40 protein-coding genes and 1 tRNA gene (2 of these 41 running past the window's edge) are annotated in these 57,671 nt (G+C 41.8%); 7 read left to right on the plus strand and 34 right to left on the minus strand.

Features of this window, described 5'->3' with window-relative positions; translation table 11 throughout:
* Positions 1-288: the 5' portion of a DNA helicase RecQ gene (gene recQ / locus WG906_RS06375; RefSeq protein WP_339991713.1), read on the minus strand. Its footprint begins 1,842 nt before the window's first position; 288 of the gene's 2,130 nt are visible here — the first part of the coding sequence; it begins with the start codon at positions 286-288; its stop codon lies off the left edge, out of view.
* Between the two features lie 750 nt (positions 289-1,038).
* Between recQ and WG906_RS06380 the strand changes: the two genes are divergently transcribed.
* A complete protein-coding gene (locus WG906_RS06380; RefSeq protein ID WP_339991714.1) occupies positions 1,039-3,030 on the plus strand; it encodes an HRDC domain-containing protein in 1,992 nt (663 codons plus the stop codon).
* Between the two features lie 279 nt (positions 3,031-3,309).
* Here the strand turns inward: WG906_RS06380 and WG906_RS06385 are convergent, their stop codons facing one another.
* The 7 genes from WG906_RS06385 to WG906_RS06415 all read right to left on the minus strand — a co-directional run bounded on the left by WG906_RS06385 (position 3,310) and on the right by WG906_RS06415 (position 11,216).
* The gene (locus WG906_RS06385; protein WP_339991715.1) at positions 3,310-4,008 is read right to left on the minus strand and encodes a hypothetical protein; all 699 of its coding nucleotides are present in this window, start codon (positions 4,006-4,008) and stop codon (positions 3,310-3,312) included.
* 222 nt (positions 4,009-4,230) lie between these two features.
* Entirely contained in the window at positions 4,231-5,181 is a 951-nt protein-coding gene (locus WG906_RS06390; protein ID WP_339991716.1) for an alpha/beta hydrolase, read from the minus strand.
* Between the two features lie 136 nt (positions 5,182-5,317).
* Positions 5,318-7,852 (minus strand): glycoside hydrolase family 9 protein, encoded by a 2,535-nt coding sequence (locus WG906_RS06395; protein ID WP_339991717.1) that lies wholly within the window; start codon positions 7,850-7,852, stop codon positions 5,318-5,320.
* A 422-nt stretch (positions 7,853-8,274) separates the two neighbouring features.
* A complete protein-coding gene (locus WG906_RS06400) occupies positions 8,275-8,667 on the minus strand; it encodes a VOC family protein (RefSeq protein WP_339991718.1) in 393 nt (130 codons plus the stop codon).
* Between the two features lie 274 nt (positions 8,668-8,941).
* On the minus strand, positions 8,942-9,388 hold the full coding sequence (locus tag WG906_RS06405; protein WP_339991719.1) for a hypothetical protein: 447 nt from the start codon (positions 9,386-9,388) through the stop codon (positions 8,942-8,944).
* 172 nt (positions 9,389-9,560) lie between these two features.
* Positions 9,561-10,541, minus strand: coding sequence for a T9SS type A sorting domain-containing protein (locus WG906_RS06410; protein WP_339991720.1), 981 nt, complete (start codon positions 10,539-10,541; stop codon positions 9,561-9,563).
* Between the two features lie 246 nt (positions 10,542-10,787).
* Positions 10,788-11,216, minus strand: coding sequence for a VOC family protein (locus WG906_RS06415; RefSeq protein ID WP_339991722.1), 429 nt, complete (start codon positions 11,214-11,216; stop codon positions 10,788-10,790).
* 326 nt (positions 11,217-11,542) lie between these two features.
* Between WG906_RS06415 and WG906_RS06420 the strand changes: the two genes are divergently transcribed.
* A complete protein-coding gene (locus WG906_RS06420; protein ID WP_339991723.1) occupies positions 11,543-12,745 on the plus strand; it encodes a low temperature requirement protein A in 1,203 nt (400 codons plus the stop codon).
* Between the two features lie 226 nt (positions 12,746-12,971).
* Here WG906_RS06420 and WG906_RS06425 read toward each other — a convergent pair whose 3' ends face one another.
* From WG906_RS06425 to WG906_RS06440, 4 genes are all read right to left on the minus strand, one after another.
* Positions 12,972-13,121: a hypothetical protein gene (locus WG906_RS06425; protein ID WP_339991724.1), complete on the minus strand. Its 150-nt coding sequence runs from the start codon at positions 13,119-13,121 to the stop codon at positions 12,972-12,974.
* A 616-nt stretch (positions 13,122-13,737) separates the two neighbouring features.
* Positions 13,738-16,626 (minus strand): exo-beta-1,4-galactosidase, encoded by a 2,889-nt coding sequence (locus tag WG906_RS06430; RefSeq protein ID WP_339991725.1) that lies wholly within the window; start codon positions 16,624-16,626, stop codon positions 13,738-13,740.
* Positions 16,627-16,684: 58 nt separating this feature from the next.
* Positions 16,685-20,008: a DUF5107 domain-containing protein gene (locus tag WG906_RS06435; RefSeq protein WP_339991726.1), complete on the minus strand. Its 3,324-nt coding sequence runs from the start codon at positions 20,006-20,008 to the stop codon at positions 16,685-16,687.
* A gap of 93 nt (positions 20,009-20,101) precedes the next feature.
* Positions 20,102-21,448, minus strand: a complete 1,347-nt coding sequence (locus tag WG906_RS06440; protein ID WP_339991727.1) for a sugar porter family MFS transporter — start codon at positions 21,446-21,448, stop codon at positions 20,102-20,104.
* A 98-nt stretch (positions 21,449-21,546) separates the two neighbouring features.
* Between WG906_RS06440 and WG906_RS19440 the strand changes: the two genes are divergently transcribed.
* Positions 21,547-21,801: an aldose epimerase family protein gene (locus tag WG906_RS19440; RefSeq protein WP_431844470.1), complete on the plus strand. Its 255-nt coding sequence runs from the start codon at positions 21,547-21,549 to the stop codon at positions 21,799-21,801.
* 170 nt (positions 21,802-21,971) lie between these two features.
* A complete protein-coding gene (locus WG906_RS06445; protein ID WP_339991728.1) occupies positions 21,972-22,868 on the plus strand; it encodes an AraC family transcriptional regulator in 897 nt (298 codons plus the stop codon).
* 97 nt (positions 22,869-22,965) lie between these two features.
* On the opposite strand, the gene WG906_RS06450 is transcribed toward WG906_RS06445, so the two are convergent.
* Positions 22,966-25,398 carry a beta-galactosidase gene (locus WG906_RS06450; RefSeq protein ID WP_339991729.1) on the minus strand — a complete coding sequence of 811 codons (2,433 nt, stop codon included), beginning with the start codon at positions 25,396-25,398 and terminating at the stop codon, positions 22,966-22,968.
* Between the two features lie 397 nt (positions 25,399-25,795).
* Between WG906_RS06450 and WG906_RS06455 the strand changes: the two genes are divergently transcribed.
* On the plus strand, positions 25,796-27,085 hold the full coding sequence (locus tag WG906_RS06455; protein ID WP_339991730.1) for a chloride channel protein: 1,290 nt from the start codon (positions 25,796-25,798) through the stop codon (positions 27,083-27,085).
* 47 nt (positions 27,086-27,132) lie between these two features.
* Here the strand turns inward: WG906_RS06455 and WG906_RS06460 are convergent.
* From WG906_RS06460 to WG906_RS06505, 10 genes are all read right to left on the minus strand, one after another.
* Positions 27,133-27,207 (minus strand) — tRNA-Cys (locus tag WG906_RS06460).
* Positions 27,208-27,260: 53 nt separating this feature from the next.
* Positions 27,261-28,562: a YeiH family protein gene (locus tag WG906_RS06465; RefSeq protein ID WP_339991731.1), complete on the minus strand. Its 1,302-nt coding sequence runs from the start codon at positions 28,560-28,562 to the stop codon at positions 27,261-27,263.
* On the minus strand, positions 28,546-29,469 hold the full coding sequence (locus tag WG906_RS06470) for a TIGR01777 family oxidoreductase (RefSeq protein WP_339991732.1): 924 nt from the start codon (positions 29,467-29,469) through the stop codon (positions 28,546-28,548). The genes WG906_RS06465 and WG906_RS06470 overlap by 17 nt, the downstream gene beginning before the upstream one ends.
* The gene (locus tag WG906_RS06475) at positions 29,466-30,926 is read right to left on the minus strand and encodes a phytoene desaturase family protein (RefSeq protein ID WP_339991733.1); all 1,461 of its coding nucleotides are present in this window, start codon (positions 30,924-30,926) and stop codon (positions 29,466-29,468) included. The genes WG906_RS06470 and WG906_RS06475 overlap by 4 nt, the downstream gene beginning before the upstream one ends.
* Before the next feature lie 51 nt (positions 30,927-30,977).
* A complete protein-coding gene (locus WG906_RS06480; protein WP_339991734.1) occupies positions 30,978-32,489 on the minus strand; it encodes a hypothetical protein in 1,512 nt (503 codons plus the stop codon).
* A 32-nt stretch (positions 32,490-32,521) separates the two neighbouring features.
* Positions 32,522-33,937: a DoxX family protein gene (locus tag WG906_RS06485; protein ID WP_339991735.1), complete on the minus strand. Its 1,416-nt coding sequence runs from the start codon at positions 33,935-33,937 to the stop codon at positions 32,522-32,524.
* A gap of 30 nt (positions 33,938-33,967) precedes the next feature.
* Positions 33,968-35,281 (minus strand): RagB/SusD family nutrient uptake outer membrane protein, encoded by a 1,314-nt coding sequence (locus tag WG906_RS06490; protein WP_339991736.1) that lies wholly within the window; start codon positions 35,279-35,281, stop codon positions 33,968-33,970.
* Between the two features lie 11 nt (positions 35,282-35,292).
* Positions 35,293-38,553, minus strand: coding sequence for a SusC/RagA family TonB-linked outer membrane protein (locus WG906_RS06495; protein WP_339991737.1), 3,261 nt, complete (start codon positions 38,551-38,553; stop codon positions 35,293-35,295).
* A 621-nt stretch (positions 38,554-39,174) separates the two neighbouring features.
* Positions 39,175-40,698 carry a phosphoenolpyruvate carboxykinase (ATP) gene (gene pckA, locus WG906_RS06500; RefSeq protein ID WP_339991739.1) on the minus strand — a complete coding sequence of 508 codons (1,524 nt, stop codon included), beginning with the start codon at positions 40,696-40,698 and terminating at the stop codon, positions 39,175-39,177.
* Between the two features lie 55 nt (positions 40,699-40,753).
* On the minus strand, positions 40,754-41,080 hold the full coding sequence (locus WG906_RS06505; RefSeq protein WP_339991740.1) for a GYD domain-containing protein: 327 nt from the start codon (positions 41,078-41,080) through the stop codon (positions 40,754-40,756).
* Positions 41,081-41,389: 309 nt separating this feature from the next.
* Between WG906_RS06505 and efp the strand changes: the two genes are divergently transcribed.
* Complete coding sequence (gene efp / locus WG906_RS06510) at positions 41,390-41,950, plus strand: elongation factor P (protein ID WP_339991741.1); 561 nt, start codon at positions 41,390-41,392, stop codon at positions 41,948-41,950.
* Between the two features lie 237 nt (positions 41,951-42,187).
* On the opposite strand, the gene WG906_RS06515 is transcribed toward efp, so the two are convergent.
* The 6 genes from WG906_RS06515 to WG906_RS06540 all read right to left on the minus strand — a co-directional run bounded on the left by WG906_RS06515 (position 42,188) and on the right by WG906_RS06540 (position 50,768).
* Positions 42,188-43,579 carry an efflux transporter outer membrane subunit gene (locus WG906_RS06515; RefSeq protein ID WP_339991742.1) on the minus strand — a complete coding sequence of 464 codons (1,392 nt, stop codon included), beginning with the start codon at positions 43,577-43,579 and terminating at the stop codon, positions 42,188-42,190.
* Positions 43,580-43,596: 17 nt separating this feature from the next.
* Complete coding sequence (locus WG906_RS06520; protein ID WP_339991743.1) at positions 43,597-46,764, minus strand: efflux RND transporter permease subunit; 3,168 nt, start codon at positions 46,762-46,764, stop codon at positions 43,597-43,599.
* Positions 46,765-46,804: 40 nt separating this feature from the next.
* Positions 46,805-47,977 carry an efflux RND transporter periplasmic adaptor subunit gene (locus tag WG906_RS06525; protein WP_339991744.1) on the minus strand — a complete coding sequence of 391 codons (1,173 nt, stop codon included), beginning with the start codon at positions 47,975-47,977 and terminating at the stop codon, positions 46,805-46,807.
* A gap of 1 nt (position 47,978) precedes the next feature.
* Positions 47,979-48,425: a MarR family winged helix-turn-helix transcriptional regulator gene (locus WG906_RS06530; protein WP_339991745.1), complete on the minus strand. Its 447-nt coding sequence runs from the start codon at positions 48,423-48,425 to the stop codon at positions 47,979-47,981.
* A 256-nt stretch (positions 48,426-48,681) separates the two neighbouring features.
* Positions 48,682-49,464, minus strand: coding sequence for a rhamnogalacturonan acetylesterase (locus WG906_RS06535; RefSeq protein ID WP_339991746.1), 783 nt, complete (start codon positions 49,462-49,464; stop codon positions 48,682-48,684).
* Between the two features lie 8 nt (positions 49,465-49,472).
* Entirely contained in the window at positions 49,473-50,768 is a 1,296-nt protein-coding gene (locus WG906_RS06540; RefSeq protein ID WP_339991747.1) for an alpha/beta hydrolase family protein, read from the minus strand.
* Positions 50,769-50,946: 178 nt separating this feature from the next.
* Between WG906_RS06540 and WG906_RS06545 the strand changes: the two genes are divergently transcribed.
* Positions 50,947-52,389, plus strand: a complete 1,443-nt coding sequence (locus WG906_RS06545) for an ATP-binding protein (protein ID WP_339991748.1) — start codon at positions 50,947-50,949, stop codon at positions 52,387-52,389.
* 49 nt (positions 52,390-52,438) lie between these two features.
* On the opposite strand, the gene WG906_RS06550 is transcribed toward WG906_RS06545, so the two are convergent.
* The 5 genes in view from WG906_RS06550 to gcvH are tightly spaced (at most 38 nt apart) and all read right to left on the minus strand, a layout consistent with a single transcriptional unit that may run on beyond the window.
* A complete protein-coding gene (locus WG906_RS06550) occupies positions 52,439-53,296 on the minus strand; it encodes a sigma-70 family RNA polymerase sigma factor (protein WP_339991749.1) in 858 nt (285 codons plus the stop codon).
* 17 nt (positions 53,297-53,313) lie between these two features.
* Positions 53,314-54,843, minus strand: coding sequence for an amino acid permease (locus tag WG906_RS06555; protein ID WP_339992255.1), 1,530 nt, complete (start codon positions 54,841-54,843; stop codon positions 53,314-53,316).
* 38 nt (positions 54,844-54,881) lie between these two features.
* Positions 54,882-56,318: an L-serine ammonia-lyase gene (locus WG906_RS06560; RefSeq protein ID WP_339992256.1), complete on the minus strand. Its 1,437-nt coding sequence runs from the start codon at positions 56,316-56,318 to the stop codon at positions 54,882-54,884.
* 32 nt (positions 56,319-56,350) lie between these two features.
* Positions 56,351-57,433 carry a glycine cleavage system aminomethyltransferase GcvT gene (gcvT, locus tag WG906_RS06565; protein ID WP_339991750.1) on the minus strand — a complete coding sequence of 361 codons (1,083 nt, stop codon included), beginning with the start codon at positions 57,431-57,433 and terminating at the stop codon, positions 56,351-56,353.
* Positions 57,434-57,437: 4 nt separating this feature from the next.
* Positions 57,438-57,671, minus strand: the 3' portion of a protein-coding gene (gene gcvH / locus WG906_RS06570) for a glycine cleavage system protein GcvH (RefSeq protein ID WP_339991752.1). 147 nt of this gene lie beyond the right edge of the window; 234 of the gene's 381 nt are visible here — the last part of the coding sequence; the start codon falls outside the window, past its right edge; its stop codon occupies positions 57,438-57,440.

Consider the following 57,671-nt stretch of genomic DNA (forward strand, 5'->3'; position numbering starts at 1 on the left):
CTGCTCTTCCTGCGATTGCGAACTATTTAGAAATGCAGCGGCTATGCCGTTTGCCCTTAATGAATCAACCTGGTCTTTCATCAAAGATATCAGCGGAGAAACTACGATACAAATGCCGTCCAGCATCAATGCCGGGATTTGGTAACACACAGACTTACCTCCGCCAGTTGGCATCAACACCAGTACATCGCGACCAGAAACTACCTGCTGTATGATTTCTTCCTGCTGCGCCCGGAAGGTATCATACCCAAAATATTTTTTTAAAATCTGATTGGCGGCTGATGGCATTTTATGAAGATGACCCCAAAAATAGAAAATCCTTTTGGATGTGGCGAACTGCTCATAGCCGCAAGGCCTATCTCTTTGTCTTGACACAAAAGAGAGAAAAAGTCAAGGCTGTCGAGTTTTGAGCTAAAAGGCAGAAATACGGCTATCTGCAATCCGAGGGCGCTGGTTGTTTACTTACGTATGTTACTTTCTGCAACGCTTCTTCGGATTGCTTCCTTGCAGCTTATTATGTTCTTTTCTGCAAGCCTTCTTTCAACCTTTCTTAAGGCTCAGTCCACTGAGGCCGTCTTGCATGATGCACTTGGCGCTTGGGCTGACCAATATGCAAGGAAACCTCAATATCGATGAAAGTTGAAAGGAGCCAGATTGCACTAATTCACCGAAGCGCGAGCGGTGGCCCGAAAAGAAAGGCGGCCGAGCATCTTTCTTTTCTTGATTTTTTTGGTACTTTCAAGGAAAAAAGGACCAGGCCATCGCCCGGCTATAAGGGCGACCTCAGCACAAATCCGCACAGACCTAAACTATTAGGGTTGCACTGATTAATTCTACTTCATCACTTCTCCGTTCCTTTCTATAAGCCTTTAGTCAACCTTATTAACACTTTCTTAAAAGTTATCGAAACTAAGGCTGGCCTACAGCTAGCTGATTTATTGGTTATGCACCGAACTAATTTTACTATTAATTTTAGTATTAAACCAAAAAAGCTCCCATCTTTGCAACCACACGCGAAAATTTGCCTGGTGTCATATAATGAATAAAACAAATTTGGAAATGCAGCTGGCCTACGACTATCTGGAAACTACAAATACAGTGGTTTTTTTGACGGGAAAAGCGGGCACAGGCAAAACCACATTTCTCCAAAATCTGCGTCAAACCTCAAAAAAGAAGCTGGCTATTGTTGCACCTACAGGCGTGGCCGCGCTTAATGCAGGCGGTATGACCATCCATTCTTTTTTTCAGTTGTCTTTCGGTCCTATTATCCCTTCAGGCAAGGTTAAACAAGAAGTGTATTATAGCGATGAGAAGAGAGAATTGCTTGCCAGCCTGGAATTATTAATTATCGACGAGGTAAGTATGGTACGGCCAGATGTATTAGACCAGATTGATCTGATATTGCGTACTGTAAAAGGTTCTTCCTACCCCTTTGGCGGTGTGCAGCTTTTGCTAATCGGAGACTTGTCGCAATTGAGCCCTATTATTCGTGATGATGAATGGGCCATGCTGGGCCGGCATTATGCAAGTCCGTATTTTTTTAGCAGCCTGGTGATGCAAAAAACGCCTTATGTTAGGATAGAGCTGAGTCATGTGTTTCGTCAAAAAGAGCAGGATTTTGTTGATATCCTGAACGAGGTTCGTAACCAGGAGATCAGTACATCCAGCCTTGACTTGCTCAATGCCAGATACAAGCCAGATTTCAGGCCAGATTCTGAAGACCCATATATTACTTTAACTACCCACAATGGTATTGCTCAGCAAATCAACAATGAATATATTGAAGCCTTAGCCGGACAAGATTATGAATTCACAGCTACTGTTAGCGGCGATTTTCCAAAAGATGCTTATCCCACCGAAACAACACTGAAACTGAAGGTTGGAGCGCAGGTAATGTTTGTTAAAAATGACAGTTCGGCCGAAAAGCTTTACTATAACGGCAAAATTGGTACAGTAATTAAAGTTGAAGATAGAATAGTATTTGTTAAATGTGGCTCTGCGGACAGGGAAATAGCAGTTGAAGCATTACAGTGGACAAATGTAAAATATCAGATGGATGGCGATTCCATTAATGAAACAAATGCCGGAAGCTTCACTCAAATACCATTAAAGCTAGCCTGGGCCATTACTATACACAAGAGTCAGGGATTATCTTTTGACAAAGCAATTATAGATGTTTCTGAAGCTTTTACACATGGTCAGGCTTATGTGGCCCTAAGCCGTTGCCGAAGTTTATCGGGCATGGTATTGCGTAATCCGATATCAGTTAACAACATTATTAGTGATCCGGCAGTGACCCGTTTCAATAAAATGGCAACAACACTTGAACCAGATCAAAGCAGGCTCGAAAACGATCAGGAAAAATACCGTTTATTTTTACTGAGCGAATTATTCAATTTTCAGCCGCTTCAGTCAAGATTGCAGGGCTTCGAAAGCTTGGTTACCGATTTTAAAAAGGACATTTTAGAGGTTTCAGAGAAATTCAGCAAACAGCTTAATGCCGAACGAAGTCAGGCCGCGGCCTCTTATTTTCTTGATAAATTGACAGCCACAACCGAAAGCTTACACCGGCAGCTGACTTTGTATATCGACTTGTCCAAAGACCGAGCAGTAAAGGCAGATCAATTAATAAGCTGGCTAATAAAGCACATTCGGGTTCTGGAGTATTTCTCTGTTAATCCATTTACAACCGCAGCTTATTTATCGCTTAGCAAAGACAAAATCAGCAGTCATGATCGCTCCTATCTTAAAGCACTGAATGCAAAGCCAAATGAAAAACTATTCGAGCAATTATTAAGCTGGCGAGATAAGATAGCTGAAAATGAAAACCTTATGCCGGGTATGATTTTTTCGGAAAAAACTCTTGCCGCCATTGCAGAGAAACTCCCGGCCACCATTAAAGCTTTGAGCAGTGTTAAAGGGGTTGGCCCACCGAAAGCAACACAGTACGGACAAGAGTTAATCATGCTGATACGGGCTTATGAACAGGAGCTAAAGGGGCCTGTGCCCGAACAGAGTAGCTTGTTTTAGGAATGGCTGTGGGTATTCCGGGACCGATTTCCCTGCTTTCCGCGCCCCCATGAACTAATAAGCAAGTTCGTTTATGATCTCGACCTTGTGAGACAACGCATGAATTTTTTTGGTAATCGGAGATTTTGCATTTTGAGGACAAGGTGATAATCGTTTGTAGACGAAAGTTACAAACTTTCATTTATTGGCAAAGCCTAAGTTACCCGTGCTGGCAGCACCTGAAACCTGAGCCAGATCAATAAACTTAAGTCAGTTTGCGGTAATATCGCCAACAAAACATTAGTTAAATGATTTCAGAAAAAGGAGCAGTCTGGTCAGATCATTCTCATTGTTAAAATTGACATTAGTACTGCTGATGTACGTTTTAAGTTCTTTTTTATGGCTGGGATAAGCAAGTAAAAAAGCCTTTTCACCTGCTTCGATAAGTTTTTTCGAAGAGGTAAGAAGGTAATAAGTATCTGTTAAGGTAAATGATAGATTCTCATCTACAGCCACATTGTTGCCAGTTCGGGCAACGCCAGGCATCGTTGTTATAGCCTTAGACCCCGAAGTTTTTGAATAGTTGCCAAAAGCGCCTTTGGTTTCCCGATCTAACAGTTTTATTCTTGATGTTTTCACTAAAGTAACAGCGGGATACGCAATAATTCGCTTAACAAAACCGCCATCGGGCGAAACAATGAATGTATCTTTTGCTATGGTAACCATCTCGACTGTTTCAAGCTTGTTTAAGGCCAGCACGTTGTTGCCATCTCTGAAAAGGATTTCACCATTTACCCTGCTGTAATTGAGTTTTGCCGCCGTAATACCCTTATTAGCAAAAAAGACGCGGCCGTCTCTGAAATGTGGATAAGCATATTGAATTGATGCTATTGAATCTGCATCATTAATAGAGTTCAGTTTAATAAATGTGCTCTGGGCCGTTGTTATTTTAACACATATCAGAACTAAAAACAAAAAACAGACAATACCTTTTTTCATACGATTAATATACACCAAATAATCAGAATATTTAATCTCCGTCCTTGTTCCCATATGAGCGTCTCGCTAAGATTTAATTCTATTTCTAATATACCTTATACCTGAATTCTCGCCCTGGCTTAAGCTTAAGACGAGACTGTGAAAGGCCTGGCCTAATGCCAGGCCCGGAGGGAGGGACGAACCACCTACCTCCTTCCGGTGGCCCGAAAATGTGGCTACCGGTTACTTAGTAGTTTTGGCCGTCAGGAAGCGATTAACCTCCAGCCAATGCATAAAGGCATCAAACCAACGATTACTTGTTCTATCCGGGTTGCCCAAACCAAAGCCGTGACCGCCGTTCTGGTAAAGATGAAACTCTACCGGGATACCGGCTTTATGCCAGGAGTCAATCACGCCAAACTGCCCGCGGAAAAGAAAATCATCGGTTGCGATGACGTTAAACATAGGAGGAGCATTCTTTGGCACTTGCACCGAACCCATACCTCCGTAGATTGGACCGATGAAAGCGAGTTTCATGGTTTTGGAATTAAGTGTTGAGTGCATGGTTAGGCCTGCCCCTGCCGAGAACCCGATCATCCCTATTCTGGCAGTGTCAACGCCCCACTCTTTGGCCCGCTTCACAATCATCGCGTATGCGGCCTCTGCGTCAGCGAGTTGGTTAGACAGATCAGGTTGTGCCGGTCTGGCTGGTGCCGTACCCGGTGTATTATTAGAAGAGGCGGCAGCTGCGGGTCGCGGAGCAGTCATCGATAGCTTAAAATCGTCAAGGGATACTGGAGTGGGTTGCAGTCTGTATTTAAGCACAAAAGCGGCGATTCCTTTGTCCGCAAGCGCCTTTGCAACGTCCCAGCCCTCGTTTTCTAATGATAGCCACCTGTACCCTCCGCCAGGTGCTACAATCACCGCGGTGCCATTTGCTTTACCAGCTTTCGGCAGAAAAGGAGTTAATGTGGCTTTGGTAATGTTCCTTGCCATTGGATCACCCCACTGGCGGAACCAGGTTTCCCGGGCCGGCTGATTATCGACCCCTCCGGTGCCCAGAGGAATGGCATTAGTCTCTGCAGGTGCATCCAAGGGATAAATAGTGCCATCCTGTGCCATCGCAGGTATAGAAAGTGTCATCAAGATGGCTAGAGCTGAGCTTTTAGCAAAATTTAGTGATTTTACAGTCATAGTACTTGTATTAAATTTTTAGTTTTTAAGGTAATTAGTATTTCCTTGTCCACCGCAGTTCCCTAAAAAAGAGAACTGGGAATACAAAAAGAATAAGCTGGTTATCAATCTATACATTCGGCTCAACACAATCTGTTTACTTTACCAGATTTTTAAAAGCTGATCCAAATATCAGGTAACCTGTATTTCCGGCAATCGTGCCCTCATTCTGTCCCCAGAAAAATGGCCAGTCATCGTAATTTTCAAAGTGATCGGGCTTTCTAAACAATACTCCCGGAGCAACATTCCCCGGAATAGCTGAGAAGTCGGCCCTGTTATTTCCGTAAAACACGGCTTTCGGGCGGGTAGCACCCACCGTTGCCACAAAGGAATAATTGTGATACGGGTGACAACCAAATAGCCAATTGGTAACCTTGTACGCATGGCTGGCATCTACCACGTCGGGAAAGTATTGGTTGGCAAAGCAAACGGTGGTACCAAAACTTGTTACTCCTCCGTTACCTGCCCAGTTTCCAAGACCGATTGGCACTCCGTAAGGATTATCCTTTTCAAGTCCTTTGATATAATCGTTGTATTTTACAACATACGGGCGAAGCTTTTCTTTGTAAGAAGCGTCCATATGAGGGATAGCATTTAAGGCGGTAAGAAGGACAAAGTTCACGTTCCGATCAAGAGCCGGCCATAAAAGCTGCTGAAACTTATCAATATATTGGTTCTCGCCTGTGGCGATATACAGTTGAAGATTCGTAGCAATATCTCCCGATCTGCCTCCTCCCCTGCTTGTAGTGTCCTGCGGACGGCTGGCCAGTAATTCTGTTGCCTCCTTAAGAAGTCTTTTTGATTGCTGCAAGGCTCTGGCTGAAAGATCGTCGTTATACCCTTTTAAGGCCCGGCTTGCTGCTGCAAACATAGTTGCGGCACTAAGATCCCGGTGTGGACTACGACTTGTGAAAGCCCACAAATCGTCCTTAACACCACTGGACCGGCCATCCTTTGCTACTTCGTAGGGACCTAGCTTCGGATTGTAAGGCAGGCCGTCTGTAAGAGAAGCTGCGTCGCCCAAGTGATGGTAATTGTCGAGAACAGAGTTGGAAAGCGTTTGCGACATGTGACCAAGAATCTCTGCCTGAGCTACAAGGTTTAATGTTCCATGCTCAATAAACTGCAATACGTCCGGCGTTCCGTCAGGTCGGTGAAGATCTACGTAGCGCTGCTTCTGGCTCACAAAAGTCTGATCGCGTAAGGGTTTGAAATATTCCCAGGTATGGACAAAATCCTGAACAACGCTGATATTTGATCCGGTCTCGATATCAAAATCTCCTGCGTCGAAAAAGCCACCCACATTTAATCCGGGAATTAATTCCAGTGGTTTGTACCTGGTATCGGTTGTTGGTCCCTGACTATGAAGGTCGAAGTGGTCTGTATTTGGCGGAGCCTGCAGGTATCCTTCCTTAAATGGCTCACCATGCCAAACCCGGTAGCCCTCGTTAACAAACATATGGTTCATGTGTATGGGGATCCAGATATCGCTCGTGGCATCAGTTATCTTGTCGTAAGCGTTGCTTTCTATCAGAAAATTGTTCGTCTTAAGATCGCCGTATTTGATATAGTAAATACCTGGTGTCTTAACCGAAGAGAAATCGAATTTTACATAGTTATATTTGAAATAGTTGCCCCAGGGTCGGATTTTGCCATTGAATACCTCGGAAGCAACGCCATCATTTCCTACTTTAAATAGCGAAGCTGTTGCAAGTGCTTTGTCTTTCTTATCGAGTTCGATTACAGAGATCTTTTGCTGAGATGGAACATACCCTACCTGAGAAAAGCCAATGTTCGGCTCTCTAACCCAGCCCTTAATAGCGTTGGGCTCGACTGTCCAGGTTAGTACCTTGCCTGTTTTACCGGCAGGAAGTAAACTGCGTACCACAAACCAACCGTTTTGGGCCAGCACACGGCCGTCGAACAGCATAAGGTCAGCGTCCTGCGAAGTAATTTTTACAAGCCGGGATGGTTCATCGGGTGCAATAAGAAAGCTACGCCCTTTTTCAAGTGGCAGCGGATCGATAAACTTGCCCGTACCCCGGTGGTCTGCAGTTTTATAGCCTTTGTACTGCTTTGCTTTTTCAGCATCTGGCCTGGTAACGGTATTACCAACCACATATCGGGGGAAGCGGTTATACCGTCCGTCCATTACGTATGCCTTGCTCCAATACTGTGAGGGCAGAAACTCAAGATTAAACCCGGCACTGCCTTCAAGCGCCTTTGGAACAGGCTTATCAAGGTAAACAGATATCTCTACACCCTGACCTTTGGCCGTGACAACCACCCGAGAATCGAAATTGTATTCATCATATCTTAAGGTCGCCTCAATCGAATTCGAGGTACGATTCACTTTACGGCCGGAAATAGCAGGCACCAGGTCCCATTGCTCAGGAGTGCTCGAAAGCCTTACAGCTCCGCCCTGCCCTGTCCTTACTCCATGATGAATCATTTCTATCCCGGCGTTCTTCTCGTCGTTGAAACCTCCGGTAAATAGGTTATTGTACACCAGGACGTTTACACCCTGCCTTTCAAAGTACTCAAGCTCATTGAGTTTTAGATCCTGGCCAGAAGCATAATTAACAAAAGCGAGTGGTAGTACCGCCACCAGTAAAAATCTTAGTCTTTTCATGTTTGATTAAAAGAAAAAGCACAGTCTAAACCAGCTGGTAATTCGACGTTTAAGAGAATCCGTTCGGGAGGCATTGAAAATTTTACAAGAAAAAAGGATACGACAAAAAGATTCTTTCTCTCATCAAATTCAACTAGGTTTACCGTTGCTATATTACTTAAGCTTCAAATGTAGAGCGGCATACCTGGAACGAATGTTACATTTGATTAAGGTGATAGCACATATGTGTAAATGGCGATGTCAGGCTCAATTCTTTAGAGTGGCAACCGGTTGTTGAGTCCTGAGGTCTAACATGGATCAGTAAAATCGTCTGTTTCTAAAGGATACGAACCAGGGCAGGAGAAATAAAGTAGAAAACTAACACCTTCCCCGCTTTCTTCCCCGCAGCACTCCGCCATTGAAGTAAACTGCGGGGAAGAGAATTATTCCATAGAGAATAGGCCAAAAGGATTACCCTCGCTGTCAACACAGATTGAACAAAATCCGAATTCCCCAATTGAAAACTTTGACCGGTTGACTATCCCTCCCGCGGGTTCTATCCGGCTTTCTTGAATACTGCAATCCTGGCAGGGGAAATAAACCATGGTGTTTACACAATGCCCGTCACCTTCCTTGGTGCCCGCCATTTCGATTAAAGCTCCGGATACACCCTGGTTTTCCATAGGTGAAAAAAAGGCCATCTTCATGCCCTCTGGTGAGTCGCCAGGAGCATCACTGTCGGTAAACTTCGTACCTAATACGGCAGTGTAGAATTTTTTCGCACGTTCGATATCCTTAACATAGATCTCAAACCAGCAGATGATGTTTTCGTTCATAATTTTAGTTTTTAATTGTTTAACAAAATTAAGTTATCGAATGTGAATGCAGCAGGGCGATTGCGTCATTTAAGATGGCAGACTGCGACAAATGATTTTTAATCCCGGCAGAGCCTCTTTCTTCCCTCGACTTGGTTCCTATTCCCATCGTGGCAGAAGCGTGTCCAGGAAATTTTGTAAGGATCTGTTTGTGACTGGTACCGAACAGGGTGTAAGCAAGAGCAAAAAAAAAACCGTCGTAAAAGACGGTTTTCTTACACTCGTTATTAAGATCTTAGTTCGTAAACAAATATAAATTCACCCCGTAGTTGCTGTCAGTGTAAACATCGCTTACTACCAGGCTGTCCGTCAGCTCATACTCATTCCCCCCATACATACCCTTGTAGCCCGACTGGTCATTAGCATACCAGTCCCAACCTGTGTACCAGAACATCATACTATAGTAAGAAACTTTCACCGTGTATGTCCCGGCGGTTACATTACCCATATGATAACCATCTTCGCGCAAGCTCGAAGAGCCGGTTTCGAAATAGAAATCCTCATTAGTAGTGTTGTTGTGAAGGGCAACATACCACGAGACCCCAGAGGCTCCGTTTTCGTAATTTACCACCCTGGTATTCAAAATAACCGGGGCAGAAGTCTGGGCCATTGCCGAATTAGATGCTAAAGAAATGGAAGCACATAAAAATGCCAGGATGAGGAGAAATTTGTTTTTTTTCATAGCGGTTTTAAATTGGTGAAATCAAATATAAACTTGGTCTTAACCCTGGCACTGTATGAAGTTTACATTTTATTGTAGGATTTTATCGTAAGATGCGGCCGCCAATAATAGTCGTCTGTTTCGTGGGACACGAACCTTTAGGGCGGCGAAGAGTGGAGGCTCATCCACTCATTTATTGTTTAATAACCGTGCGACTCATAACTCTTCCGTCTGCCAGTTGAGTTTTTACCACGTAGCTTCCCGGAGGGACATCTGCATATATTGGAATATTGTGGGTTCCGCTAAGTAACGTTTTTGTGTGTTGCTGGACTAAAGAACCTTTCATATCTATCAACGAAATTATTACCGTTTGTTCTTTGTCGAGTTGAAAACCGACACTTAAACTATTGTCGAATGGATTAGGAAAAACTACAAATCCAGCGTTCGTTGTCAAGGACGGACTTTTCAAATTACCGGGATCAGAAGCAAACATTCTGGCGCTGTCCAGAGCAAAAGGTTTAACTGGTGACGTTTCCTGACGAACAATAATTTTATCAATTTCCCATGCCGATTTTAAACATTGTTGAAAACCTATGGTATTCCCCGGGATCGGTTTGGTAAATTGCTTTAAGACCTCCTGATCATTAACCTTGAGAATAACAAAGCCGTTGTTCTGAATAATCTCATATTTATTAAGGTTTGTGAAGTCAAAGTCCTTCAACAAGGCAGGGTTAATATCTTTCCTGACGAAGTACGACCACTTAGTATGGAAGTAATCCAGATGAACTCTACCCCGGCGATGAAAAGAAAGCTGGTAAAGACCTCCGGTTATATTGCCAGAAACAGACTTATTTCGCGCACCCCACTGCAGATCAATTAGTTCAATGATATCTCCCCCACTCACGAATCTGGCAAAAAGAGTAATTGAAAAGTTTTTTAATGTATTAAGCTGTGGAATAGTTTTACCATACCAGAGACAGCCATTTCTTTGCCTGTTCTTCTCAAATTTTTCAAGATGAAGTGCGCCTGCTTTTATTTCCACTAAAAAATCGGAATTCTTTTTTAGCGCCCATTTATTCTTATTGTCTTTAAAATCGTCTTTTAACAAAATTCTTCCCTGCCCGAAAGCCTGGCACTGAGAAAAAATAAAAACCAGGAAGAAAAATCTTTTCATTCGATGAAGTTATGAAAAATATAATTTGGTTTTACAATTCAAAAACTGAAGAAACTAAAGCAGAAAAAGCAAAGCAGTTGGTTTCTTCCTGTTTAACGCAAGTACGCAGTCGAGGGCTGAAAACCGTGAACTTGTGCCTTTCCAGCCACGGCTTTCATCTCTACCCTTTGAAAACCAACCCTTTCATTAATTTAGCTCAAGCCTACCTCTTATGGGCGGGTTCGGTTTAAAAATTAAAGTTATCCGTTAAAAGCTCGGGGCAAATTCCACAATCCATTCAATACCATATTTGTCTCTAAGCATTCCGGCGTATGTACCCCAGGGACTGTCGCCCATGGGACCCTCAACCTCTCCTCCTGCTGATAATTCCTTAAATATTTTGTCGGCTTCTTCACGGCTTTCAGCGCTCATAAATATTTTAGACCTGTTTTCATTTTCGTTTACTCGCCCCATAAACTCCGGAACATCATTGGCTATCAATACATTATGTTTGCCAATAGGTAAACCTATGTGCATTATTTTATTTGCTTCGTTTTCTGCAACCTGAAATTCAGGCCCCGACAAATCCTTGAAGCGAAGGATTTTTGTGAATTCTCCGCCAAAAACTGATTTGTAAAAGGTGAAGGCTTCTTCGGCGTTGCCATTAAAGTTGATCCACGGATTGATTGTTCTCATAATTTTATTTTTATTTCTTAATTTTTTCTACTCTCGCTGTCTTGTCCTGGAATATATTTACACAACAGTAAACAAAAATGGAGAGATATTCAAAGGCCTACATCATAAGCCTAAGTAGTGTGGGTATCACTGTCCTTTATTGCTTCCAACACATTTGAGGCATCGTACAGAAATAGCCATTTGCTTATCACCCTGGTGGCGATTAAGCATTGTAGCGCCCATACCGAAATTATAAAACCATGCTGTACCGGGGTCGATTTCGGTCGAGCTCCAATAAAAGTAGGTGCTGCTGTTTAACTTCGAGATTAATGATTTAAATTAGATTTATGCATCTGAAAAGTTTTTCAAACGTCTGGTGGGGGCCACCAAAAAAATTCGAGACAGAACAACGACAAAGACGGGTAAGTTGGCTGGAATTACTTTACGACCTCGTTTATGTAATTGCAATTTCAAAGATCACCCACCATTTTGCAGAGAATATTAGTCTCGGTGGTTTTCTCGAATTCGCCTGCCTGTTTATAATGATCTACTGGGGCTGGTTAAACGGAAGCCTGCACCACGATTTGCATGGTAACCAGGGTTTAAGAACAAGACTGATAACACTCTGGCAAATAATGATCATCGCTGCATTAGCCATAGTGCTCGATAGATCCGAACATCACTATTACACCGGCATCATAATCGTACTTATGGTAATGCAAGCTTTGATAACATACTTATGGTGGAGTGTGGGATTTTATGATAAAAATCATCGAAAATACAGCTGGCCATACACCACATTTTATATCATTTCAATTGTAATGATGGCTTTAAGCCTGGTTTTTCAACAAGCCTGGTTCTGGTTTTTATTGCCGATGATATTTTTGTTTAATTATTCCCCGCCTTTCGTTTCTCATATTTTGCTGAAACAGTCATCACAAAGGCTTGACCTATCGAGCAGCATGTTTGAGAGACTTGGGCTGTTTACTATCATTATTTTTGGCGAATTGATGCTCGGAGTTATTGATGGAATTAGTGAAGTGTCAGTTTTGAATTTTTCTGTATGGCTCAATTTTGCGCTTGCGGTTGGCCTGGTGTTTGGATTGTGGTGGATTTTTTTTACCATGATAGCAAGGCGCGAGGCTAAAAAGAATTTCGCAAGGGCCTCACTGCTGGAATTGCTTTACATACCTGCACTAGTTGCCCTGAGTTTTATAGCGGCCGGATTTCCCTCATTTTTTCATGCTGCCGAAAGCCACACCGTGCAACACTTGTTCGCCTATGGTATTACAGTATTCCTCATATGTATCAGCCTTATGATTGGCCTGCTGGAATTTCCTCAGGAGTTTAATGAAATCATCAAACGTATGCAGCTCTCCATCTTTATTACGGGCATAGTCTTTCTCCCACTCAGTTTTATAAACTTACAGCTTTCATCGACGGGCTTTCTTATCACAACTATTGTTTTGCTGAACCTGGAAATCATATACCTGAACTTCGTATATTACCGGCAATTGGATAGAAAAGGCCTTCAGCCCTCAGACGAGTAGGCATGAGGTGGCGACTTCCCTTATTTAGCGAGTATCCAGTTCAATCGTCCTCGTTTGCAACGAGGATGAAGGGAGAACCGCGATTGTATCGCGCTTAGACAATCTCACCTGTTCCTAAACCTGACGCTCGTGAATAATCCCTTGCGCTGCTCATCAGGTAATCTTCTACCTTCAATCGTCCTCGTTTGCTACGAGGATGAAGTGAGAATAGCGATTGCATCGCTCGTTAAACAATCTCAACTGTTATTAAACCTGGCTCTCCCGAATAATCCTTTGCACTGCTCATCAAATAATCTTCTGCTCTTTCCACAATGCCTGCCCGAACAGGATTATCGTGCATATATAAAAGCTTTTCTCCTACGTCAATGTCAGACATATCAATAGCATGATTATCATCGCGCCAGATTTTATAATGATCTGCCCAGCGAGTCTATAATAATTTGTTTGTATACCGGACGGGTAAATAAGTCAATCCACTCGACGATGGTGCAGGTGATAAAACCTGCCAAGACAAATTATTTTTATAGATAGGACGATGTATAGCAGGTTCTTTGTGACCTAAAAAAACAAAAACACTCGCACAAAAACCAGGTTTGATGTTGATTGGTAATGTAATAGCGATTTCCGGACATAGGTAAGATTTAGGTCTTCCGAATTTAGGAATTCGTTTCAAACGGATGTGAACCGGGCGAAAAATTCGCAGTCCTCGCTGCATCCTCGTTACAAACGAGGACGATTGGGGGGGATGGCAAAATGAGATTTTCTATTCCGCTCATTGGCGCGGAAGGCTAGTCCTTTTGGCTTGAGCCCAAAAGGACCAAAAACCCAAGGCAACAACGAAGCTTCAGCCGCGCAGGCAAAACACCCGGCTCTCCGTTCTTGCCGGCCCAACGCTCATGTGTTCTACGTTTGATGATTTTCGCTTGCGAATATGTTGACTTACATCGTGCCTAATGATTGCTACGCAATTTTGGCTTAAGCCCAACCTGGGCCTACTGCTTATTCTGGTTGGAAGTTGGTTTTAACTCATCAGGGCTATCCTTAGTATATGTCTTAAATGCCTCTTTAGATGGATTTACAAAAACATCTTTCACCACTTCAAAGCTCAGCTCGTCTTTAGGATTAAATTTATCAGAACTCATGTACTTCTGCAAGCTATAAAACAGCTGCTTTGAAGCCTGACGATCCGTGTCGCCACGTAAATCGGCACTGCTTACAATCAGTTTTCCTTTTCCAACCTTTGCTTCATAAACCAGGGCAAGTCTGCGGTTTAAGAACCACGTATCAATTGGCTGCACCAATGGCTTAAAACCTGCCGGGAAGTCTTCCAGGATCATTACCTGCGCGCGGTTTGCTATGTCCCACCATTGAAGATCTGAATGCATATTTGTTGGAAAATCGGCAAAAGCTGCACTTGTATTCTGGATAAGCATTCCTGTAACATGAGGAGGGCGCATTTTAAACCAGGAGGTATTCCAGAAGACCGGTACAAAATGCATAACGACTTCTTTTCCTTTTACCACTTTTCCGGCAGCATTAAGAAACACTTTTCCGCCCTTATTCAGAATAGATTTTGTCTTATCATCTAAAGCTGTGGTATAGTATATATCCGATTTCGTTTCCGGATTTTTAGCCGGATATACCCAGAAATCCCAATCATTTGCAAATTCTGTATTCTCGACAGAAACCTCAAGTTTTAATTGAGTCGGCTTTGCAAAGCCGTTCAGTGGTAAGCTGACATCTCCTGCAGGTATGCCATTCCCGTTTTCAAAAGTTTTGGGTGAGAATGAACCGGTTGAAAGCGCTTTTCCATCAGTGTCCTTAATAAGCCATTTCACAACCGCGTGATTTAAAGGTGTGGCCCCTGAATGAAAAATATCGATTCCTGCCTTAAACGTCTCATCATTAGAGAATACAAATTTTGGAATGCGGGCAAGAGGAACGGTGGAATTACAAAAACGGGAGAATTCCTTCGCTGTTATATATCCCTTTTCCTTCCAAAAAGCATCAAGAACGCCAACCAAAGCCGTTCCCTGACCAGGGAAATCCTGAACTCCAAGCAATTGAAAGCCCGCATAGCCGGGAGTTCTGAGAGTTTTCTCAATTTCATTCTTATAGCATAATACCTGAAGCTTACCCGACGCCATAAAAAAATCACGGGCCTGATCGGCCATTCCCTGATCTTTTAAATGCTGCTGAAAGAGCTCAAGGTTTTTAGCTTTATAAACTCCGGTATACTTTTTTATCTCATCAAAATTGGGATACACACACCATTGCCCCATCTCATGAGCGATGAATGGAACTGTAAATTTTGAAATACCAGCACTGTAATTCGATTGTGTTTCCGGTAATTTATCCCATGCTAAACCACGAACTCCACCGCGTACCTGAAACTGTGCGTTAGGAACTACAGGCCAGCTACCACCTACCGACATTCCCGTATAAACGCGACGGCTGTCTTTCGCTTTCCAGTAATCCACAAAATCGTTAAGGTATTTTACCTGATTACCGGCTGGTTCATTACCTGCAGAAAGCATCGTAAATGAAGCGTAGTTACCAAAATTTTTTACCATCCGGTTTGTTTCGTCGTACAAGTACTGGTCAACAGCTTGGCCCAAACCTATTTTCGGACCATGATTGGGCCAGCTTGGCCCCTCTGGCTGCAAGTAGATACCAATTTTATCAGCAGCGATAAAAGCCGCTTCAGGGGGACTCCATGAATGAAAACGAATATGATTCAATCCGTGTGCCTTCGCTACCCTAAAAATTCGTTCCCAGCCTGCTACGCTCATATCAGGATACCCCGTCAGAGGGAATTCGCAATTATGCAAGGTGCCTCGTAAGAACACAGGGGTACCATTAATCAAAAACTTATTGCCTTCAATTTTAAATTCCCGCATACCAAACTGCACTTCTTTTGAGCTCTCTGTGTCTTTTGAGCTTAATTTTGCGGTAAGCATATACAATGCAGGATTGAATTCGTCCCAGGTTTGCATTTTTTCGCTGAATGGTAATTCTAACTCAACTTCCGCAATACCTGTCCGGGCCGAAAACTTTGCCGTAACAAGCTGCGTCTGATCGCTGATGGTTGAGTTAAAACTTTTAGCAGATAAAGAAATTTTTCCGGAAAACTTAGATGAGCTAAGATTTTTTACGCGCATCTTTACTCTTGCCTTCCTGTTCTTTAAGTCGGGATAAACCTGTATATCTTCAAAATATACCGGATCACTTGCTTCTAAAGCGATCTTCCCGACTATTCCGTTCCAGTTTCCCTGAGTATGATCTGATATACTGTGCGAATCAGGCCCAACATTGATCTCTTTGACGCGGTTATCTACACGAATGGAAATCTGGTGCGGGCCCGGGCTAAGGTGCTGCGTTAAATCATATTCGTGAGCAGCAACAAGAGAGTTTTGCAAACCGATTTCTTTATCGTCTATCCAGACCCTGGTCTCTGTATGAGCTCTTTCAAGATATAAAACAATACGCTTTTTCTTCCAGTCGGCAGGTATTGTTACCTGTTTCTGATACCATGCGGCCCCTACGTAATGCTTAGCAGGCGTAAGCCAGAAAGGTATATGAATATTACCCGGCTGACGGTATTTGGCCATCGCCGGATTAAAATAAAAGGAGCTATCATAAATAGTTCCTGTCCATTTCGTTTTTAAAGTAATATCATCGCCCTTTAAGTTTTCGGCCATCGAGCCCGGCAACTTTATTTCATCATTTAAATTCCGGGAAAACCACTTTTCAGCCAGTCCCTTATCCTCAAGATCGATTTCAAATTTCCAGGTTCCCTGAAGTGGAATCTCTTTTTCTTTAAACCCTGAAAATATAACCAGAAGGATAAGAAGTATCAGATTTGTTATTTTAGATTGCATGGTTTATGTTGTTGACAAATATAAATACATAAAAAGCTCAAACCGTCCGCGGTCCGATTTATAACACACTATTTACAAGCATTTTTTGATGTAATCTGACACCAAAGTGCATGGCGTCAAGCTCAAGAGCTTTGTTAAAGGCGCTCGCTGCTTCATCTGGTTTATTCAGGCCCAGATAGCCCAAACCAGAAATGTATAAGCAATGAACTCTATTTCTTATGTTAAGATCATCATCAAAAATCAGAAGGTTTGGCAGGGATACCGCAAAATAATCCAGGCTTATTTCATCCTCAGAATGATCTTGACCATATTTAACAAGATTATTGAAGATAAGCTCAGCTTTAGAATCTTCGCCTAGTTTTATCCATGCTAATCCCTGGTAAAATATTTTATCAGGCTGCTGATCATTATAGAAGATTGCTGCACCAGGCTCGGATAGTCCTACAGTTGCTTTCGTCCAGTATTCATTGGCAAGCTCCTGGTTTTTAAGCCCTTCATAAGCACATCCTAACCAGTAATGGATATCGTTTTCCTGGGCGCCATATAATTTACCTTCTCCTAAGTTATGCGGATAGAATTGTGCCCGTTTCAGTTGCTCAATTGCATCATTATACTTTTCCTGCTGAATATTCTTCTTGGCTTGTTCTACAAGGCTTATAATATACTGCGAAGACACTTTTCCTTCTCCGCCCTCCCATGGATGAAACTGACGGTCCTTGATGAGTTTGTGTGCCTTTTCGTATTCACCTGAAAGATTGTACAAAGAAGCTCTTTCAACATAAATGTCATCGCGTTCAAGGGCAGTATCAAGGTTACTTTCAATAAATGACAAACGTTTGGCCGGCTCAACATTTAAACGCTTATATAGTTGATCAAGCTCCATTAAAACCCTTGCATCGGAAGGATCTAATTCAAATGCCTTTTCAAAAAACTGAAGTGCGATTTCAGACCGTTTTTGTTTATTAAAGTAAGCGATAGCCAGGTTTCGATAAACGGTCGGGAAGTTTAAATCCCGTTCCAGTGAAAGTTCCCAATAACTGATCGCTTCTTCATACTGTCTTTTATCATAAAACAAGTTCCCCAGATAGTAGGGGGCTTTTGCATCAGCTGGATTTGTCTGTGCGGCATACTTCAGTACAAGAATATCTTCCAACCGATTAGGGAAGCATAAATAGGAGCTTGCTTTTCTGGCATTTTCTAAATTTCCCGGCGCAGAATGTCCCAGCCTATTATACCAGTAAGCTAAATAATAAAAAACTAATGGAGAAGAATCAGGCTTAACGATATGATTAAGCAGCTCAATTGCATCCTCGTATAAACCCGCGGCGGCATAATCAAGGGAATATTCGATGAAATTATGCTCTGTTCCACGCCCTAACTTTAATAGCTCGGCTTTAGCCTGATTTGCTGACTCCCTGTCTCCTAAGGAACTATACACTTTTAGCTTTTCGAACAGTGCGCTAAGATTAAACGCGTCCAGCGAAAGCGCTACTTCAGATACCTTTTTGGCTTCTTCTATATTTCCTGCCTTTCTTAATACAGAGGCTTTAAGTGAATGGGCTTTCATATTGCGCACATTTCTGTCCATTGCCAGGGTTAAATGATCCAGGGCTTTATCATAATCGCCACGTAAAACATCTATCTGCGCTATAGAAAAATATGCGCTGTCCTGCCAGGCGCTGCTCCAGGTGGATTTATAGAAAGCGGTATAAGCACCGTCCAGATCGCCCATAAATTTCAAACAGAGCCCTAAATTGTAGTATGCTTCGCTTTCATAAGGGTTTGGATTTCTTGAAATTAAGGTTTCAATCGCTTTTCTGAAATAGGGTTCAGCTTTCTCAAACCGGCCTCTTTTTAAATACCAGGCACCTAAAGCATTATTGTTGCGGATATCTTTCGGGTCGCACTTTAATGCTTCTTCATAATACGGAACAGGACTATAAGTAGCATGACGATACTGCTCTAAATGTTGTGCAGTTAAAAACAACTGTTCCGTATTTTCAACAACCTCCGGAGCTAAGGCAGGTTTTGCCGGCTCGGGGAAATCATTTTGTTTATTTTTTGCAGGCTCATACCGGATAAGCTCCCGATTTTCTATACTGGTAATGCTCAGCAGAAAATTTTTCTCATCTGCGTCACTGTTTAGCGATATAACTCTCTCATAAACCTGTTCAGGGATAATGTCTATGGTTTCTTCTAATATGACATTCTCTTTTAGCTTCAAGGTAACTTTACAGGATTTTTGCTCAGATGTAACAAAAACTTTCACTACCGCACTGGAGTTCACTTTTTCCAAATTAACGAGGATATCTTTCGTAGCGTTTTTCACTACACCCAGTTCCCTGTAAGGCAGAAAATACTGCGTAAAAGATTTTTCTTCGTAAGGCATGAGCCATGTAAAATCAGGCTGATTATCTGTAAAAACACCTGTCATCAATTCAATATAAGGCCCGTCTTCGTCGGTAAGGTTTCTATCCCAGGCCTTTCCGAAATCGCTATGCCCCCAGGTCCACTGTTTTTTACCGGGAGATACGTGATGGTTGGCAACATGCAATACCCCTGCCTGAGTATCGTGTTCGTAACCGCCCATAAAATCGTATTCAGAATTAATGGCCATATACGAGGTAGGAACCGGGATATTCTTGTAGCGCGAGATATCTGTTCCGGGTGAATAATCTACTTTGTAGTATGTTCCGGTAGCAATCGGAAAAGTCGACACATCGCGTTTTCCATGATCAAAAACAGCGTTCACATCAGGCGGGAAAACCGACTGGTAATCGTCGTTAACCTTTACAGCAGGATTGGCCCACCATAAAAATGTTTGAGGTAAGCTGGTGCGGTTAAATAGTTTCGCTTTAATTTCCAGGTAAGCTTTCTCAGGGTGTAGGGTAAAGCCAGCCATCCCCTTGGTGCGGAACATACGTTCTACTTCATTAACCCATACTGTTTTACTGCCGTCTTTATTCTCTTCAATCTTATAATCTACAGGTTCGAATGTACTTGGACGATGATGCTGCGGCCAGTTAAATTCAATTCCTCCGGAAATCCATGGACCGGTTAAACCAACAAGAGCGGGTTTTATTACCTGGTTATAATAGATAAAGTGACGTTCCTTTATTTTGTCGTAAGCCATCTGAACCCTGCCTCCCAGTTCAGGAAGAATCATAATTTTGAGGTATTTATTTTCCAAAAACAGCCCCCGGTATTCCTGATCCACTTTCTCGTCAAAAATCTTTTCAATTACCGGATTGGGATACACTGCCCCGCTACTTCCCTGATAAACCCGTTTTTCGAAAAACATAGGATTTTTATCTGGCTTTCCAATTCCATATGTTGGGATAGTTACACTTTCTTCCCAGACTCTCACTTCAAAATCGTTCATAAAACTCAATATTGTAATACATATTAAACAGTGACATTCTAAACAGTGATATACTATCCTAAGCCAGCCAGGATTGCTAATAAATCCGCCGTTTTAGTGGGCCGCAAAATTGGTTTCCAGTTGTTCGAGGGTCTGTCCTTTTGTTTCGCGTACTTTTCTAAGAATGAACACAAATCCTAAGGCACAAATAGCAGAATATAAATAAAACGGACCGAAGGTGCCAATTTTTTCCGCCAGTATCGGGAACGTAAAAACAAGGATAAAATAAGCGCTCCAAAGCGAAACGATAGCTACCGAAGAGGCGGCTCCGCGAATCTTGTTCGGAAAGATTTCAGAAATAAGCACCCAGGTAACCGGGGCCAATGAGGTTGAATACAAGCCGATTGCCAACAGCACAAACATTGAAACAAGGACTGCCGCAGCATGGCTTTGTAAAAGATAGGCCAATATTAAATATACCATCGAAAGACCTATTGAACCAATCAGTATCAAAGGCCTGCGACCCAGCTTGTCTACCTGCCACATGGCCAAAAGTGTAAATATCAGATTGACAGCACCTATAGAAACGGTTTCAAAAAGCTGACGATCCAGACTGGCGCCAACTGACTCGAAAATGGTTGATGTATAATTAAACACCACATTAATGCCACAGAATTGCTGAAACACGGCGAGAGTTATCCCAACCAGCACGGCCGGGCGTACAGCTTTATCAAAAACGGCGCTATAAGATTGTTTTTTTACGCCTTTTAAAGACTTTTCAATATCAACAATAGTATTGTTAACGAAACCTTCTGAACCTATCTTCTGTAATACTGCTTTAGCTTGTTCCTGCTTTCCCGCCTGCATTAACCACCTCGGACTTTCCGGCAACCACATCACCCCTAAAAAGAACAATAAAGAGGGCACAAAGCCAAGTCCGAACATCCAGCGCCAGGCATCGGGACCGGTATCCGCCAGGGTATAATTGACCAGGTTCGTAACAAGGATACCTATAACGATTGTTAGTTGATTTATGGCAACATTTCTACCTCTTTTATCAGCAGGAGAGATCTCCGCAATATACATAGGGCTTAGCATTGACGCCATGCCTACACCAATTCCCGCGGCAAAACGCATTAAAATAAAAATGCTAAGTCCCTCAGAAAAGGCCATTCCAAGAGAAGATGCGGCGAATATTACACCAGAAAGCATTAGTCCCGGCTTTCGGCCGTATTTATCTGCAATTTGACCCGCCATAAGACAGCCGACAATACAACCAAGAGCCAGGGAGCCGGTTAAAAAGCCTTCCCACCAGGCATCCAGCTGAAATTCTGTTCTTAAAAAGGGCAAGGCGCCCGATATTACCGCAAAATCAAAACCGAATAAATATCCGCCCAGAGCGGAAATAAAAGAAATACCGAGAATGTAACGGTGATTGAACGAAATGGTTTGATTGGCCATGTATTTTAAATTGATAATTGGTTCCCTAAAATAACGCTATTAAGTAATGGGGAAAATGGATATTTTGATGTTATAGATGGACAATCAAACCTTTCAATATAAAATCAAGGAACGCTCCGGACGCTATACTGACAGATGCAGAAATTACTGAAAAAATGGAAGTGCGGACGAGTTATCCTTCTATTCTATTTTATTCGGGGAATTATTTGCAGTTTCCATTCGCACCATGTGAAGGCCTTTGTTTAGAGGCACAGTTTTTTCCCGATGCTCCAAATCTGGCTAATCCCCCTACGCTGCTAAATCCCGGCAAAAAATATAACGATCAGATCCACTATTCCTTTTCATGGCAGTAGTCACTTAGATTTGAAATTAAATTCAACTTCCAGATACTCACACTCGGCTATGTTAGCAGAATTAACATCATGATGGATTAATCAATCATAACATTGGATTTTTAATACATTTGATTAAGGAAGCGTTTTTTATGTAGATAATTGCATTTCCGAACCCAGACCGACCATACATGAATATTTCGAACAAAACCGAAAAGAAAATTAAAGAGGGCTTTGTTGGTCAAAAGATGATTGTTCTGCCACCTAACCTAAAACATAATGTTTTAAAAAATGAGCTGATCAAACGGTTTTACCTGACGGCAATCGGCTTTTATCCGCATGCAGCTTTCCATGACAGAGAAAGAAAGTCGGGCTCTAATCAGTATATTTTGTTGTACTGCACGGCGGGAATAGGAACTGTGAAAATCAGAGATAAAGTCTATAAACTAACTCCAAATCATTTTATAATTCTTCCCAGAAATATTGCGCACCAATATTCTTCGGCAAAAGAAGACCCATGGACCATATATTGGATTCATTTTACCGGGGAATGTGCTGATCTTTTATTCGCGAGATATCTTGAACTCGGATCGGAACCGGTATTCTCTGCTTATGATGAGGCTCGAATTGAAAGGTTTGAACAAATATTTAATTTGTTAGAGGAAAGTTTTGAGATGAGAAACCTTGAAATAGTTAATATTTCGTTGCAAGATTTTGTCGCAAAATTCATTTATTCGCCTGAAATAAATCCTCCGGGCCTTGGAAGTGATAAAATTTCCGACTCAATATCGTTTATGAAGAAAAATCTGAATCGACAGTATTCAGTTTTGCAAATGGCTCAACAACAAAGTTTATCGGTAACACACTATTCGAGGATGTTCCGAAGTAAAACGGGAAGCTCTCCTAACCAGTATTTCAGCGAACTCAAGATTCAAAAGTCTTGTCAGTACCTGTATTTTACAAACAGGAGCATTAAAGAAATTTGCGCAGATCTTGGCTTCGATGATCCGTACTACTTTTCACGTTTATTTAAAAAATTGATGGGAGTATCACCTGCGAAGTATAAAAGCCAGCATAAAAAAAGTTAAACTAATTCACTGACAATGCCCTATTCAGCCTGGTCGGCTTCTGTACACCGGGTTCCTTTGCCGGCGGCTATTTGAAGATAGGTAATTCTCCGTTTCATTAAAAGCTGATAGTGGTTTTATATTCGGGAACGAACTTTACTCTGTTAATTTTAAGCAGTGAACGGTCTGTGCCAAATTTCGGCACCGTTTCCGGATCCAGATCATTTAAATAAGTTGCATTGCTCCGAATAGGTCGGAAATAAAATACCATTTCGCGCGTCTTTGTGTTGCTTAATATATTTCTTAAACCAATGTCCCAGGTAGTTCCTTTAAAAAACTCATCAGTAACAAGTTCTGAATCAATAAAACCCATACCCGTGTCGCCGGTGTAATCGATATTCAGGAAATAATCGTTTAGTCCCCACACTATTTCAGGAAGTTTTATCGCGAACTTTTTCTGGCCGAATGTCGTCATTTGCACCGGGAAGGCTTTCGCCGGAACTGAAACGCTGTAAGAAGAATACGAATTATTTTTTAATGCACCAGTGCTAAGCACACCATCGCTTGCGCTAACTTTCGATGTCAATTTTGGAAAAACCTCAAAATTAAACTTATTGTTCCCTTTACTTAGGAGTGTAATCGAGCCATTGTCAGGAATAACTACATTATCCGAAAAAACAAGCTTTCTTTGGCCCTTAAGAGTTATCTGATAGGCTTTTAATGCTGTTTCTTTGGTTAGCACCAGTACCCTGAGCGATTTATTGCCTTTAGTTAGTAAAAACTCAGCACGATCACCGGTACAAGTAACCAATTTATTAGTCTGATTGTCTTTAACAGTGGCAAGATGTAATGCCTTAACAGAAAATCCGCTTCCGTTGAAGGAGAATTCTGGTTTTATGCCTGCAGGAGAAAAAAACACATAATAAGGAGCTGCCACATCATCGCCTTTAGTCAGCAGTTGCGCGGTTGCATAGTGAAGATTTATGCCTTCCAGATCAAAGTTGAATGGAAAAATCACATTTTCATCGCGTTGCAGATCAAAAGAGCCGGAGGCCGGGATGTTTACCAGACCAGCGGAAGTCTTTATGGAAAAGCGCAGACCTTTTTTAACCGTCATTATCGTATCATCCTGGAAATTATTCACAAACAGGAAGCCTGAAGTTCCGTTTCCGCGAACTGCATAGCGGAGATCCGTGACATTCTCTGGCTTTAGCGAGGCGGCATTTGCAGGAAGAATCGTCTTCATGGGTGCCAGCCTGTCGCCAAAATCGTTTAAAAAGAAATGCAGTAATTTTAATCGTTGATACCCTTCACGCACCTGGCCGAACTCACCAATAGGAGCCTGAAAATCGTAAGAAACCTTAGGTAGTCCATATGCCTCATCACTGAAATAATATGAGCCATTATGCGGAGTAGAACCGCCGTGATACATATAATACCCTATACCATTCGCCCCGCTTCCGAGGCAGCGGTTTATCATCGCGTCGAAACTTTTATGTACGGCAATCGGTCTGCGTGTATATACGGTCATGATACCCGAGCCCAGTTCGGCAGGAAATACGGGGTAATCTTCTGTTTTATAGCGCACCGGAGCATAATCAGGCTTCTGGTGCATGTCTTTAAATAAGAAAAACGGAGAAATATCCTTTTTAGGAGTCCAGAATGGATATGCATATGCGGCAGTAACCGGAATACTTTCATTGGGAATAATTGCTGCGTTCCCCCATCCTGTTGCCGTGTAAAGCGGCGTAATCATACCGGCTTTTATTGCCAGTTCTTTAAGAATTTTCATGTGATCGTTGCCCAGCTGGACATATGGGTTGTTCTCCCTGGATATGCCAACGCCCTCCTGTGTAAGTGCAAGGTCGCGTTCTGAAGCCGTCATATCATGGGGCTGACCAGGGTATGTTAATCCCCAGGGGGCTGCCGAATGCTGATATTCATTTTCAATCTGGGTGCCGATTATATTGCCCCCGTCCTTGAAATACAAGCCCTTTATTTCCTCTCCTATACGATTATATAATTTCTCGACATACGAAAGGTAAAGCGGATCGTTCGAACGGATAGTAAGGGGTTTACCGAGCAACCAATCAGGAAGGCCTCCGTTTCTTATTTCACCGTGACCAAAAGGACCTATTCTGACAATAGCCATCAAGCCATTTTTTGCACACAGTTGTAAGAACTTCCTGAGATCATTATCACCTGAAAAATTAAATTTCCCTTCGGTTTGCTCATGAATATTCCAGAACACATAGGTTGCTACAACATTTACCCCCCCTGCTTTGATCTTCTTTAATGATTCATCCCAGTACTTTTGCGGGTATCGGGTATAATGAAATTCGGCCGTTATCGGAATCCAGGGTTTTCCATTCAGCTGAACGTATTCATTATTAACAGAAATGGACTGTCCGTTTGGGCCATTCCCGCCTAGTTTTAAATGTTCTGTCCGCGGCTTTGGAGGAATAGCGGAGGCATCTATCGTATAGATATTTTGAGAATGGGCGCAAAATGTGCCGGCTAAAAAAACAGTTAGTAATGCGTTTAACTTCATATACCTGATAAGAATGGAAAATTGGCTGAATAATTGGGCATCAACGGAGCCATTAAAGATATCGTAAATTTACTTTAAGCAAGTCCGCGAAAAATGGATAATCCGACCATAATATTGGAGAATCATGCTACGGTTCCTTTTAGGGAACCTGCCTCTCTCCTTTCAGCTGCAGCTATTTTTCAAAACTCGTGTTCATTTGATATATGATGAATATTGTCCTTTCTTAGAGGGGACCGTGAAATAATTGAGTTGGTAATGCAGGCCCTATTTGTGCAATTGATTCATGAAAAAATCTGCCAGTAAATTGTTATTAAAAAAAATCAAGCGCGATAGATTATTAAAAGTATTATGAAAAACAATTGAGATTTCGTCCATTTGCGACTTCAGGTATAAAATAATGAAGTTTTCCACCCACAAAAGATTTTTTGAACTTAAGGATACATTACAAGGGCCATTAAAATTTAATCCGTTCGTGTATAACAAGCTTTTCCTGATATGGACCATTTTAGGTTTAATAGGAGGTGTTATTGCGGGTGCTTATTGGATTGTTTTAGAACATTTAATAGAGTTGTTTGGATTCATTGAGGGTATTTATGTCATTCCTCTAATGACAATTGGGGGCCTGGCAGCCGGCTTAGTTATACATAAACTAGGTGATCCCGGTGAAATTGATCTGATAGTAGACAATATTCATTTCAATAAAGGAAAGCTGGATCCTAAAAGTAATCCATCAATGATTCTTTCATCGTTATTGTGTATCTCGGTCGGAGGAAGTCTGGGTCCGGAAGCTCCATTGGTACAAGTTGTTGGCTCAACAGGAACTTATATTGCCCGGAAGCTGGGATTTAAAGGCGAGGACATACGTTCTATAACCATTGCAGGAATGGCATCCGCTTTTACAGCATTGTTTGGAGCGCCGCTGGGAGGAAGTTTATTTGCTCTGGAAATATTAGACCATAAACAGGTTACACGATATTATCAGGCTTTTATGCCGGCCCTCGTGGCAAGTTGCGCCAGCTACCTGATGTTCATTTTAATTACGCATCTCAATTTAGGCCCAACCTGGAAATTCCCTTCTTATTCCAACCCTCAGGTTAATGATATTTTTTATGCCATTCTTTATTCTTTGGCAGGGGCTGCTCTTGGCTGGGCCTTTATTTTTATGGTTAAAAAATGTAAAGCTTTATTTAGTTTATTTAGCATTCAAATTTATATTAAACTAGCGCTGGGTGGTTTTCTTTTAGGAATTATCGCCTATTTTTTACCTTTAACACGGTATTTCGGACACGACCAACTGCAGGAAATCCTATCGGGAAGTTTCACAGTTGAATTCCTCATTTCGCTTCTGGTTTTAAAGCTTATTGCGATTGCAATCACAGTTACTTCAGGATGGCGTGGCGGATTTATTATTCCTTTGTTTTTCGGGGGTATCGTTTTGGGTGTAATAATTTATCAGCTGGTACCCGGTCAGAACCTGGCATTAATAAGTGTTTGTATTATGGCATCACTTGTGGCATGTGTAACCCGCACACCTGTGAGTATAATAATACTGCTAGGAACTATGACGGGTTTTCAATCACTGATTCCAATCATGTTTGCCAGTTTAACAGGTTTTTTCCTGGCACCAAAGACCCCATTGATAAATGCACAACTTGGAATGGACAAACCTGGTCACAGGAGCTCATAAGACTGTAATTGGGTTGTGAAATCATCGAAGTCTCAACCCAAATTAAATGGACACCGGAGGCGGATTCGAACCGCCGTAAAAGGTTTTGCAGACCTCCGCCTAACCACTCGGCCATCCGGGCGTGTACTACTAATTATTATTTATGTCTGGCCATAAAAATCCAGACCTCAGCCTCTCAACTAAATAAAATAAATGCAATAACCAGCGTAACAATAATGTTGAATCCTTGAGCAATCAGAAATGCATAAAACGGTTTCTTACTATTTTTACTAAATAAATCGGAAAAATTGGTTTCCAGGCCAATACTGGTAAATGCTAAAGCAAACCATAAACCTTGCAGACTTTTTAAACTGTCCTTAACCGTTGTTGTTGTTTCCGCAGGGATAATGAATGAAAACAACAGTGAGGCTGCAATGAAGCCTATTACAAACTTTGGAAAACGCTCCCAAATCACAGCCAGGGTTGGTTTAGTATCTGCAGCTTGCGCTGATGTATGGTCGGTATAAGTCCAGAAAACCGAAATAGCAAACGCTGCAATTCCCAATAATACATTTTGTGAAAATTTGACGATGGTGCTGATTTTGAGGGCCTCCTCCCCTACAAGCGTTCCTGAAGCCACAACGGCGCCCGTGGTATCAATGCTCCCACCCAGCCAGGCACCTGTAACTGCTTCCGGAAAATTAAAATATTGCGCTATGTAAGGCATAAAAATCATCATAGGTATAGCCGTTATCAACACCATGGAAATAACGTAGGACAACTTTTTTGAATCGCCTTTTATAGCTCCGGATGTGGCAATAGCCGCCGAAACACCACAGATAGATACAGCACTCGAAATCATCATGGTTAATTCATCATCAACTTTAAGCTTTTTACATAACCAAAAAGCGAAATACCATACAGAAAGCACAACTAACAGAGCCTGTATTAAACCTAAAGATCCTGCTTTAAGAATATCTGAAAAAATAACTCCGGTACCCAACAGTACCAATCCAATCTTTACATATAATTCTGTAGATAAGGCCTTTCTAAACCAATCGGGCAGTTTGAAAAAATTCCCGAAAACAAGTCCTAAAGACAAGCTAAATATTACAGCTTCCAGGTTTAAAGCTTTAACACCTTTATTTCCGGAAATGATCAGGGCAAACAAGGTTATGATGTAAACCACCGGAAATACAATCAGAAGGCGCTTAATAGGCTTACCTGTTAAAACAGCTCCTAAGGCGGCGATTAAAACGACAAGCAAAAACTGGTAGCCCACCGCCTGAGTGTTCTCTGTAGAAAAAAGCTTTGTTGAAAGATCATCTACTGAGCTCCAGCCAAATGAAGGAGCTGGAACAATCACCCCTGAAATGGCTAAAAAAATTATCAAAAATCCCAGGACAACTACTGTCCAGTCTTCGTGAATCGCAAAGCCTTTTTTTGGCGACTGATCTTCAACAGTGGCCGTTTGTGTATCATTAATTACTGCTTCCATATGAAATTAATTGCGCTAATGCTTGTTGTATTTTTGGGTATTTGAAATTAAACTTATTTTTTTCCAGAACTGTCGAAATCACTCTTCTGCCCGAGAGCACCAGTTCGGCTTCTGTTTTGATAAAAACCGCACCAATACGGGTCAGAAAGGCGGGGTTCGGCAGACCGAAGGGCATTTTTAAGGCAGCCCTTATTTCCTGCATAAACTCTTTATTCTTTACAGGATAAGGACTTGAGCTGTGAATTATTCCTGAAACATTCTTCGCAATTGCCCATTGAATAAGGTTAACAAAGTCCTCTTCATGTATCCATGTAATGTATTGTTCACCCGAACCAATTCTACCTCCAAATCCGGTTCTGGCCAGATTTGTGAAAGGCTTTAAAACACCCTTAGCAGGTTGCAGAACCATTCCTATTCGTAGAAAAACTTTCCGGGTTTGAGGAGTAACAGACTTAAAAAAAGCCTGCTCCCATAATTTGCAAACACGGGGCGAAAAGCCGTCGCCCGGTTCCGAATTCTCATCTTTTATTTCGTCGCCCGAATTGCCAAAAATAGCTGCCGAACCAGCGTTGATCCATACTGCAGGCGAATGCTGTAAACCTTGAATGGCTTGACCAAGAATGAGCGTTGAATCTACCCGGGAGTTTATAATCTCCTTTTTATTTGTTTCGGTATACCTGCAGTTTACCGACCTTCCCACAAGATTTATCACTGCGGTGCTTCCCTCAAGTTCTTTTGTCCATGCGCCCAAAGTCCTGGCATCCCAACCCACATATCTGATATTTTTATCAGCAGCATTCTGCCTGCGGCTGAGCACCACCACCTCTGTTTCGGTATCATAATACCTTTTTATAATGCAGCTTCCCAGCGCCCCGGATCCCCCGGCAATTACAATTTTTTGCTTCATAGATTTCTAGTTGAATAAAGCGGTGATACATTCTTATTAAATACATCTTTCAAAGCCTTTTTAGCAGCGTGGTAACCACACATACCATGCACGCCCCCTCCAGGAGGAGTCGACGAAGAGCAGATGTACAAGCCTTTTGCCGATGTTTTATAGGGCGAAGTGCTGATTACCGGTCGCGTAAATAATTGCCGGATATCAATGATTCCCCCATTAATATCTCCGCCTATGTAATTGGGGTTATACTCTTCCATTTGTGCAGGATTAAACACATGCCGGGCTAATATTCTATCCCTGAAACCAGGTGCAAAACGCTCTACCTGCTTCTCAATCGCCCCGGTCATATCTGTTGTCGAGCCGTTCGGCACGTGGCAATATCCCCATGCAGTATGTTTTCCCCGCGGTGCACGCGTTGAATCGAATAAACTTTGCTGTGCCAATAACACAAAAGGCTTTTCGGGTATTTTACCCGAAGACGCGGTTTGCTCTCCAAGTACGATCTCTTCTATCGTATTGCCAATATGGACGGTGCCCGCATTCCGGCATTCTTCGGCTGTAAAAGGTATCTGACCATCAAGGGCCCAGTCTATTTTGAAAACTCCCATGCCATAGCGGTATCGCTCCAGCTGCCATTTGTAAATGGATGAAAATTTATGTCCCGCGATTTGAAGTAACTGACGCGGAGTAACATCAAACAAGACAGCATGGGCTGAAGGGAGCTGATTCAATGATTTCACATAAAAGCCGGTTTCAATTTTGCCTCCGAGCGACTCAAAATAAGAAGACAGGGCAGTCGCTATAGACTTGGACCCGCCAACGGGGATTGGCCAGCCTCCTAAATGCCCTGCAGCCATCAGCACGATACCAATTGCTGAGGTGGTAAGGTTTGATAGTGGCTGAATGGAATGTGCCGCCATTCCGGCCCACAAGCCTTTTGCTTTTTTGGTAGAAAAGCGTTTTGATAGTGTTAAAGCTGATGACAGGGCCTTCAATCCAAATTGTGCCATATCCACCGGATATCGCGGAAAGCTTAAGGGCCCCAGCACATCATTTGCAATAAGCGGCCACGACTTCAAAACGGGTGTCATCAGGTCAAGATAAGCCGTTTCGTCTTTCTCCAGAAGAGCCGCTGTTTCCGCCAAAGATTTTTTTAGAACCGCAGCCGACCCATCCTCAAAGGGATGGGCTGCCGCGGTTTCTGGGTAAACCAACTCTAAACCGTGTGCGTGCAGCGGTAAAGTTTGGAAAAAAGGTGAGGCTGCGGCCATCGGATGAATCGCAGAACATACATCGTGGGTGAAGCAAGGTATGGTAAGTTCGGCCGAACGTAAACCGCCTCCAATTACATCCTTGCCTTCTATTAAAAGTACAGACAAGCCCTCGCGTTGCAAGGTAATTGCAGCAGAAAGTCCGTTTGGCCCTGAACCAACAACTATGGCATCAAAATCTTTTTTACTCATCTGCATGTGTTGTTAGCGCATTTAACATTACCAATCTTAACAGTTTATTCATTAAAATGCCTTTATGTTTGTTTGTCTTCCTTCCACTAAAGGATATTTTTTGTTTAACTTATCCAAAACCACATAAATTGAATCATTAAATTCATTTCTTCCGCTTAAAATAATGCGCGTAGCGCTAGTCCTGCTGTAATGAAGTACCTGGGTTTCATCCGCATGATTTTTGTTTTTATTCTGCAGGTAAAGGATCTGATTTACAGGATCAGCTTTATAAAAGAAGTATCTTCGTTCGCCCGACATACCACCGACTTCCCAGCGCGTAACCCCTAGATCACGATTCTTTTTCTGTTTTGCAAGTCCGTCAGAATCCTGTGTATTTACCTGGTTTAGTTTTGTATTCTTTTTGTTATTCTTAACCCTGAGCGGAGAATACCCTATCATCCGGTCAGCAACAGCGCCACGATTTGTTCGGTAGCTCAGGGAAGACCAGTCTTCAAATATAGCATCCTGCCATCTGATAGAATCTGCCGGATTGTAAGGCAGCACTTTGTCGTTCAATCTAAACTCGCTCACAGTGTACAGGCCCTTAGTTTGGGCAATGCCAGGAGTACTCGGGATGTTATAATTATTCCCATTAAAAAACCCAAAAGCCCATAAGCCCGCGGCAACAGGAACAAACAGAAAATTAAAGGTCCATTTAGTTCCGTTTACAAGATACTTTTGCCAGTTTTCTGAAAATACAGGGTTGTACCGATAAGGCTGAAGAACATCCTTCTCATTGACAATAAGATTCCAAATTTTAGGCAAATCATACCAGGTAATAAAAATCCCTATAATCGCGAAATAAGCAGCAGGAACCGCCACACCAGCATCATATGCATGGTTGGCAATACATATGTTAAATGTCACAACCGCCGCGAGCGCTGCTCCTAAAACAGAAGTTTTCCGGTGCAGCAATAATAAGCCCGGCAATATTTCGGCAAAACCAAGAAACACTGTGTATTCAAAAGATACTCCCACATGCGACCAGTACAATTTCTTCTCTGCAAAATCGATAAACGGAGTGTTTAACATTCCCTCTGTTGGATAAACCATTTGCATGGGAAATGCTTTTTTTAGTCCCCAGCCTACCATACCGTAGGCCAGGCGGTAACGGGCAAGAACACGGATCAAGTAGTACAGTTTGGTATATTGAGTAGTGTTTTTATCCAAAAGTGTCCATATAGCTCCGCCAATTACAGCTCCAGCAAAAACCAGGATAAGGTTAATATAATTCAGGATACCGAAAACCCCTTCTTCCGATTCAATCGTGATAATCTGCGGGGGCCAGAACGCAACTATGGACTGAAAATCGTGATAGGTAATTTTTGAAAATTTCAGTCCGAACAAATGCTTATAAAACCCGGGATACGTAGGTACACATAAAAACAGAATGTATAAGAATGCTATTCTGAAAGCTATCTTCTGTGTATTCGTCCATGCTGAACGATTTGGTCTTACCTGTTCTGCAGAGCGATGATGCTCTGCAACATAAGGACCTTCAATGCTTAAATCTGTTGTCGACATGATTCAAAAATTTATATTATAAATGCATTAAATTAAAGTTTAACAGGCTTGCGACGTCCTTCAAACATCATATATTTTTTATTGATCTTATTGAGAACTACCCGGATAGAATCCCGGTTCTCGTTAATCCCCGAAAGCACCAGAGTGCTGTCATTCGGCCTTTGATAAGCAAGAACCAGTTTTTCGCTCCTATGATTTTTATTCTTGTTTTGAAGATAAAGCCTGTGATTTATCGTGTCGGCTTCGTAATGAAAGTAGTGACGGCCCGCAAAACCTGCGAGTTCATATTTGCGATCAATATCTTTTTCCTGAACTGCTTCAGCACTACTAAAATCGATTTTAACCGGGCGATTAACTTTGATGGTAAGCGTCGACCATTTTTCGAAAACTACATCCTGCCAGCGATCCTTATCTGTTTTTGAAAAAGGAATAAGCTGATTATTCAGGCGAAACTCCTTAACATTATAATATCCATAGGCATTGCTTAACCCCGGTGTATGCGGAATTTTATAAGGGTCGCTTACAAAATTATCATAGGTTTTATAAGCAAATAATACAGTAAAAATCAAGAATGCGCCTCGCAACCCTGTCCGGATATTTGCGATGGCTTTATCAGAAAAATCGGGAACTAATTTATTGGCATATACAGGGACTTCGCTGACGAGCAGTCTCCATAATCTTGGAATATCATACACAAACAAAAACACGGCAAGTAATACAATCAAAGTACTTAACACCTGTTCACCGATGTCGTAAAAACCATTAACAACGGCAACGTTTCCTATAAATCCAAAGATCAATCCGACACCAAAAGTTACCGTCCGCCTGTTGAATAATAGGAAAGCCGCTAATATCTCCACAAAACCCAAAAAAGCCTGGTATTTAGGTGCTATACCAACGGTCTGAAAGTAGATTTTCCAGGGAAAGAAATCGCCGTAATTGGTAAGCAAATTACTTAAAGAAGGATAAGGCATTTGCAATGGAAAGAACTTAATAAAGCCATAGGTTATTAAAACGATGGCAAGACGATAGCGAACAATCACTCTCAGCCAGTAATACAGAACATTATATTCCTTCCTCTTTGTATCGATATTACTCCATACTATAGCTCCGGTCAACGAAATAATAGCTGCGATTGCCCAATTTGCAAACTGGCCGATACCCCAGGCTGGTAACTTTTTATTCGATATAAATTGAGTCTGATACTTTGATAGCCTGAACAAATCATGAAAATGAAGGTGCGCCCAGTCTATCGAAAAAACTTCTCGGTAAAATTTCCAGTCAACAGGAAGTATCAATAAACTCAGAAAAATGAAAAAGAAACGAAACAGATTTCTTTCCCATGGCTGCCAGTCCTGCAGATTATGGTCTGGTTTTGCAATGCTGCCGAAATGTTGCAGCACCCTTTTCCAGAAGGAAGGTGCTGCATGTGATTTTGTACTACTCATAACAGAGGTTGATTAAGTATGCTGATTAGATTAGTTACCGTATTCGGGATTCTGCTTAAGTGAAGGATCGGCCAATATTTCCCCCGCAGGTATCGGGAAAATGTATCTGCTGGGATCAGTCAGATTAAAGACCACCGGCGCTCTTCCTGTTCGCACAATATCAAACCAACGGTGAGGTTCGAGTGCAAACTCCACCCGGCGTTCGTTCTCAATGGCGAGTATGATCTCATCCTGAGTAAGAGCAGTGCTGTTTGCAACATTAGCACGAGCACGAACGGCGTTTAAATCACCCAAAGCACCTGTTAAATCAGGCACCGTTTTTTTGGCTCTGGCTTCTGCTCTTATCAGGTGAAGCTCTGCGGTTCTAATGCCGTAAGCAGCAGAAGTATTAGAAGGATAAATACCACCGATAAACTGATTCGATGCATTCTTTACAGATAAGATTTTTCTATCGCCACCTACCGCAGGATCATTCAGCAAATTATGCAATACTGCCTTAGGCTCTAATTGTCGGTTACTGGTATTCCACAGTCCGTAACCACCGTTCAGATCATTAACACTATAAGAAAATTCCAGTACCGATTCGGTAGTTCCGGCAGCAAGGTTAAAGGGTTTTATTAATATGTAACTGCTATTTGCAAGAATGCTGTTCACATCATTTTCGGCATCCTGATATCTGTTAGTATACAAGTGCAACCTTGCCCGCAAAGCATACACAGTATATTTTGTGGCTCTGTTTCTTACAACGGTGCCTGGCAATAATGCTTCTGCCTGGTTCAGATCAGCCAGCACCTGGGCATATACTTCTGCCTGAGTGCTCTTTGGGACGCCTAGTTTATCCACAACTACTTTAGTCGGAGTAAGAAAAATTTGAACATTTCCGAACACCCGCGCCAAATCGAAATAAGAATAGGCCCGAATAAAATAAGCTTCACCTAAAAGCTGATTCTTCAAATCCTGACTAAGCCTCACATCATTTACCAGAGGTACTTTTTCGATAACATGGTTCGCCCGGTTAATGGTATTATAGAAGTTTGACCAATAGGTCGATAAAAAACCGATATCGGAACGTAAATCATAATTAATAACATTCAAATCTGTTTGAGCATTATTAAGAGACCTAACATCGCCACCCGACTGCAGAATGGTGTTTTGAAAACTACTGCTATAATTTGAGCTGGCCAAAGCACGATAAGCACCCCGTACGGCTGTCTCGGCAGAAGCCTTATCAAAAATTGTATTTTCATCTGAAACCTTGTCGTACGATTCTACTTCCAGATATTTCTCGCACGATTGCATAAGCATGCTGACTATCAGCATAGAGAGTATAAGTATCTTCTTCATATGTATATAGATTAGAATGAGATATTAGCACCAAATTGAAGACCTCGTGGCTGCGGAGGTGTAGCCGTGTCGAGCCCATCAAGGTTTTGCCCTGCACTGCCCGATGTCTCCGGATCTGCACCGGTATAATTTGTCTGAATCCATAAGTTAGTACCCAAAGCATACAGCCGTACTTTGTTTAGCTTAAGTCGGGCAGAAACTTTTGCGGGTAATGTATATCCAATGACAGCAGACTTAAGTCTGATGAAGGATCCGTCTTCCAGATACCGGCTATTTTGTTCGATATTATAGTTATTGCCTACGCTTGTCACCCTCGGTGTATTGGTTATATCACCGGGCTTTTGCCATCTGTCAAGCTGGCTTTTTAAAATCGAACGCGACGCATCACGGGTTCCTCCACCTTCTAAAATGTATTTATTGAAATTAAACACCTTATTACCGTATTGATACGTAAATAATACATTGAGATCAAAACCTTTGTAAGAGACCTTATTAGTTAATCCACCAAAGAATTTTGGAATTAAGTTACCCATCAGCTGGCGATCAGCCTGAGTAAGCTTTCCGTCTTTATCTAAATCCTCGAACACTGCATCTCCTGTTTGTGGATCGACATACAACTGTTTGTATAACCAGAAACTCCCCAGAGCCTCCCCTTCCTGCGTTCTTCTGTATTCGCGGGCTTCAAAAGTGATGGGACTAATTAGTTTCTCTGCGCGGTTGCGGTTACTTGAGAAGTTAAAATTTGAACTCCATTCAAACCCATTTTTCTTAATATTAACAGTGGAAAGCCCGAGTTCAATTCCCCTGTTGCTCACTTCGCCTGCATTGGCCAGTGTACTTCCGTAACCGGTAGAAGCCGGTACAGGCAGAAATAACAATGCGTCGGTAGTGTACTTGTAGTAGGCGTCCACATTAATAAATAAACGGTCATTGAATAAGCCAAGATCCAGTCCGGCATTATAAGTAGTCGTTTTTTCCCATTTCAGATCAGGGTTTTCAAGCTGAGACGGAGCAATCCCTGGTTTCGGTCCGCTGGTAAGATTATCAGGATACTGTGCGATTCCCGTCCATAATCCGCGCGAAGCGTAATCGTTTATACCGTTCTGGTTACCGGCAGAACCTGCACTCACTCTCAGTTTCAGCTCAGTTACCTGCTCTACATCTTTAAGAAAAGGCTCCTGCTTGATCCTCCATGATGCACCAATGCCTGGAAAATATCCCCAACGGTTATTGGCGCCAAACTTTGAAGAACCATCTGCCCTGAGCGTACCTTCCAGATAATATTTATGATCGTAACTATAATTTAAGCGACCGAAAAATGATGCAATTGTTGAGCGGGATCTTCTCTGTTCAGATGTTCTGATAGACGCAGCGGAAATCTGCTGAAAGGAATTATTTGGAAAACCAGATCCCGTTTCAGATGCTACATTAACATTTGTGCCCTGGATACTATTGCCCAGCAGCGCGGTAATTGAATGTAAATTCGTTAATGCCTTTGTATAAGAAAGAGTTTGTTCATTCTGAAAGACCGTTAAGTTTGTGAACGCTTCATTAATGTATCCGGGCGGGTTTGGAGCTCCTCCGATAATCGTTTGATCGTTAAAAAACTCACGTTCGTTGTAATGATTAAAATCTAAGCCAACAGATGTTTTAAACCGAAGGCCGGGTAAGATGTTGAATTCCAGAAATTGATTGCCGATGTACCGGAGGCTTTTAGTAGAAATATTGGTAATGTCTGTATTAGTTAAGTTATCAATATTTTCATAAATAGAGCCTCTTGCAAGTGTGCCGTCTTCGTTATTTAAGGGTAAATAAGTTGGATGATGCAGGGCCGCTAGTAAATGGCCTGCTTGTTGTCCTGCGCCGCCTCTTACCTGCTGTCTGAATGATCGGTAAGCACCATTGCTTGAGCTGAGAGTAATTTTAGGATTAAGTTTAACATCCAAATTTAATTTAAAACTGCCACGTTCAAATTCAGCCGGATTTAAAACCCCTTCCTGACCGGTATATCCGGCGCCCAGATTGAACCTTATTTTTTCGCTCCCTCCCTGCGCATTTAAATCATAGTTCTGTGTAAAAGCGGTGCGGAACACGCGGCTCATTCTGTCGTAAGTTTGCTGCTCTTCCGGGGTCCCTCTTCCAGGAACGCCGTTAATCAGTTCAATTCTGGGACGAAAAGGTCGATTTGCATACGTCTGATTTAAGCTTGGTTTATCAATTCCTGAATTTATCCATTGCTCATTTACAAGCATAGCATGCTCCGGACCGCTGGTTAGGTCCCATAATCTCTCCTGATCTGCTTTTTGCCAGCCATTTGACACATCAAGACTGAATTTAGTTCTTATAGAATTATACTCGCCACGTTTTGTAGTAACCAGGATCACTCCGTTTGAGCCGCGAGACCCATATATGGCAATAGCACTCGCATCTTTTAAAACTTCAATACTTTCTATGTCGGCCGGATTTATATCTGCCAGTGGTGAGGTCTTCTTCCCTCCAAGTTCTATCGATGCCAGTGAGTTATTATTCACCAATACCCCGTCAATAACATATAAAGGATCGTTGCTTGCATTAATTGAAGCTGTTCCTCTAACCTGCACTTTCACTCCTTCTCCGGGGGTTCCTGAAAATGTATTTACCTGGATTCCTGCAGCCCTGCCCTGCAATTGCGCATCAAAACTTGCAACCGGAGTTTGCTTGGTCTCTTCTGCATTGATTTTCGTGATGGCTCCTACAACGCTTTTTCGACTTTGTGTTCCGTATCCAACTATGACTACATCGTTTAGCTCTTTGGTTAGCTCTTTTAATTTTATCTCTACCGGACTTCCGTTTACTACAACTTCTATTGATTCATAGCCCAAATAACTAACCAATAAGGTGTAAGGAAATTTTTGACCTGTAATAAAGTTAAACCTGCCCTCAGAATCGGTATTAACGCCGTGAGTGGTACCCTTGAGGCGAACTATTGCACCAATGAGCGGCTCTCTTGTTATTGCATCACTAACCGTCCCGTTTAAGGTAGAATTAATCAGAGGTCGGGTCGGCTGCTGTGCAGATAGAATTAAAGGAACAGCAAGCATCACTACAAGATGCCAAAAGCTAACTAAAAATGACGATCCTGAAGCTCTAGTAAAGATTGGATGATAATGGATACCAATTGTTTTTTTCGAATTACCCGACGATAAAAACGCAGGACTAGAATTTTCTGAATTTAATGCTTTTATAAAAGCTAGGCCTGCATTATGCAGCTCAGCCTTTTCAAAATTTTGCATACTTTTACATTGAGTTTAATGAATGGATTTGAAGCAGGTGACAACGCCAATTGATATGCCTGTTTCAATGATTTAAGCTCGTGGGGAGGTACTCTTAGTACTTCCCTTTTTTTCATGATTATTAATTCGCCGGGTGTTCCTCCTTTGTTAAATTCATGTCCAATTTATTTTCCGGATTAACAACAACCTGAAAACACATTTGGGAAGTGCTTTAATGACAGGCCAGGCAGAAATGTGTACGTGGTTATATTATTCATAATGGCACAAATTAAAATAAAAAATAATAGACTACCAAATTTATAGACTAAATAGTTTATTATTGTTTACTCTCGAAAAAACAGGTGATGATCCGTAATTAATTTCTCATTAACTTTTTTCGGTGTCCTTCCTGGCCGCCGCCTCTATCCTTACAGTTGTGATGGACGCACGGACTAAGCTTGCTTAACAAAAAAATAACTCTTCCACTAGTCTCTCTGCTAAAAACGGTACGCTGATTTATAAAATGAAACCGGGTGCTGCTTATTTATCCAGGGCATTACGACGGCCCGAAGAAACCAAAAGCTGGATATATTTTACTATTCACTTAATCCAATCCAACAACAGGAGCCGTCCGTGTGCTTCTTAAATAAACTGCTTAAAATTATTTTCAAACTTACTTGCAAGATCGTCTCGCCGTTGATTATAATCTGCCAAATCGGTTGCCTGCTTACAGGGGTTCAGGAACTCATCTTTAACTCCCGGGCAGGACTTTGGAATCTGTAAATCCAGAACAGGAAAAAGTTCAAATTTTTGCGATTCTAAGGAGCCATTAAGAGCGGCAGTTATTAGCGCCCGTGTGTTCTTTATACTAATCCTTTTGCCTTCTTTGTACGACAAGCCATTCCAGCCGGTATTGACCAACCAAACATTGATATTGTATTTTTCCAGCTTTTCTGCAAGCAGACCGGCATATACTGTTGGATGAAGCGGTAAAAACGGAGCTCCAAAACAGGTGCTAAAGGTTGGTTTGGGTTCTGTCACTCCTGTTTCTGTTCCGGCAACTTTAGAGGTATATCCATTTAGGAAATAATACATAACCTGCGGAATGCTTAATTTGCTAATTGGCGGCAATACACCTGTTGCATCACAGGTGAGAAAAAATATAGTGCCAGGAATACCTCCTCTGGAAGGATTTGCTCTGTTTTTTAAAAAATGCAGAGGGTAACTAACTCTGGTGTTATCGGTTATTGATCCATTATTGAAATCAATTACATTTGAATCTGGCTTAAACAAAATATTTTCGACCAGAGCTCCTTTCCTTATGGCCCTGAAAATATCTGGTTCATGTTCTTCATCTAAATTAATAGTTTTTGCATAACAACCACCTTCAAAATTAAAAACAGAATTTTGATCCCATCCATGCTCATCGTCCCCTATTAGTTTCCGTTCCGACTCAGCGCTTAAAGTTGTTTTTCCGGTTCCACTTAACCCAAAAAACAACGCAACGTCTCCATCATGGCCAATATTGGCGCTGCAATGCATACTTAATACGTTATGCTTAGAAGGTAAAATATAATTTAATACAGTAAACACTCCTTTTTTTACTTCACCCGTATATCCTGTACCGCCAATTAATATAGTTCTGTCTTCAAACGAAATGATCGAAAAATTTGACGATCGCACATGATGAATTGCAGGGTCAGCCTGAAAGTCAGGGGCCTGTATTATTGTCCATTCTTCGATCGTTTCAGACGACTCAATCTCATCCGGCCTCAAAAACATATTATAGGCAAATAGATTTCCCGACGGATATTCATTTATCACATTAACTTTTAGGTGATATGCGGGATGTGCGCATGTAAAGCATTCTCTCTGCCAAAGTTCAGGTTTACTATCCAGATAACTCAATACATCCTTTTTAAGCGATTGATAACTCTTGTTATCAACAGGGATATTAAATCCGCCCCAGCTTACGCAGGCGTTGACTTCATCATTCTCTACTATATACTTATCCAAAGGGCATCGGCCCGTAAATTTTCCGGTATGAATGCACAATGCCCCTGTACTACTCAGGGTGCCATGTTTTTTTTTCAGAGTTGCTTCAGTAAGTTCATCGGGGGTAAGCTGATTATGGACTTTTGCGGATTTAAAGTAAGAAGTATTCATAGGCCAATTATTAAATTAATCTATCATCTACATGCCATAGTTCTGCCGGAGGCCGTTATGTTCCAGGTGGGCGGTAAGCGACCGCCTCCGCACGGCTAAGGGCGTTAAGTGTCTCTTCTACTGTGAGCAAAGGAGTCGTTTCACATTTCGACAAGGCCCCGCCACCGCTTATTGCGATAACGACTGCCGCCATCGACACATTATCCGGTGCTTCCCATAAATTATATCCGTCGTATGCACCGAAAGCGTACCAGAATCCATGCAGCTTCCCACCAACGGACTCAATGTACTTTCGGGCAGCCTCACGACGGTCTTCAGGATTTTTAATTAATCGGGTCCAGGTTTCCGGCGTATAGCTGAATCGTGTTAAATAAAGAGCCATTATTTTAGGTTTAAATGGTTGCCTACTCTGTAGGGTTTTCGGCTTCTCCGTTCTGTAATTCATTTATTCCCGATACTGGATGGTAGCCGATAAGGGGAGGTTTTGCGCAGATATACATAAATATCGTGAATTAGAAGTGCTTGCGCAACATTAAGGAACAATATTTTTATAGCGATTAATTACACGACAAATGCACCTTTTTATCCCGACCATACAAGAGATTTCTTGATTATGATCTTTAAAATAAGTTTCTAATAAAAATATAAAAATGCGTCTATCTTTGGGCTCAAATTTTACAATTGTATTCTTATGGCAAAGGCATCTGAAGTTAAAACAGGAAATATTTTACGTTACAACAGTGAACTGGTAACGGTAGAAGAATTTGTACATCGTACACCAGGTAAAGGCGGGGCCTTTTATTTAGGTAAATTCCGTAATATTAAAACCGGAAAAATTGTGGAAGCACGTTTAGGAACTGACGAGCAGGTGGAAATTTGTCGTGTAGAAACCAGTGATTACCAATATCTATATGAAGAGGGTGATTATTTTGTGGTAATGGATAATGTTTCTTTTGAACAGCACAATATCCCTAAATCACTATTTGGACCATCGGCGAGGTTCATTAAAGAAGGTATGAATGTAATAGTTTCATTTGAAAGTGAAGAACCTATTATGGCTCAGGCACCGAACAATGTGGAACTGGAAATTACATACACTGAACCAGCTGTTAAAGGTGATACTTCTTCAGGAGCTCAGAAATATGCTACTACAGAAAACGGCATCGAAATAAAAGTCCCTTTATTTGTAAATCAGGGAGATAAGATAAAAATAGATACCCGCACAGGAGAATATATTGAGAGGGTAAAATAGTAATTAATAAGATTTTTAATCAGTAAAACAGAGGCTGTCTCAAATTCATTCTTGTCATCTTCAGCCTGTCGAAAGATTGATGCTACGAAGTCCAAAAGGCTTTGACAAGCCTATACTGAGCCCGACGAAGTGCTCAGCCTGACGTTAAGATGGGGTATTTTGGTGAATTTGAGACAGCCTCATCCCCAGGGCTACACACTCCCTGTTTTTAGTGGTAGCCCCCGATGAAATCAGGTATTACTTCCAACCTCCCCCTAAAGCTCTGTAAAGCTCTACAACTGCCTGTAACTGCTGTTGTTTGTCATTTACACGATTCAGCTGAGCCGACAAATAACTTTGCTGAGCATTTATAACTTCAGTATAATTGGCAGAGCCATACTTCAAAAGTTCGCGGGTAAATTCAATTGATTTTTGAAGGGAGGCCAGTTGCTTACTGCGAACTGAGTTTTTTTCAACTGCAGTTTGATAATCAGACATCGCATCAGAGACTTCCTGCCCTGCTTCAAGTAGACTGTTTTGAAATGAAAAAAGTGCTTCCTGCTGTGCTGCCTTTGCAACTTCCAACCTTGTTTTATTAATCCTCCTGTTAAAAATGGGTTGTGCTAAACCACCTGCCAGACTTGCGAAAACAGATCCGGGATTAAAGAAATCCTTTATAGCGGTATTAGACAATCCACCTGAGGCTGTGATGGTTAAAGAAGGATAAAAGAAGGTCTTAGCCATATTGGTATTCTCAAAGTAATACCTGAAATTATACTCTGCCTGCTGAACATCCGGACGTCTGCTTAATAACTGGGAGGGAATTCCGGTGTTAAAAACTGAAGGCTGGCTCTGCTGATCCAAACCGGATCTGTTTATAGCACCCGGAGCTCTGCCCAACACAATACTCAAAGCATTTTCTAATTCCCTAATGCTCTGTTTCAGATCCGGAATAGTTACTTCGACAGCGTACTGGTTAGCTTCACTCTGTACTACAGCCGCTCCCGTTACTACTGCCGCCTCCTTTAGAGCACGCATAGTTTCAACAGACTGAATCCAGTTTTTTACAGTTTGTTCTGTTATAGCCAGCTGCTGATCTAAGGCAAGCAGTGAATAATAATAATTGGCAATAGTAGCCACGATACTGGTCTGCACGGCCCTCGAGTAGGCTTTGTTTTGTAAAAGGCTTGCCATACCTGCTCTTTTCGAACTGCCCAGTTTGCCCCAGATATCGGCCTCCCAGCTGGAACTTAAGCCAGCCTGAAACACCCTGTTATTATTAATAAATCCACCACCCTGTGCATCAGAAAGCTTGTTAAATGTAAGTCCGGCATTCGCATTTACTCCCGGGAGAAAGGCAGCCCTGCTTTGCTTGTAATAGGCTTCCGACTGCTGCACACGTGTAAAAGCGATTTTGAGGTCGAGGTTATTAGATATACCTTCTTCAATCAGCGCCTGCAAAGCTGTATCAGTAAATAATTGCTTCCACGGCAAATCAGCTATAGTGCTGGTATCTCCGGAAGGTAAATTACGATACAGATTTTGTGTATTAACTTCCGGACTTGCATAGCGCTGTGTTACTTTACATGACGATAGTGCCATAAGTGCCAATGCAAAAAACAGAAATAGATTTTTATATAAATTATTCATTGTTCTTTTAATCAAAATCATGCAAAAGTTTCTTCCTCGATTATAGTTTCATCAACAGTTGAAGGTTGCTGCGGAGGTCCGCTGATTTTTTCCTGCAGAGTCTGAAAAATGATAAACAAAACAGGAATCACAAACACTCCAAATATGGTACCGATAAGCATTCCTCCTACCGCACCAGTTCCAATTGAACGGTTACCTGCAGCACCGGCACCGGACGCGAGCATTAACGGAACCAAGCCGAATATAAAAGCAAAGGATGTCATCAGTATTGGACGCAAACGTGCCTGAGCACCCGCCATTGCCGCTTCAGCAATAGACATTCCCTGACGCCGGCGTTCCAGGGCGAATTCTACGATCAGGATTGCATTCTTTGCTAACAGCCCCACCAGCATAATGAGTGTGATCTGCACATAAATGTTATTTGTGATACCAAATAATTTTGCGAATATGAATGCACCAGCCAGACCAATTGGCAGTGAAAGTAAAACCGAGAAAGGAAGAATATAACTTTCATACTGAGCACTTAAAAGGAAGAACACAAATACGATAACCAGGAGGAAAATGAATATCGTTTGCCCGCCCGCCGAAAGTTCTTCCCTGGTTATTCCTGAGAACTCATACCCATACCCAGGCGGCAGGGTTTGTGCCGCTACTTCTTCAACAGCCTTTATCGCATCTCCTGAGCTGAACCCAGGTTTTGGTGAGCCTGTAATGCCCATAGAGGTGAATAAATTGAATCGGGAAATAGACTGCGGACCGTATGTTCTTTCTAAAGTGATAAACTCGCTGACCGGAGCCATCGTACCTTTTGAATTGCGGACATAAATACTGTTCAATCCCTCGGCATTTGCCCTGAAGCTGGGTTCTGCCTGATACATTACCCGGTATTGTTTACCAAACTGGTTAAAATTTGATGCATACACTCCACCATAATAACCTTGCATCGTATTCAATACATCATTTACAGTTAATCCCGCATCCTTAACTCTTGCTACGTTTACATTAATTTCGTATTGCGGAAAATTAGGATTAAATGCCGTTGAGGCATAAAGGATCTCCGGCCGCTGACTTAAAGCAGCAAGAAAGTCTGTACTGACCTTATAGAATTTGGCCATGTCGCCCCCGCTCCTGTCCTGCAACTGAAACTCAAATCCCCCGGACGTTCCAAAACCCTGAATAGTTGGCGGTGCAAAGAAAATGATTTTCGCATCACGTATTCCACTTGTTTTTCCAAACATTTTACCAATAATAGCCTGCACATCCTGACCTTTACCACTGCGCTGGGCCCATGGTTTAAGTTTCATAATTACCATTCCGTAATTACTTCCGGCCCCGCTGATTAATCCACGACCGGTTATTCTAAGAATATGCTGCACCTCAGGAATTGTTCCTGCTATTTTGGCGATCTCCTGTGTAATTTCGGTGGTTCTTTCCTGCGATGCGCCGGGAGGTAAACTGATATCAGACATTACAACACCCATATCTTCATTAGGTACAAATCCTGTTGGGGTGGTCTTTATCAGGATGAAAAAAAGCACAGTAAATACCGCTATCCCTGCAAGGGCTATCCACTTTTTCCCGGAAAGGAAGGAAATCGATTTTTTATATTTTTCAGTAGTTACCTCAAAGGCGGTATTAAAATGAGAATAAAACCTCTGCAGAAAACCATGTTTAACATGTTCGCCATCTTTATGGGGCTTAAGAAACAGTGCGCATAAAGCCGGACTCAGCGTTAAGGCATTTACCGCCGAAAGGATAATGGCGATGGCCAGTGTGAGTCCAAATTGTTTATAAAAAACCCCGGCCGAGCCGGTAATGAATGAAACCGGAATAAATACTGCGGCCATAACCAGGGTGATGGAAACTATCGCTCCCGAAATTTCACTCATCGCATCAATCGTAGCTTTTTTAGAAGAGGTATAGCCCTGATCGAGTTTGGCATGTACCGCTTCAACCACCACTATTGCATCATCGACCACGATACCAATTGCCAGCACCAGAGCAAACAGGGTTAATAAGTTAATGGTGAAGCCAAATACACCCAGAAAAAAGAAAGTACCGACAATTGCTACAGGAACGGCAATGGCTGGTATCAATGTAGATCTGAAATCCTGAAGAAAGATAAAAACCACAATAAATACCAGTATAAAGGCTTCCAGTAATGTATGAATTACCTTTTCTATGGATGCATCTAAAAATTCATTAACATTTATGAGGTTTACATAATGAATTCCTTTAGGAAAATTTGCCGAAGCTTTTTCCAGCTCTTTCAGGGTGCCGTCGATAACATCTTTTGCATTAGAACCAGCCGTTTGTGCAATGGCAACCCCGATTGAAGGTTTTCCGTTGGTTTTGGTAGTACTGGCATAACTTAGAGCTCCGAGTTCAATAGTCGCTACGTCTTTTAAGCGTAAGATCTGACCATTTTCTGCAGAGCGTATAATAATTTCTCCAAATTCCGTCGCATTTTTTAAGCGGCCCTTATATTTTATAACATACTGAAATGATTGGTTTCCATTTTCACCAAACTGACCAGGTGCGGCTTCAATATTTTGTTCTGCAAGTGCTGCGCTGATATCCGAAGGCACCAATTTATATACCGCCATGATGTCCGGTTTTAACCAGATTCGCATGGAGTAATCCATCATCCCGAAAACTGTGGCATCTCCCACGCCCGGGATACGCTTTATTTGCGGTACTATATTAATATTCGCGTAGTTCTGCAGAAACTTTTGATCATATTCCGGGTCATCACTGTAAAGTGAAAAGATTACCAGGTTACTGCTTTGTCTTTTGGTTGTGGTTACACCTGCACGGGTAACTTCCTGAGGTAATAAGCTTGTCGCCCGAGACACCCTGTTCTGAACGTTTACCGCAGCCAAATCAGGGTCGGTTCCTAATTTGAAGTTTACCGTGATGTTTGCCGTACCGTCGTTTCCGGCAGAAGAGGTCATGTAAGTCATGTTCTCCACACCGTTAATTTGCTCCTCGAGCGGAACAACCACACTATTCATTACTACATCTGCATTTGCCCCCTGGTAAGAGGCGGAAACCTGAACCGTTGGAGGTGCTATATCCGGGTATTGTGAAATAGGTAAAGATGTTAAACCCAGTATCCCAAGAATTACGATAAGGATGGATATAACACTGGCGAGCACAGGTCGCTCTATAAAAATTTTAAACATAAGTATCTATTGTTAGCAAAGTTTGGGAAAAAGAAAGGCCTTAAAGTTTAGCCTGAGCTTTGAATACGCTGTCGGCATTTACCGTAACAGGTATAATCTTAGCACCTTCCCGTAAGCTGGCAACACCTTCAATCACAATTTTATCACCTTGTTTCAGTCCTTCCTGGACCACAAAGGATTGACCGGAAGCTGAAGAATTAACCTTTAAAGAAACTGCTGTAACAGTACTATCGGGAGATAAAACATAGACAAATCGTTTGCCCTGTAAATCATAGGTCGCTTTTTGAGGTACCATCAGAGCTGAATTTATTGTAACAGGTAAACGAATAGTTCCGGTACTTCCGCTTCTTAAAATTCCAGTTGGATTTGAGAAGGTTGCACGTAAGCTGGAAGATCCGGTTTCGGTATTAATTAAACCACTTGCAGTCTCAATTTTACCGGTTTGAGAGTAAATTGTGCCATCGGCCAGTATCAATTGTACAGGAGGCAGCTTGGATAATTTTGATTGCAGGGATGTTCCGCTTGTAGTTCTGGCAAACTCCAGCAACTGTTTTTCATTCATTGAAAAATATGCGTAAACTTTACCTACACCAGAAACGGTTGTTAAAGGCTCTGCTATGTTGCTGCTTACCAGCGCTCCTATTTTATAAGGAATACGGCCAATTACTCCGCTCACCGGACTGGTAATATTTCCATAACTTAAATTGGTTCTTGCATTGCTTAACTGAGCCTGCGCCTGCGCTAAAGCTGCTTTTGCAGATTGCACATCATATTGTGCTTTTTCGAGCTCAAATTTGCTGATGATATCTTTTTCGACCAGTGGCCTTACTTTATTTACCTGCATTTGAGCAGAATTAACATTCGCCTGGGCTATTTTCACATTGGCCGCCGCCGAACGCACCTGCTGCACAAACTGATCGGCATTAATCTTAAACAGAGTCTGTCCCTTTTTTACGACAGCACCCTCATCAACAAAAATCTGCTGAATATATCCATCTATTCTGGGACGTATTTCTACAGTCTGCTGACCTTCTATCGTTGCCGGAAAATCAGAATTAAGTTCAGCTGTTTGCGGAGTAATTTCAACAACCTGATATTCTTTCGCGGCGTTTGGATCAAGGACTGCACCTGGTGTAGCCGAGCTGCTGCAAGAGCTGTTAACTAATTGTATGCAAAGGAGAATTCCCAAACCGGTTTTAAAGACTATGTTCATATTATTTATTCTTGTTGTTGGCATTATCTTGTATTTGTGTCATCACTCTTACCATTGCCTGGTAATCTTCATCGGATATTCCTTTCCTAAGTCTATCCATCATTTGTTTTTCAATTACACTCACATCTTCGAGTATCTTATTACACTTTTCCGTTATGGTAAGCGTCTTTTTTCTTCTGTCTACATTATCATTATGGCGCATAACCAAACCTTGTTCTTCAAGCACATCTATCGTTCTCAGAATAGCCGACTTGTCCTTACAGATTAAATTAGCCATATCCTGCTGGGTAATCTCGCCCTCCAGCTGATTAAGAGAATAAATAAAAATATACTGTTCAATGGTTAATGGAATCTCATGCTCAATGAAAACCGACTGGAGTTCCTTCAGGATAACCCTTCTGGCAGTACCTATTATAAGCCCCATCGAAGGCTCTGTTTCGTTGCTCATTACAATAGTTGATTAAGTCAACAAAGTTAGATTAATTAAATCTTTCAGAAAAGCGCGTTTGAGAAATGCTGCCTAAAATGACTTTTTCCTTACAGAACAGGAACATGAAAGCAGGGAGAGATAATAAAACAGGCTATTATCTTCCTTAAAAAGAAAGAAGGGTTAAATGAATCAAATAACAGCATAAGCTATGCTGATGGTTTTGAATCAGGAGATATTTTTAATCATTCTATAGGTTGGCCAGAAAAAAGACTTTCTAATGAGAGGAAGATTTGAGCAAATATTTCTTTAATGGATTTTTCTTTAATTCTTTTAGACCATCCACCACGCATCCCGCATTCATTTTTGCACCGGCTTCAATGGTATGGGTATGATCTTTACTGGTGAAATACGTCCCAAGTACGTTTCCTTCCCCTATTTTATCATATTGATCGGCAATTAACCTGTTCAGATCTACGAAAGCCGCTCTTTCCTGTTCTGCGGCTTCGCGTGCCCATTTACTGAAATCGTTGGTAGCGCGGTTTATTTTGCCGTTCGTCCAGATATTTCTTGGAACCAGTGAGAGAACAACAGGGGTTGCTCCTTTTGCCCTTGTATCACTTATATATTTTCGAAGGTTCCATCCATACGAATGAGCAATCACTTTTTGCTTGGTTTTAGGATCCTCGACTTCGCGTGTTTCATCTCCGTTTCCTTTTATAGATGCGCTTCCATTATCATTATGCCCGAATTGAATCAGCACAAAATCTCCGGGCTTTATATCATTGAGTACCTTTGCCCATAAGCCGTTGGTTTGAAAACTTCTACTGCTCGTACCGCCTAAAGCACGGTTTTGTACAGCTATTTTGGTCGTATCGAAAAAATTATGAAGAAAACTTCCCCATCCCCATAAACCACCATCGCCCCGGCCATACGTTCCGTTTTTAACTGTAGAATCGCCGATTAAAAACAGGGTTGGTTTTTCTTTGGGCCTCAACAGGATAAAAGATGATAGAAAAAACGCTAAAACAAGCAATCCTGATTTGTAAAATTTTCCCATAACAATTCTTATAAATACTTTTTCATAAATTCTAAATAAATATCCCAGTCCGAAGGAATGGTTCCATGCCCGCCGGCGTGCATATAATATCCCAGAGTATTCAGCAGATCAGAATTATTTGCTGCCGGCATCACATCGGTTCCTGGTCCGCTTTTGCCGAAAAGTTTATACACAGGTTCTGCTGCAAGAGCCGCAAGAAACTCCCCTTTTGGATCCGACCAAACATCAGTATCACCGGTTTGCAATAAAACAGGGCGCGGAGCTATTAATGATACCAGCATATGGGCGTCGACCGGAAAAGCATTTACCTGATCTCCATACTTTCCATAATTGGCTGCAAACTGGTAAGGGTAGCGGGTCGGAGCTGTTAAATGCTTGATAGTTTCTCCATAATTTCGTCGGCTTAAAGCGGCACCGCCTTCGCCTGAACAACTGGCAATAACCAAAGCAATACGTGTATCATGAGCTCCTGCCCATAGAACAGTTTTACCTAATCTTGAAGCTCCCTGAATGGCAATCCTCTTTGCATCAATAGCCTTATCTGTTTCAAAATAATCTATTGCCCGGCTTATCCCCCATGCCCAGGCAGAGATGGCGCCCCACTCATCAGGTTCTGGCTGAGTAGCTCCGGGCTTTAAATACTGACTGCGTATTCCATACAAAATACCGTCCGGCATATCAGGCTCAATATCTGTATAGCAAACCGTAGCAATTCCAAAGCCCTGTGAAACAAACTTCTCGACGTTGAGCTTGCCGAAAGATCTTCCGGCCAGCGCAGGAATACGTTTACCGTCCTTTGTCCATGTTAAAGATGGTTTTACACCAGGATCTTCTGTTGCATTCGAATTGGCTGAGAAATTCGCGGCAAATAATAATGGAACTGGTTTTACAGAATTTGCAGGTAAATAAATCAGCAAATCCATTTTATGTTTTGAGGTATCTTTTGTAAAGTAAACAGTCACTTGTTTACGAATAGCTTTACCATTAAATACAGAAATTCCTTTATCATAGACATTAAAGCTCATCGATGCGGGCCGTCCCGGCATTTTCCCGAACTGATTTTCTTCGTATAAATGCAAAATTTCGGGGCGGCGTTGTTTAATCCAGGTACTGGCATTTTTCACCTTTTTGCCATTTTTAAGGGTTAAAACATCCGGAAGAGTATAACTACCTGCAAGTTCTTCATTATAATTCACCGGAATACCCGCAACTTCTGTAGCTGGAGGCTTCTGTTGAGCAAACGAAGGAGTAGCAAAACTCATTGCGGCAATCAATAAAGAATTGATGGGTAGATAAGGTTTCATGAGTCAGAATTAGGTCTATCGGTATGGTTTTTCAAATATATACAGTTTAACAACACGTTTAACTTTGTAACCAGGTTGTTATTCGGTCCGCTATGTTTATAATTATCTTATTTTGAACCTAGTTGAAATCAAATCAAACATGACCTTGATTTACCTGTTCATATTAGGAATATTTTATATGGCAAAAGAAAGTCAACCTAAAGATTATAAGAAGAAATTCACTGAATGCGATGATAGGTTTCAGACCTTGTTTAAATTAACATCTGTTGCCAGTAAAATAATTGATTCTGACCTTACCATTATAAAGGTGAATCAGGCATTAACAGAACTGTTAGGCTACTCCGCCGAAGAAATACAAGGAACTAAAATACTTGATTACGCATGCGAACAATTTAAAAAACACTGGCATCAACTTCAGGATGAATTGTGGAGCCACAAAAAACCGTTTTTCAAGCTGGATGCCTGTTTGCAACGAAAGGACAAATCAATAGTTTGGGTGAACATAACCACCATCTTATTCAATGAAGATGATATAACTTATGGATATACCGTACTGGATGATATTACAGGTCAAAAACATCTTGAAGAAAGTGAAAAACGACTAAATCTTGCTTTGCAATATTCTAAGATGGCCGTATGGGAGATGAATCTTATCGACCATTCTGTTATTCGTTCGGAAAGTCACGACGAGATTTTCGGGTACAAAAAACCCCTTAACAACTGGACCCGCGATCATTATATTCAACACTTAATTTCTGAAGATGCCGAACATTTTGAAAAGGCTTTAAATACTTTAGATCATTCTACTTTTGATTTCAAAGGGCGAATTACCACCAATGACGGTGGCTTCAAATGGATTCATCTGCAGGGAAAACCAGAGACAAACGACAAAGGTGAAAATACCAGGATTGTGGGTACAATTAAAGATATCACAAAAGAAAAGTTCCAGGAGCGTCAGAAAGACGATTTTATAGGTATCGCCAGCCATGAGCTAAAAACGCCGGTTACTGGCTTGAAAGCATCACTGCAATTGTTAAATAAGAAAATAAACACTCCCGATGAGGGGATACAAAAACTAATCTGGCTGGCAAATAAAAGCATGGCTAAAGTAAGCGCTTTGATTGAGAATTTGTTAAGCGCCAGCAGTATGGATAATGGCCAGTTACAACTAAGCAAAACACTGTTTATTATGGCACATTTGATTGATGATTGTTGTGCTCATATTCGGTTAGAAGGATCTTATGCCATTAAAACACATGGAGACCTGACGTTAAAAGTTAATGCTGATTTTGACCGGATCGAACAGGTCTTATCTAATTTTGTTAACAATGCAGTTAAATATGCGCCTGATTCTAAACAGATTAATATCCATATCGAAAAGCTGAATAAGATGGTAAAGGTGTCGGTAACAGATAACGGTCCGGGAATACCCGCTGAGAAAATACCATATCTGTTCGACCGGTTTTACCGAGCTGAAAACAGCGGCATCAGGTATTCAGGCCTTGGAATCGGACTTTATATTTCTAAAGATATTATAAGTAAGCATGGCGGGCAAATTGGTGCAGAAAGTGTACCCGGAAAAGGCAGTATATTTTGGTTTACTTTACCTCTTAATACTTAGGAAGAAACCATTAAACAATCACCTGTTCCTTAAGTATTCTACAACCATTTTAAGCTGACCACAAAAACGAAACACTTTGAGAACTTGCCTGAAGCCGTTGAATAGCCTTTTCCTTTAACTGTCTTATCCGCTCTCTGGAAAGTGAAAATTTATCACTAATTTCTTCCAGTGTGAGCGGACCCGGATTATCTATACCATAATATAATTTTAATACTTCGCATTCTTTAACCGGCAAAACTGAGATATACCGCTGAACATCTTTTGATAAAGATTCCTGAAGAAGACCGTTGTCTGTTGGGTAGGCATCGTCAGGCAATATATCCATCAACGTATTTTCATTAGAAGAAGAAACCGGATTATATAAGGAACTATAATTCCCTGAATTTAATAATGAATCTGAAATCTTTTCTGCATTCACATTTAGATAAAAGGCCAATTCATCAATTGAAGGTTCTCTTTCCAGTTGTTGTTCCAGCTTAGCCGAAGCCTTTTTAATGCGGCTTAATGCATCCGATTGGTTTTGAGGCAGATGTACAATACTCGAGTATTCTGAAATTGAGTTGATTATAGACTGCCTGATCCACCATACGGCATACGAAAGAAACTTAAAACCCTGGCCGGCGTCAAAGCGCTTTGCCGCCTTTATTAATCCGATATTTCCCTCATTAATTAAATCACAAAGTTCTACGTGAGAATTCTGATATTGCTTGGCAATTGAAACTACAAATCGAAGATTGGCGGTTACCAGGCGCTCTAAAGCTGCCTGGTTGCCATTGCCAATTTGTTTTACGAGTAATATCTCCTCTTCTGCGGTAATTGTATTAATCTTTCCAATATCATTAAGGTACCTTTTCAGGGAACTATCGTCCCTGTTTGTAATTGAATAGGCAATTTTTTTGTGTTCCATTTACAGATCTTAAATGATTATAATTCTGGTTTTGGAGGATCATTAGGAATACTCACACGCCCTTTCCTGATTAGCGAATTTTTTACACTGTATGTAAAATAGATAACAAAGCCTATGGCCATCCATATAACAAGTCTTTCCCAGTTATGTGCACCCAATCCAACCATCATCAATAAACAGGCTAGCGCTCCGAGAATGGGCAAAAAGGGCATCCAGGGGGTTTTGAAGGGTCGTGGTGTGTGCGGATCTGTTTTACGCATCACAATTACTCCTATGCAAACCAATACAAATGCAAATAAAGTTCCGATACTTGTCATATCGCCTACTACATCACCGGGTATAAATGCAGCGAACAATCCTACAAATACAATAAATATTAGATTTGATTTAAAAGGAGTTTGAAATTTAGGATGCACCTCAGAAAATACTTTTGGTATGAGCCCGTCTCTGGACATTGAAAAGAAAACACGCGACTGCCCTAAAAGCATTACCAGAATAACTGAAGAAAAGCCCGCAAGAATTGCTACTGTAATTAAGATAGAAAGCCAATGAAAACCTGGCATATAGGTATCAATCGCGTAAGCCACCGAGGCTTCTTTACCGGCAACCGCAAATTCTTTATAGTTAGCAACACCTGTGAGAACATAGCTGAAAAGCACATATAAAACTGTACAAATTACCAGAGAAACCAAAATGCCTATGGGCATGTCCTTCTTAGGGTTTTTTGCTTCCTGGGCGGCGGTTGACACTGCATCAAACCCAATAAATGCGAAGAAAACAACACCTGCGCCACTAACAATCCCGGATAATCCGAAAGTTCCGAAATCCCTGGTAAAAAAATCACCCCAGCTTGTCACGCCATTTTTAAGACCTTGCTCTCCCACATTCAAAGGGATGTAAGGAGTATGATTCACCGGGTTCATATATGACCAGCCCAATACGATGAATACAATAACTATGGCGACTTTAAGAATCACAATCACGCCATTGACATTCGCTGATTCCTTAGTTCCGCGCATTAAAATTAACGAAAGAACAATGACTATAAATAGTGCCGGTAGGTTGATAATACCCTGAATACCATCGGGTGAAGTTTGAAAGGGTGAATGAAAAAATTGATATGGGATAGATGTACCAAAGGTTCCTAATAATTTATTAAGGTATTCAGACCAGGCAATCGATACAGTTGCGGCGCCAACTGCATATTCGAGCACCAGATCCCAGCCGATAATCCAGGCAATTACCTCGCCCATTGTTGCATAAGAATAGGTGTAAGCCGAGCCTGCAATGGGTATCATGGATGCAAACTCGGCATAACATAATCCTGCCAGTCCGCAACCTACTGCGGCAAGGATAAATGAAAGGGTTACCGCCGGTCCTGCATGATCTGCCGCTGCTGCTGCCGTTCTTACAAAAAGTCCAGCACCAATAATTGCTCCTATACCCAGCGCCACCAGGTTACCTGCACCAAGTGTCCTTCTTAAAGATCCGTGTCCGGTTTCGGCAGCTTCTTTTATCAAGAGATCTAAAGGTTTCTTATATTTCATCATATCGTGTTGTTTTGTTAATAATTAAAAATTGGTAATCAGCATTCGCTTAAACTGATGGGAATATTGATGGCTAATCCGCCTTCGGAGGTTTCTTTATACCTCGAATTCATATCTATGGCAGTTGCCCACATGGTTTTGATAACATTATCCAGTGAAACAATCGCTTGACAAGGGTCACTTCTTAATGCTAGCTGTGAAGCTGTTATAGCTTTAATAGCTCCCATAGCATTACGTTCGATGCATGGAATTTGAACTAATCCGCCTATTGGGTCACAGGTTAGGCCCAAATGATGCTCCATAGCAATTTCTGCAGCCATTAAACATTGTTTTGGGGTTCCTCCAAGCACTTCGGTAAGTCCGGCAGCAGCCATTGCTGAGGACACTCCTATTTCTGCCTGACATCCACCCATGGCTGCTGATATGGTTGCACCCTTTTTGAAAATACTTCCAACTTCTGCTGCGGTTAGAAGAAACCTAATGATTTTTTCTTCAGAGTCTCCGTCGCAGAAAGTAATAAAGTATTGAAGAACTGCGGGAATTACTCCGGCTGCGCCATTAGTTGGAGCAGTTACTACACGACCAAAAGAAGCATTTACCTCATTAACTGCCAGCGCGAAACAGCTCACCCAGTCCAGCGTATAGTTAAAGCCTTTCCCGGATTCCCTTATTAAAGATTGCCATTCATCATAATTTTTCGGATCCTGATGTTTTAAAAGTTCGCGGCTTAATCCCACGGCTCTTCTTTTCACGTTCAGGCCGCCAGGTAATATCCCTTCTGTCTGAGATCCCTTATACATACATTCCCGCATTATTTGGTAAATGACTAAAAGATCTTTGCGTATAGCCTTATCGCTTCTCCATGTCTTTTCATTTTCAAAAACGATTGAAGAAATTGACATGGAAGTTCTGTCACAGTATTCCAGCAAATCGGATGCATAATTTATGGGGAATGGCAGGCAAACAAATTCATCGTTTTTTTGAGTATCGCCCATGCTCGTTTCGCTTACGATAAAACCTCCGCCAATTGAATAATATGTTTCAACTAACTGACCTTGTTCTCCCAGATCAGCTACAAAAACCATAGCGTTTGGATGAAAAGGCAACGACTCTTTATTAAGGAATTTTATATTATCCGTAGCTGAAAAGCCTATGGACTTAATCCCGTTTAGCAGGAGCTTACCGCTGCCGGCTATTTCCTCAATCACAGCAGGGATATTGTCGGTGTCTATGGTAACAGCATCATGACCGCATAATCCCAGCATAAGAGCAATATCAGTTCCATGCCCGATACCGGTTTTAGCAAGAGACCCATATAACAATACCGAAAGCGATTCTACTTTATCCAGGGCTCCTTTCGATTTCAGCACTTCAAGAAATTGCTCACTAGCTTTCCAGGGTCCCAGCGTATGAGAGCTGGAAGGACCTACCCCAATTTTAAACATATCAAATACTGATATGCTCTCTTCTAAGATTATTTTTTTATCAGCACTCACCAGCTCCTCCATCATATTTTATAGAATGGCGTTTTAACTACTTTAGCTTTCAATCTTTTATCTCTGATTTGAAGAAAGATTTCTGTATCTTCTTTAGCCCAGTCGCTTTGAAGATATGCCAGACCGATCGCCTTTTGCAAGGAAGGCGATTGGGTTCCGGATGTTACCTTTCCTATTTCGTTGCCACCTGGATCAATGATGATATAATCGTGTCTGGGAATGCCACGGTCAATCATCTCAAAACCAACAAGTTTTTTCTCAAGGCCCTGTTTCTTTTGTTCGAGCAGGTTGGCCGAGTTTACAAAGTCTTTATTAAATTTGGTTATCCATCCAAGGCCAGCTTCAAGTGGTGAAGTAGTATCATCTATATCATTTCCATAAAGACAATAAGCCATTTCAAGTCTGAGTGTATCTCTTGCTCCGAGTCCTATGGGTTTAATCCCAAAATTCGCCCCGGCAGAAAAAATTGAGTTCCATATTTCCGCAGCCTTGTCGTTTTGTACATAAATTTCAAATCCACCCGCTCCGGTATATCCTGTAGCAGAGATGATGACATTTTCAACTCCCGCCATCATTCCCTTTCTGAAGCTATAGTATTCCATTTCTGAAAGATCCATATCCGTAAGGAGTTGAAGCACTTCCGTAGCCTTCGGTCCCTGAACAGCCAGTAATGAAATTTCATCTGATATATCTTCCATTGTGACACCATAGCTGTTGTACTTTTTAATCCAGTTCCAGTCTTTTTCAATGTTAGAGGCATTTACTACCAGCATAAATTTTTCCTTATTTATGCGATATACAAGCAAATCATCCACGATTCCATCGGTTTCATTAGGCATGCAGGAATACTGGATTTTACCATCGATTAACTTTGAGGCATCGTTAGAGCTAATCTTTTGAATGAGTTCGAGTGCATGTTCGCCGCTAAGGATAAATTCGCCCATATGGCTTACGTCAAACACACCAACACCCTTGCGTACTGTTTCGTGCTCTGCATTAATACCTGTATAAAGAACTGGCATGTTATATCCGGCAAAGGGAACCATCTTTGCTCCAAGGGAAATATGTATGGGCGTTAAGGCTGTATCTTTCATCGCATCAGGCCCCTATTAACGATTTATACTCTTCGGCTGATAGAAGGTCATTTAGCTCAGAAAGATCCGATAAAGACATTTTGACCATCCAGCCTTCCCCATAAGGATCTGCATTAACCAATTCGGGTTCTGGCTCAAGCTTGGGATTTAGTTCGATAATAACGCCGGTAACAGGCATAAATAGATCAGAGACTGTTTTAACCGCTTCTACCGATCCAAACACCTCATTTTTAGCCGC

The organism is Pedobacter superstes, from assembly GCF_037622515.1.
GTDB lineage: Bacteria > Bacteroidota > Bacteroidia > Sphingobacteriales > Sphingobacteriaceae > Paradesertivirga > Paradesertivirga superstes.

Excerpts from the sequence above, each read along its gene's own strand:
- WG906_RS06385 (WP_339991715.1), bottom strand. The coding sequence starts at position 4,008 with ATGAAAAAAGGTATTGTCTGTTTTTTGTTTTTAGTTCTGATATGTGTT.
- WG906_RS06520 (WP_339991743.1), bottom strand. The coding sequence starts at position 46,764 with ATGTTTAAAATTTTTATAGAGCGACCTGTGCTCGCCAGTGTTATATCC.
- WG906_RS06415 (WP_339991722.1), bottom strand. The coding sequence starts at position 11,216 with ATGAGAACAATCAATCCGTGGATCAACTTTAATGGCAACGCCGAAGAA.
- WG906_RS06455 (WP_339991730.1), top strand. The coding sequence starts at position 25,796 with ATGAAGTTTTCCACCCACAAAAGATTTTTTGAACTTAAGGATACATTA.
- WG906_RS06440 (WP_339991727.1), bottom strand. The coding sequence starts at position 21,448 with ATGGCCAATCAAACCATTTCGTTCAATCACCGTTACATTCTCGGTATT.
- WG906_RS06390 (WP_339991716.1), bottom strand. The coding sequence starts at position 5,181 with ATGACTGTAAAATCACTAAATTTTGCTAAAAGCTCAGCTCTAGCCATC.
- WG906_RS06405 (WP_339991719.1), bottom strand. The coding sequence starts at position 9,388 with ATGAAAAAAAACAAATTTCTCCTCATCCTGGCATTTTTATGTGCTTCC.
- WG906_RS06525 (WP_339991744.1), bottom strand. The coding sequence starts at position 47,977 with ATGAACATAGTCTTTAAAACCGGTTTGGGAATTCTCCTTTGCATACAA.
- WG906_RS06425 (WP_339991724.1), bottom strand. The coding sequence starts at position 13,121 with ATGTCTGACATTGACGTAGGAGAAAAGCTTTTATATATGCACGATAAT.
- WG906_RS06435 (WP_339991726.1), bottom strand. The coding sequence starts at position 20,008 with ATGAACGATTTTGAAGTGAGAGTCTGGGAAGAAAGTGTAACTATCCCA.
- WG906_RS06410 (WP_339991720.1), bottom strand. The coding sequence starts at position 10,541 with ATGAAAAGATTTTTCTTCCTGGTTTTTATTTTTTCTCAGTGCCAGGCT.
- WG906_RS06540 (WP_339991747.1), bottom strand. The coding sequence starts at position 50,768 with ATGAAACCTTATCTACCCATCAATTCTTTATTGATTGCCGCAATGAGT.
- WG906_RS06490 (WP_339991736.1), bottom strand. The coding sequence starts at position 35,281 with ATGAAGAAGATACTTATACTCTCTATGCTGATAGTCAGCATGCTTATG.
- WG906_RS06445 (WP_339991728.1), top strand. The coding sequence starts at position 21,972 with ATGAATATTTCGAACAAAACCGAAAAGAAAATTAAAGAGGGCTTTGTT.
- WG906_RS06450 (WP_339991729.1), bottom strand. The coding sequence starts at position 25,398 with ATGAAGTTAAACGCATTACTAACTGTTTTTTTAGCCGGCACATTTTGC.
- WG906_RS06475 (WP_339991733.1), bottom strand. The coding sequence starts at position 30,926 with ATGAGTAAAAAAGATTTTGATGCCATAGTTGTTGGTTCAGGGCCAAAC.
- WG906_RS06465 (WP_339991731.1), bottom strand. The coding sequence starts at position 28,562 with ATGGAAGCAGTAATTAATGATACACAAACGGCCACTGTTGAAGATCAG.
- WG906_RS06515 (WP_339991742.1), bottom strand. The coding sequence starts at position 43,579 with ATGAATAATTTATATAAAAATCTATTTCTGTTTTTTGCATTGGCACTT.
- WG906_RS06545 (WP_339991748.1), top strand. The coding sequence starts at position 50,947 with ATGGCAAAAGAAAGTCAACCTAAAGATTATAAGAAGAAATTCACTGAA.
- WG906_RS06505 (WP_339991740.1), bottom strand. The coding sequence starts at position 41,080 with ATGGCTCTTTATTTAACACGATTCAGCTATACGCCGGAAACCTGGACC.
- WG906_RS06535 (WP_339991746.1), bottom strand. The coding sequence starts at position 49,464 with ATGGGAAAATTTTACAAATCAGGATTGCTTGTTTTAGCGTTTTTTCTA.
- WG906_RS06400 (WP_339991718.1), bottom strand. The coding sequence starts at position 8,667 with ATGAACGAAAACATCATCTGCTGGTTTGAGATCTATGTTAAGGATATC.
- WG906_RS06470 (WP_339991732.1), bottom strand. The coding sequence starts at position 29,469 with ATGAAGCAAAAAATTGTAATTGCCGGGGGATCCGGGGCGCTGGGAAGC.
- pckA (WP_339991739.1), bottom strand. The coding sequence starts at position 40,698 with ATGAATACTTCTTACTTTAAATCCGCAAAAGTCCATAATCAGCTTACC.
- WG906_RS06420 (WP_339991723.1), top strand. The coding sequence starts at position 11,543 with ATGCATCTGAAAAGTTTTTCAAACGTCTGGTGGGGGCCACCAAAAAAA.
- efp (WP_339991741.1), top strand. The coding sequence starts at position 41,390 with ATGGCAAAGGCATCTGAAGTTAAAACAGGAAATATTTTACGTTACAAC.
- WG906_RS06430 (WP_339991725.1), bottom strand. The coding sequence starts at position 16,626 with ATGCAATCTAAAATAACAAATCTGATACTTCTTATCCTTCTGGTTATA.
- gcvT (WP_339991750.1), bottom strand. The coding sequence starts at position 57,433 with ATGAAAGATACAGCCTTAACGCCCATACATATTTCCCTTGGAGCAAAG.
- WG906_RS06530 (WP_339991745.1), bottom strand. The coding sequence starts at position 48,425 with ATGAGCAACGAAACAGAGCCTTCGATGGGGCTTATAATAGGTACTGCC.
- WG906_RS06480 (WP_339991734.1), bottom strand. The coding sequence starts at position 32,489 with ATGTCGACAACAGATTTAAGCATTGAAGGTCCTTATGTTGCAGAGCAT.
- WG906_RS06495 (WP_339991737.1), bottom strand. The coding sequence starts at position 38,553 with ATGCAAAATTTTGAAAAGGCTGAGCTGCATAATGCAGGCCTAGCTTTT.
- WG906_RS06380 (WP_339991714.1), top strand. The coding sequence starts at position 1,039 with ATGAATAAAACAAATTTGGAAATGCAGCTGGCCTACGACTATCTGGAA.
- WG906_RS06555 (WP_339992255.1), bottom strand. The coding sequence starts at position 54,843 with ATGAAATATAAGAAACCTTTAGATCTCTTGATAAAAGAAGCTGCCGAA.
- WG906_RS06395 (WP_339991717.1), bottom strand. The coding sequence starts at position 7,852 with ATGAAAAGACTAAGATTTTTACTGGTGGCGGTACTACCACTCGCTTTT.
- WG906_RS06550 (WP_339991749.1), bottom strand. The coding sequence starts at position 53,296 with ATGGAACACAAAAAAATTGCCTATTCAATTACAAACAGGGACGATAGT.
- WG906_RS06485 (WP_339991735.1), bottom strand. The coding sequence starts at position 33,937 with ATGAGTAGTACAAAATCACATGCAGCACCTTCCTTCTGGAAAAGGGTG.